This is a genomic window from Pseudomonas sp. PDM03, from assembly GCF_014852385.1.
GTDB classification, from domain to species: domain Bacteria; phylum Pseudomonadota; class Gammaproteobacteria; order Pseudomonadales; family Pseudomonadaceae; genus Aquipseudomonas; species Aquipseudomonas migulae.
The window spans coordinates 115344-172668 of sequence record NZ_JACVBM010000011.1 but is presented as its reverse complement, the minus strand read 5'-3'; the positions used below and the strand labels follow the sequence as shown (position 1 = coordinate 172668).

Here is a 57325-nt window from a genome sequence, read left to right as displayed (position 1 = left end):
GCAAGTCGACTCCTCGGTGGGCGGCAAGACCGGGATCAATCATCCGCTGGGCAAAAACATGGTCGGCGCCTTCTATCAGCCGAACGTGGTGCTGATCGATACCGCCTCCCTCAATACCCTGCCGGCCCGCGAGTTGTCTGCCGGGCTTGCTGAAGTCATCAAATACGGTTTGATCTGCGACGAGCCCTTCCTGACCTGGCTCGAAGAAAACGTCGATCGCCTGCGCGCCCTGGACCAGGTCGCCCTGACCTATGCCATCGAGCGCTCCTGCGCGGCGAAGGCAGCGGTGGTCGGCGCCGATGAAAAGGAAACCGGCGTTCGCGCCACGTTGAACCTGGGCCACACGTTCGGCCACGCCATCGAAACCCACATGGGCTATGGTGTCTGGCTGCATGGTGAAGCGGTCGCTGCCGGTACGGTAATGGCGTTGGAAATGTCCACGCGTCTGGGCTGGATCAGTGAGCAAGAGCGTGATCGCGGCATTCGCCTGTTCCAGCGTGCCGGCCTGCCGGTCATCCCGCCTGAAGAGATGACTGAAGCCGATTTTCTCGAACACATGGCAATTGACAAGAAAGTGATCGACGGTCGTTTGCGCCTGGTGCTGCTGCGCCACATGGGCGAAGCAGTGGTGACCGACGATTATCCGAAAGAGGTTCTACAGGCCACGCTGGGAGCGGATTACCGCGCCCTGGCTCAGCTTAAAGGTTAATAAGATCCCGATGACTAGTTTGCACGCCGACGAGGCTTTCCTCGGCCATTACCAGTTGAGTCATGACCCTTTTGCTCCACGGGTGCCTGGCTTCAAATTCTTCCCGGCCCAGCGCAAACCTGTGCTGGGTCAGCTGCACCACCTGGCCCGTTACAGCCAGTTGCTGCTGGTGGTCACCGGCCCGCAAGGCAGTGGCAAGACCCTGTTGCGTCAGGCCCTGGTGGCCAGCACCAATAAACAGTCCGTTCAAAGCGTGGTGGTTTCCGCCCGTGGCGCCGGTGATGCGGCGGGCGTGCTGCGTCAGGTGGCTCAGGCGCTGAACGTCGCCGAGGCCGAGACAGGCGCGATTCTGGCTCAGGTCGTGCAGCTCGCGCTGACCGGTCAGGAAGTCTATTTGCTGGTGGACGACGCCGAGCAGCTCGACGAGTCCGCGCTCGAAGCCTTGATGGAGCTGGCCGCCGGTGCGCCGGAAGGCCGCCCGCATGTGTTCCTGTTCGGCGAATCCTCGCTGATCGCTCAACTTGAGGCGCTGAGCCTTGAAGAGGAGCGCTTCCACGTCATCGAGCTGCAGCCTTACACCGAAGAAGAGACCCGCGAATATCTGGACCAGCGGCTCGAAGGTGCAGGGCGGGGTATCGAACTTTTCACCGCAGAACAGATCTCTGATATTCACGAAAGCTCCGACGGCTGGCCTGGCAACATCAACCAGGTTGCCCGCGATGCAATGATCGAAGCCATGATTGCCAGCCGCTCAGCGGTCAAGCGTCCAAGTATGGGGTTCAACATGCCGAAGAAACACGTATTGGCGATTTCCGCCGTCGTCGTGGTCGCGGTAGCCGCCGCCTGGTTGATGCCAGGTCGCAGCAAAGCACCGACCACCGGCGCACCTGCCAACGAACAGGCGCAACTGCCGCTCGGACAGGGCACGCCACAACCTAACAGCGGCGGCGCACCTGCCGTGGAATTCGCCGGTAATTCGCAACCGATGCCATTGCCGTTGGTCGGCAACTCGCAGCCGGTCATGCGTGGCCCGCTGGCTGAAGCCGCCGGTGGCATTACCGAGGGCGACGATGGCGTGCCGGTAGAGGGTTCCAGCGCTACACCGCCGACCGTGACCACCATCGCGCCTCCTGCGGGCATCCAGGCCGGTCCTGCGCCGACGCCAGCCGCCAAGCCGACGCCAGCGCCTGCACCGACTCAGGTCGCGACGGCCAAGCCGGTTCCGACGGCGCCTGCAGTGAAGCCGGCACCAGCGACTGCGCCAGCCAAGCCTGCGGCCGTCGCAACCGCCAAGCCTGCCGAGAAACCAGCGGCTGCGGCCAAGGCTGCCGGCGGCACCTGGTACGCCGGTCAGGCTCCGGGTAACTACGTGGTGCAGATCCTCGGCACTAGCTCCGAGGCGACCGCGCAAAACTTCGTGAAAGAGCAGGGCGGCGAGTACCGTTATTTCAAGAAAGTCCTCAACGGCAAGCCGCTTTACGTCATCACTTACGGTAACTTCGCCAGCCGCGATGCAGCCGTTACCGCCATCAAGGCCTTGCCAGCGAAGGTTCAGGCTGGTAAACCTTGGCCTCGCACTGTCGCCAGCGTCCAACAGGAACTGGCAACAACTCGCTGAAGATTCGGCGGCCTTACCCAGGCCGCCTCTCCCGGCACCTCAAAATTTCTACAAGCGCATGCCGCCTCTACAGGCCGCGTGCCTTGTGGTGTCTGCGTCACAGTAGTCTTTGAGTCGTTGCAGTCAAAATTAAAAAAGTTTTGACTAGCACAGCAGATCGCTTTAAACCTTTCACAAATGCGACATAGATTTGCGACATTTCGTCGTCAAATTTGTGAGCCTCTGTGTCGGTGTGTACAATGACCTCCCTTTTGCCCCCGCAAAGCTGGCGTACGTTCGGCGCGGATGGTAAGTGGTTGAATTGAAAAGAAATTTGCCTCGATAAGAGGCAGCCTGGTGAGAAAGTGTCTATGAAAGCAGGTCTGTACCAACCAGATGAATTCAAGGATAACTGCGGTTTCGGCCTGATAGCCCATATGCAGGGCGAGCCCAGTCATACCCTTTTGCAAACGGCCATCGAGGCCCTGACCTGCATGACCCACCGCGGTGGGATCAACGCCGACGGCAAGACCGGTGACGGTTGCGGTCTGCTGATTCAAAAGCCGGACGTGTTCCTGCGAGCCATCGCCCAGGAAACCTTCGGCGTCGAACTGCCCAAGCAATATGCGGTGGGCATGGTCTTCTTCAACCAGGACCCGGTCAAAGCCGAAGCCGCTCGCGAGAACATGAACCGCGAGATCCTGGCCGAAGGCCTGACCCTGGTCGGCTGGCGCAAAGTGCCGATCGACACCAGCGTCCTCGGCCGCCTGGCCCTTGAGCGCCTGCCGCAGATCGAGCAGGTCTACATCGGCGGTGAAGGCCTGAGCGATCAGGACATGGCGATCAAGCTGTTCAGCGCCCGTCGTCGCTCGTCCGTGGCCAACGCCGCCGACGTCGATCACTACATCTGCAGCTTTTCGCACAAGACCATCATCTACAAAGGCCTGATGATGCCGGCGGATTTGACCGCCTTCTATCCGGACCTCAGCGATCAGCGCCTGCAAACCTCGATTTGCGTGTTCCACCAGCGCTTCTCCACCAACACCCTGCCGAAATGGCCGCTGGCCCAGCCATTCCGCTTCCTCGCCCACAACGGCGAGATCAACACCATCACCGGCAACCGCAACTGGGCCCAGGCCCGTCGCACCAAGTTCACCAACGATCTGATGGATCTGGAAGAACTCGGCCCGCTGGTGAATCGCGTCGGTTCCGACTCCTCCAGCATGGACAACATGCTCGAGCTGATGGTCACCGGTGGCATCGACCTGTTCCGTGGCGTGCGGATGATCATTCCGCCTGCGTGGCAGAACGTCGAAACCATGGACCCGGACCTGCGTGCGTTCTACGAATACAACTCGATGCACATGGAACCGTGGGACGGCCCGGCCGGCGTAGTAATGACCGACGGTCGTTACGCGGTGTGCCTGCTCGACCGTAACGGTCTGCGTCCGGCGCGTTGGGTCACCACCAAGAACGGTTTCATCACCCTGGCGTCCGAAATCGGTGTCTGGAACTACCAGCCTGAAGACGTGATCGCCAAGGGCCGCGTTGGCCCGGGCCAGATCTTTGCCGTGGACACCGAAACCGGCCAGATCCTCGACACCGACGCGATCGACAACCGTCTGAAGTCCCGTCATCCGTACAAGCAATGGCTGCGCAAGAATGCCCTGCGCATCCAGGCGACCATGGAAGACAACGACCACGGTTCGGCGTTCTACGATGTCGATCAGCTCAAGCAGTACATGAAGATGTATCAGGTCACGTTCGAAGAGCGCGACCAGGTGCTGCGTCCGCTCGGCGAGCAAGGCTACGAAGCCGTTGGCTCCATGGGCGACGATACGCCGATGGCCGTGCTGTCCCAGCGCGTGCGCACGCCGTACGACTATTTCCGCCAGCAGTTCGCGCAGGTGACCAACCCGCCGATCGACCCGCTGCGTGAAGCCATCGTCATGTCGCTGGAGATCTGCCTCGGTGCCGAGCGCAACATCTTCCAGGAGTCGCCGGAACACGCCTCGCGCGTGATCCTCAGCTCGCCGGTCATTTCCCCGGCCAAGTGGCGCTCGCTGATGAACCTCGATCGTCCGGGCTTCGAGCGCGCGATCATCGACCTCAACTACGACGAAAGCGTCGGCCTCGAAGCGGCTGTGCGCAACGTCGCCGATCAGGCTGAAGAAGCCGTTCGCGCCGGTCGCACCCAGATCGTCCTGAGCGACCGTCACATTGCACCGGGCAAGTTGCCGATCCACGCTTCCCTGGCCACCGGCGCGGTACACCACCGCCTGACCGAAAAAGGCCTGCGTTGCGACTCCAACATCCTGGTGGAAACCGCCACCGCACGCGACCCGCACCACTTTGCGGTGTTGATCGGTTTCGGCGCCTCGGCGGTTTATCCGTTCCTGGCTTATGAAGTGCTGGGCGACCTGATCCGTACCGGTGAAGTGCTGGGCGACCTCTATGAGGTGTTCAAGAACTACCGCAAAGGCATCACTAAAGGCCTGCTGAAGATCCTGTCGAAGATGGGTATCTCGACCATCGCTTCTTACCGCGGCGCTCAACTGTTCGAAGCCATCGGCCTGTCCGAGGAAGTCTGCGACCTGAGCTTCCGTGGCGTGCCGAGCCGCATCAAGGGCGCACGTTTCGTCGACATCGAAGCCGAGCAGAAAGCCCTCGCCGCCGAAGCCTGGAGCCCGCGCAAGCCGATCCAGCAAGGCGGTCTGCTGAAGTTCGTCCACGGTGGCGAATATCACGCCTACAACCCGGACGTGGTCAACACCCTGCAAGCCGCTGTGCAGCAGGGCGACTACAGCAAGTTCAAGGAATACACGTCGCTGGTGGACAACCGTCCGGTGTCGATGATCCGCGACCTGTTCAACGTCAAGACGCTGGCCACGCCGCTGGACATCAGCGAGATCGAACCGCTGGAATCTGTGCTCAAGCGCTTTGACTCCGCCGGCATTTCGCTTGGCGCACTGTCGCCGGAAGCTCACGAAGCCCTGGCCGAAGCCATGAACCGCCTCGGTGCGCGTTCCAACTCCGGCGAAGGCGGCGAAGACCCGGCGCGCTACGGCACCATCAAGAGCTCGAAAATCAAGCAAGTCGCGACTGGCCGTTTCGGTGTGACCCCGGAATACCTGGTCAACGCTGAAGTACTGCAGATCAAGGTCGCTCAGGGCGCCAAGCCCGGCGAAGGCGGTCAACTGCCAGGCGGCAAGGTCAACGGTCTGATCGCCAAGCTGCGTTACGCAGTGCCGGGCGTGACCCTGATTTCGCCGCCGCCGCACCACGACATCTATTCCATCGAAGACTTGTCGCAGCTGATTTTCGACCTGAAACAAGTCAACCCGAAGGCCCTGGTCTCGGTGAAGCTGGTAGCAGAAGCGGGCGTCGGCACCATCGCCGCCGGTGTGGCCAAGGCCTACGCGGACTTGATCACCATCTCCGGCTACGACGGCGGCACCGGCGCATCGCCGCTGACCTCGATCAAATACGCGGGCGCTCCGTGGGAACTCGGCCTGGCCGAAACCCACCAGACCCTGCGTGGCAACGACCTGCGCGGCAAAGTCCGGGTACAGACCGACGGCGGCCTGAAAACCGGCCTCGACGTGATCAAGGCGGCCATCCTCGGCGCTGAAAGCTTCGGTTTCGGCACCGCGCCAATGATCGCGCTGGGTTGCAAATACCTGCGTATCTGCCACCTGAACAACTGCGCCACCGGCGTCGCGACTCAGAACGAGAAGCTGCGCAAGGATCACTACATCGGCACCGTCGACATGGTGGTGAATTTCTTCACCTACGTCGCCGAAGAAACCCGTGAGTGGCTGGCCAAGCTGGGCGTGCGCTCCCTCGAAGAGCTGATCGGTCGCACCGATCTGCTGGAAATCCTCGAAGGCCAGACCGCCAAGCAGAACCACCTGGACCTGACCCCGTTGCTGGGCAGCGATCACATCCCGGCAGACAAACCTCAGTTCTGCCAGGTCGACCGCAACCCGCCGTTCGACAAAGGCCTGCTGGCCGAGAAAATGATCGACATGGCCACCTCGGCCATCAACGACATGAGCGGCGCCGAATTCGCGCTGGATATCTGCAACTGCGACCGTTCGATCGGCGCGCGGATCTCTGGTGAAATCGCACGCAAGCACGGCAACCAAGGCATGGCGAACGCGCCGATCACCTTCCGCTTCAAAGGGACGGCCGGTCAGAGCTTCGGTGTGTGGAACGCCGGCGGTTTGAACATGTACCTGGAAGGCGACGCCAACGACTACGTCGGCAAAGGCATGACCGGCGGCAAACTGGTCATCGTTCCGCCGAAGGGCAGCGCCTACAAGACTCAGGACAGTGCCATCATCGGCAACACCTGCCTGTACGGCGCCACCGGCGGCAAGTTGTTCGCTGCCGGCACTGCGGGCGAGCGTTTCGCCGTGCGTAACTCCGGTGCTCACACCGTGGTGGAAGGCACTGGCGATCACTGCTGCGAGTACATGACCGGTGGTTTCGTCTGCGTCCTGGGCAAAACCGGTTACAACTTCGGCTCAGGCATGACCGGCGGTTTCGCCTACGTGCTCGACCAGGACAACACCTTCGTTGACCGGGTCAACCACGAACTGGTGGAAATCCAGCGGATCAGCGGCGAAGCGATGGAAGCCTACCGTAGCCACCTGCAACGCGTGCTGAACGAGTACGTCGAGGAAACCGACAGCGAGTGGGGTCGTGAACTCGCGGAAAACCTCGATGACTACCTGCGCCGTTTCTGGTTGGTCAAGCCCAAGGCTGCCAGCTTGAAAACGTTGCTTTCCAGCACCCGTGCCAACCCGCAGTGATATGCGCCTGAAGAGTTTGATGAGGTTTTAACAATGGCTGAACGTCTGAATAACGACTTCCAGTTCATCGACGTCGGGCGCAAAGATCCGAAGAAGAAACTGTTGCGTCAACGCAAGAAAGAGTTCGTGGAGATCTACGAACCCTTCAAACCCCAGCATTCGGCCGATCAGGCCCACCGCTGCCTGGGTTGCGGTAACCCGTATTGCGAATGGAAGTGCCCGGTGCACAACTTCATTCCGAACTGGCTGAAACTGGTGGCCGAGGGCAACATCCTCCAGGCCGCCGAGCTGTCGCACCAGACCAACACCCTGCCGGAAGTCTGCGGCCGGGTGTGCCCGCAGGATCGTCTGTGCGAGGGTGCCTGCACCCTCAACGACGGCTTCGGCGCGGTGACCATCGGTTCGGTCGAGAAGTACATCACCGACACCGCGTTCGCCATGGGCTGGCGCCCGGACATGTCCAAGGTCAAGCCGACCGGTAAACGTGTCGCGATCATCGGCGCAGGCCCGGCCGGTCTCGGTTGTGCCGACGTGCTGGTACGCGGCGGCGTGACCCCGGTGGTGTTCGACAAGAACCCGGAAATCGGCGGTCTGCTGACCTTCGGCATCCCGGAGTTCAAGCTGGAAAAGACTGTGCTGAGCAATCGCCGCGAAGTCTTCACCGGCATGGGCATCGAGTTCCGCCTGAACACCGAAGTGGGCAAGGACGTGTCCGTCGAGCAACTGCTCGAAGAATACGATGCCGTGTTCATGGGCATGGGCACCTACACCTACATGAAGGGCGGCTTTGCCGGTGAAGACCTGCCGGGCGTGCATGATGCGCTCGACTTCCTGATCGCCAACGTCAACCGCAACCTGGGCTTTGAAAAGTCGCCGGAAGATTTCGTCGACATGAAAGGCAAGAAGGTTGTGGTACTGGGCGGCGGCGACACGGCGATGGACTGCAACCGTACGTCGATCCGCCAGGGTGCCAAGTCGGTGACCTGTGCGTATCGTCGTGACGAAGCGAACATGCCGGGCTCGCGCAAAGAGGTGAAGAACGCCAAGGAAGAAGGCGTGAAATTCCTCTACAACCGCCAGCCGATCGCCATCGTGGGTGAAGACAAGGTTGAAGGCGTGAAGGTGGTCGAGACCCGTCTCGGCGAGCCGGACGCCCGTGGCCGTCGCAGCCCCGAGCCGATCCCGGGCTCCGAAGAGATCATCCCGGCCGACGCCGTGGTCATCGCTTTCGGTTTCCGTCCAAGCCCGGCGCCGTGGTTCGAGCAGTTCAGCATCCAGACCGACAGTCAGGGCCGCGTAGTTGCGCCTGAACAAGGTCAGTTCAAGCACCAGACCAGCAATCCGAAAATCTTCGCCGGTGGCGATATGGTTCGCGGTTCCGACCTGGTGGTGACGGCGATCTTCGAAGGCCGCAATGCGGCTGAAGGGATCCTGGATTTCCTGGGCGTCTAAAACCCGATCCTGTAGGAGCCGGCTTGCTGGCGATGAACGATGACACGGTGAACCTGATATACCGTGTCGTCTGAATCGCCAGCAAGCCGGCTCCTACAGGGTAAATATCGCCCGATGCCCGCGACAAATTGACCCGATAGACAAAAGGCTGACCTGCATCCGTGCCTTTTGCGTCGAGCTCTGAGAAAATGCCCGCACTTTTTTTCCGGATGCCGACATGACTGCCCTGAAGAACGACCGTTTCCTTCGCGCCCTGCTCAAGCAACCTGTAGACGTCACCCCTGTGTGGATGATGCGTCAGGCCGGTCGCTACTTGCCTGAATACCGCGCCAGCCGTGCCAAGGCCGGCGACTTCATGAGCCTGTGCATGAACCCGGCGTTCGCTTGCGAAGTCACCATGCAACCGCTCGACCGCTATCCGCAACTGGACGCGGCAATCCTGTTCTCCGACATCCTCACTATCCCGGACGCCATGGGCCAGGGCCTGTACTTCGAAACCGGTGAAGGTCCGCGATTCAAAAAAGTCGTCAGCACGATGGCCGACATCGAAGCCCTGCCGATTCCTGATCCGCACAAAGACCTCGGTTACGTGATGGACGCGGTCAGCACCATCCGCCGCGAACTGAATGGTCGTGTACCGCTGATCGGTTTCTCCGGCAGCCCATGGACCCTGGCCACCTATATGGTCGAAGGCGGTTCGTCGAAAGACTTCCGCAAGACCAAAGCCATGCTCTACGACAACCCGCAAGCCATGCACCTGCTGCTGGACAAGCTGGCGCAGTCGGTGACCTCGTACCTCAACGGCCAGATCATGGCCGGCGCGCAAGCGGTGCAGATCTTCGACACGTGGGGCGGCAACCTGTCGGCGGCGGCGTATCAGGAATTCTCCCTCGCCTACATGCGCAAAATCGTCAGCGGCCTGATCCGCGAACACGAAGGCCGCAAGGTTCCGGTCATCCTGTTCACCAAGAACGGCGGCCTGTGGCTGGAAAGCATCGCTGATGCCGGTGCTGATGCGCTGGGCCTGGACTGGACGTGCGATATCGGCAATGCCCGGGCTCGCGTTGGCGACAAAGTTGCCTTGCAAGGCAACATGGACCCGACCGTGCTCTACGCCAAACCGGAAGCCATTCGTACCGAAGTCGGACGGATCCTCGCCAGCTACGGCAAGGGCAGCGGTCACGTGTTCAACCTGGGTCATGGCATTACGCCGGAAGTCGATCCGGAACATGCGGGTGCGTTCCTGCGCGCGGTGCATGAGCTGTCGGCGCAATATCACGAGTAGTCCTTGCCGGTTCCATCAAGCCTGTCCGGCTAACGCCGGGCGGGCTTTTTTTTGTCTGAAATACCGAGTGCCCGCCTAATCCGTTTCATCCTGTAAGAATGTTTTCCCTCTTTGTCAGACAAGTGAAGAGAGAGAGTAATCCCCATGTAAGCGAAGACTTGTCCTACATAGAATTCGTGTCCATCTCAGTATGGTTTCAGACCTTCGTCCGGTGCAGCCCACCGAACGAATTACGAACAGCGGCGCCCTTACAGCGCCTTAATTTTCGATAAGTAGTCTGGAACACACTCATGAAAAAGACCTTCTACAAGGGAGGTGCGCTAACCGCATGCTCCTCTTCAATGATCCTGTTATCGGCAATGCTGGCGTCTCAAACTGTTTCGGCCCATGGCTATATGGAAGTGCCGCCCTCGCGCGCACTGCTGTGCCAGAAGGGGGTGAACACTAACTGTGGTTCCGCGCAATACGAGCCTCAAAGTGTTGGCGAAACATTCAAAGGTTTTCCGGCTGGTACAGGCGGTGCGCCTTTGCAAGGGCCGATCGATGGCAAGATTCCGAGTGGCGGTCATCCATCGTTCTCCGCTATGGATGCTCAGTCCGCTACCCGTTGGCAATTAACGGAAATCAAAGACCGCAACATCGATTTCCAATGGCGTTATACCCAGTCTCACCCGGCCACCAAGCATGAGTACTTCATCACTCGCAACGGCTGGAACGTCAACAAACCCCTTGAGCGCGCTTCGTTCGAAAGCACTCCGTTCTGCGACATTCCTGGACATCATCAGCTGCCGGTGTCCGGCGCCAAACACAACTGCAACATTCCTGACGACAAGTCCGGCCAGCACGTCATCCTCGGGATCTGGACCGTCGGTGATACCGACGCGGCGTTTTATAACGCTGTCGATGTGAACATCCTCGGCGAACCGTCGTTGCCCGGTGGCTGGTCTTCCGTTGGCGGCATCACGCCATCGGCCCAATTGCTGATCGGCGACAAGGTCAAGGCCCGCGCATTCTCTGCCAACGGTGTCAGCCCGGATTACGACGTCGAGATCTCCATCGACACTGCCGAGGAGGGCTCGCCGAACAACTGGGCGTTCAAACTGGCAGAAAAAATCAACAGCACCCACTCGCTTGTCCGCGCCGGTATTCGTGATGAGAACGGCAACATTGAACCGGTCCGGGGTAACAACACCCTCTACGCCCAGAAAGAAAGCGGCGTAACCCGATTCGAAGTTCAGCTGGACATGAAGGAAGACACCGCCGCACGCATGTCGGTGGCCTCCCAGCAAGCCGAATACGTTCTGGACAAGGGCCTGGCCAACGTCCAGTTCAGCATGATCTCGAACCGTGCGATGAACGTCGAAGCGACCTTGTTCGACGAGAACAACAAGCCGGTCGGCTCTGTCGCGAAGCAGGTAGACAGCGGTCCGACCTGGCTGACCATGGATGTTCGCAGCAATCCCGGCAAACACACCCTGACGCTGGTCGGCACCACGCTGGATGGCCGCACCACTCGCCAGGACACCCAGCCCACCCACATGACCGGTGAAGGCGCGGGCATCGAGCATGACTTCGTGTTCCCCGAAGGCATCAGCGAGTACACCGCCGGCACCAAAGTGCTGCAACCGAAGACCAATGAAATCTTCGAGTGCAAACCACTCCCCGAGGCCGGTTACTGCAAGCAATACACCCCGACGGCCAACGGCTTTGAGCCCGGTGTAGGGGCGCACTGGCACATGGCGTGGGACAAAATCTAAGTCTCTCGTAACACTTCAGGCGATCCGGAACAGGGTTGCCTGAAGGCTCATCTTCCTGTTGAAAGTCGAGTTGAATATGACGGTTTTGGGTTACTCCACCCAACGCGTATGGCTGCACTGGATGTCGGCGGCGGTGATCATCTGGACGCTGGCGTCCGGGTTCTACGTGGCCTGTGTGGACCTGCCAGCCCGGGTCGGTGAGCGGGTTGCCTTTATCAATGTGTCGCTGACAACGGTGTTCATCCCGTTTTTTGTCTGGCGTCTGTCTATTTTTGTCGTTCACGCCCGGCAAACGAGCGTGAACATCTTGTCGCCCATGGAAAAACTCGCGCTATTTGCCCACACACTGATCTACCTGACGGTGACTGTCGTGCTGGTGACCGGTGTGTTGTTGATGGACCGTCCAATCGATGTATTCGGGTGGGTCGATATTGCGCAGCCGCTGAGTGATCCAGCGCTTATCGCGCTGTTCGCCACGATTCACGTTTGGTCGTGCCTGGTGCTTTCACTGCTGATCGCGATGCATGTCGGTGCGGTGATTTTCCATGAACTGTGCGGTCACCGCGTACTGCGGCGAATGTCCTTGTGCAGTCTCGTTCGCAGTGACCGCGCCGAGTGAACGGGCGACTCTGCACCCTCGGCCTGCTGCTGGTGACCGTCGCGTACGGAGCCTTTCTGGTGTGGCAGGAGTGGGGATTTCGTCAAAGCCGTGTTGCAGCGATGCCTGTCGTTACAACGATAGCGACGCCACCGTCCCCTGCACCTCTGGATACCACTGCGGTGGCGACGGTGCTCGGCCTGACGGCAGGAGCCACGTTGTTGGCCAGCGCCGAACCGCTGACCCTGCAGGCCAGTTTTGTCTTGGCCACAGGGTTATCCAGAGCGCTGCTGGCAGACGCTCAAGGCTCGCGGATTTATCAGGTGGGCGATCCGTTGCCGGGCGGCAGCGTCCTGCGTCGCGTGGAGGCGGATCGGGCGGTGTTGTGGAACAAGGGGCGAGAAGAAGTGCTGACGCTGCAGACGTCTGCCACGCAGCTCTTGCGTCGATTCGACCCGCAAACCGAGGCTCCGGCCCCCGCGACTCCTGCGTATTTTCTACGCCCGCTCTCCGGGCCGTCAGAGTGATCAACCCATGAACTGTTCCATCAGCGCGAAGGCGTTGCGCACCCTGCTTTTTCTCGCCGCGTTGGCGCTGTCACTCTTTCACGGCGCGGCGCGGGCCGAGGAAGAAAAATGGCAACTGGCGATGAACAATGCCGAGCTGCGCGACATCGTCGAGGAAATCTCCACCATTCTCGGGACCACGGTGGTGCTTGATCCCAGAGTCTCCGGGCGCATCACCGTCATGTCCCGTCAGGCCCTCGACCGCGAAGGTGTTCGCCGATTGTTTTATTCGGTGCTGGATGCCCACAACTTCACGGTCATCGACGAGGGTGACCGGATCCTGATTACGCCGGTCACCGAAGCGAAAACCCGCGCCGGCCAAGGCATTGCAAAAAACGCCACGGCTTCGCAATTCATCACCCAGGTCGTCGAACTGAATACCAGCAGCGCTTCCGACATCGCCGGCCTGATTCGGCCACTGGTGTCGGCCAACGGCTATGTCGGTCCTTCGGTGTCAGCCAATGCGCTGGTGGTCACTGATACTGCGGCCAATGTGAACCGTATCGCGCAGGTGGTCCGGCAACTGGATTCCGGGCAGAACAATCAGCATGCCGTGGTGCAAATGCAGCACGCACAGGCTGCTGATGTGGCGACTGTCATGGAGTCCTCGCTGGGCAAACGCAGCGCTGATACGGCGATCCAGGTACTGGCCGATGCCAGAACCAATCGGCTGATCCTCATTGGTCCACCGTCGGTTCGCCAGCGCCTGATCGACCTCGCACGCCGTCTCGATACCCCCGCGACCGCCACCCTCGACAATGCGCGGGTGATTCGCCTGCGTCACAGCGATGCCAGGCAATTGGCCGAAGTCCTCGAAACGATGGGGCAGGGCCGAAAGCCGGCAACGGCCGTCGGTGGCCCCCGGGATAACTCACCCGGCACGACGTTCATGATCAAGGCCGACGAAAGCCAGAATGCGCTGGTGCTGATCGCCGAACCGGCGCAAATCCGCACCATCGAGGACATCGTGCATCAGTTGGACCAGCCTCGGGCGCAGGTGCTCATCCATGCCGCCATCGTCGAGATTTCCGGGGACATCGCCGAGGCCGTGGGCGTTCAGTGGAGCGTCAGCGGCAGCGATGCAAAAGGCTTCATCAACTTCCCCGGCACCGACATTCCGATCATCGGCGGGCTGAACTTTGACGAGAAAAAATCCGCACCGGAAGGGGCCGTCCTGCGACTGGGTAGTGACCGCTTCGGCGCGTTGGTTTCGGCGCTGGCCAGCAACACTCGCAGCAACCTGCTGTCCACGCCGAGCCTGCTGACCCTGGACAATCAGGAGGCAGAAATCATCGTCGGCCAAAACGTCCCGTTCAAGACCGGCTCCTACGCCACCAACAGCAACGGCGCGGAAAATCCGTTTACCACGGTCGAGCGCAAGGACGTGGGCATCAGCCTGAAGATCAAGCCGTACATCAACGAAGGCTCGACGTTGCGCCTGGAGGTCGCGCAGGAAGTGTCGGACATCGCGCCTTCGGTATCGGGCATCGATTCTTCGGACCTGATCACCAACAAACGTGCGCTCAAGAGCACGATCCTGGCGGACGATGGCGAAATCATCGTCATCGGCGGGCTGATCAGGGACAGCGTCCGCACCCAACAGAGCGGGGTGCCGTTGCTGCGCGACATTCCCTACCTCGGTGCGCTGTTTCGCTGGACCCGCGACACCCAGACCAAAAGTAACCTGATGGTGTTTTTGCGGCCGACCATCGTGCGCAGCAAGGAAGACCTGTCAGACGTCAGCCAGCAGCGTTACAACGCGCTGCGTGAATTGAGCAAGCCCGGCGCGCGAGGGAACAACTCCTTGCTGCTGCCGGCCGAGGCGCGTCAATTGTTCGACCCCGCGCCCGACGCCCCCGTGTTCGATTTACGTAAGCAAGCGGCGGAATCGCCATGAGCGAACCGCGTGAATCCCTCCAGCAATTGCCCTTCGGTTTCGCCCGGCGTTTCGGCGTACTGCTGGAGCACGACGGGCCGGGTTCAAGCCTTGTACTGCGCGCCAATGCGCCGCTCACGGCCTTGTCGGAAGCCCGTCGGGCAAGCGCTCGGGATCTGCCGATGCGGGTGCTTGAGCCTGATGTGTTCGCAGCACGTCTGGCCGTCGCTTATCGCGAAGGTCAGAGCGCGGCCGAGCAAGTTGCCCAAGGGCTGGACGAAGAGCTGGACCTGCTCAGCCTGGTCGATCAAGTCCCGCAAACCGCCGACCTGCTGGAGCAGCAGGGCGATGCGCCGATCATCCGGTTGATCAACGCACTGCTCAGCGAAGCGGTGCGCGAGCACGCGTCGGACGTGCACCTGGAAACTTTCGAGCAGTACCTGTCGGTCCGCATGCGCGTCGACGGGCAATTGCGCGAAATGCTCAGGCCCCGACGTGAACTGGCCACCTTGCTGGTGTCGCGGATCAAGGTCATGGCGCGCCTGGACATTGCTGAAAAACGGGTCCCGCAGGATGGTCGAATGGCCCTGCGGCTGGCCGGGCACGAAGTCGATGTGCGGGTCTCCACGCTGCCTTCGGCCCATGGCGAACGGGTGGTGCTGCGCCTGCTCGACAAGCAGGCCGGGCGCCTGGAATTGCCGCGACTCGGTATGCCTGCCGAGACCCTCGCCGCGTTGCGCCAGTTGCTCGCAAAACCTCACGGCATTCTTCTGGTGACCGGGCCCACCGGTTCCGGCAAGACCACCAGTCTGTACGCCGCGCTGAGCAGCCTGAACGATCAGACACGCAACATCCTCACGGTCGAAGACCCCATCGAATATCACCTGCCGGGTGTGGGGCAGATGCCGGTCAATCCGAAAGTGGACATGACGTTTGCCCGCGGCTTGCGGGCGATTTTGCGCCAGGATCCGGACGTGGTGATGGTCGGCGAAATCCGTGATCGCGAGACGGCGGAAATCGCCGTCCAGGCATCACTGACCGGGCACCTGGTGCTCTCGACGTTGCACACCAACAGTGCCGTCGGTGCAGTGACGCGGCTGGTGGACATGGGTGTCGATGCCTACCTGCTGGCGTCGTCCCTGGTGGGCATTCTGGCCCAGCGTTTACTGCGCACGTTGTGCCCCCATTGCAAGACGGCGTACAGCGCCGATGAGGCCACGTGCGAGCGCCTCGGGCTCGATTCGGCAGCGCCACCGCAACTGTTCAAAGCGGTGGGGTGCGACCAGTGTCAGCACGGTTATCGCGGGCGGATCGGAATCTACGAGCTGATCAGCGTGACGCCCGCCGTCTCGGTTCTGATTCATCAAGGTGCGAGTGAACAGGCGTTGATAGAAGAGACGCGCAAGGTCTCCCGCAGCCTGTTTCAGGACGGTTGCCAACGGGTGCTGGAGGGCTTGACCAGCCTCGACGAATTACTGCGCGTGACCCAGGAGGACTAGCGAGTGCCGACGTTCGATTACCGCGCTGACGATGCCCAGGGCCGACGCTGCAAAGGCCGACTGGAGGCCGACGGCCCGCGTCATGCCCGGCAACTGATGCGCGAGCGCGGCTTGTGGCCGCGTGAGTTGAGCGAGGTCAGGGCAGGTGGCGACACCGGGACGCAGCCTCGCAGCGGACGTCTGAGCGCGGCGGATCTGGCGCTGGTGACCTTGCAGCTGTCCACCCTCGTTCAGGCGGGGCTGCCTCTGGAGGAAGCCCTTGAAGCGGTGACGAAGCAAAGCGCAAAGCGCAAGGTTGCCGGTCTGTTGTCGGCGGTCAGGAGTCGGGTGATGGAAGGTCATGCCCTGTCGACGGCGCTGGCTCAATTTCCCAAGGCGTTCCCAGAATTGTTCCGCGCCACCGTCGCGGCTGGCGAACGTTCCGGTCACTTGGGGCATGTGCTGGAACAACTGGCCGCTTACACCCAGGCCCGCCAGGCGTCGCGGCAGAAAATTCAGATGGCCCTCGTGTACCCGTTGATCCTGATGTTGGCCAGCGTCGCGATTGTTGGTTTTCTGCTCGGCTACGTGGTGCCGGACGTGGTGAAGATCTTCGTCGACAGCGGTCAGCCGCTGCCCTGGCTGACGCAGGCGCTGATCGTCCTCAGCAATGGGCTGCGCAACAATTTTCTGCTGTTGATGGGCGTGCTGGCGACGCTGCTCGGCCTCTGGCGCTGGAGCCTGCGTCAGCCGGCCTGGCGCCTGCGCTGGCATCGTCTCGCGTTGAAACTGCCGGTCATGGGCGAGGTGTTGCGGGCGATGGAAGCCGCGCGGTTCGCCAGCACGCTGGCGATCCTCGGCAAAAGTGCAGTGCCATTGGTGGACGCGCTGGAGATCGCGGCGGCCGTCATCGGCAACCTGACCATCCGCAGCCGCATGGCCGATGTCGCGCGCTCGGTCCGTGAAGGTGGAACGCTGACTCGCGGCCTGGAACTGAGCGGCGACATCCCGCCGATGATGCTGCACATGATCGCCAGCGGCGAACGCGCTGGTGAGCTCGATCGCATGCTGGTGCGGGCCGCCGAGCAGCAGGAAAGCAGCCTGGCGGCGCGTATCGCATTGGTCGTGAGCCTTTTTGAACCGGCCATGTTGGTGCTGATGGGCGGTGTGGTGCTGCTGATCGTCATGGCCATCCTCCTACCGATTCTCAGCCTCAACCAATTGGTGAATTGACCCATGAATGCTGCACAGAGAAACAGTCCTCGCGCTCAACGCGGTTTTACCCTGATCGAAATCATGGTGGTGGTCGTCATCATCGGCGTGCTGGGGGCCATCGTGGTGCCGCAGTTCATGAGCCGTCCCGACCAGGCCAAAGTCACCGCCAGCAAAATTGATCTCCAGGCCATCGCCACGGCCCTCGAAATGTATCGCCTCGACAACTTCAACTACCCCTCGACGCAGCAGGGGCTGGAAGCCTTGAGCAAACAACCTTCCGGCCTGCCGGCGGCGAGGAACTGGAACCCTCAGGGTTATCTGAAAAGCCTGCCGGTCGATCCGTGGAACACGCCCTATCAGTACCTCAATCCCGGTGTGCATTCGGTGGACGGCAGCTAAGACTTGTACTCCCTCGGTTCCGATGGCGTGAAGGGTGGCGAAGGGCATGCGGCCGATATCGGCAACTGGGGCGACTGAATCATGCGCCAGCGTTGTCGGGGATTCACCTTGCTCGAACTGATGATCGTGATCGTTTTGATCGGCGTGCTGTTGGGCATGGTGAGCTTCGCCACCGGGTCGAATCCGGCGCATCAGGCCCGGCAGGAAGCGCACGGGATCGTGGGCGTGATTCAACAGTTGCGTGAACGCGCAGTGCTCGATGGCCAGGAGTTCGGCCTGCGGCTGAGTGTCGAGGGTTATCGGGTGATGAGGCTCGATGTTCAGGGCTGGGAACCGATGGCGGCTTTTTATCGATGGCCCGAAAACGTGCGGCTACAGCTTGAGCAGGACGGTCATCCGGTAACCCTTGGCGCCGACGATGGACCTCCTCAGTTGCTGATGTTCAGCAACGATGAAACCAGCGTCTTTACGCTGTCGTTTGGCAGCGACAAAAAGACGTGGCTCAGCCTGTCCAGCGATGGCCTTGGCCAGGTGGTGATCGATGGCTAGCCGGCCGTTTGCTTCGCGCATGCGTGGCTTCACCTTGCTGGAAATCATGGTGGCCCTGGCAATCTTTTCAACGCTGGCGGCTGCCGTGCTGTCGGCGAGCCAATACGTACTCAGGCAAACCGGCGCGGTCGAGGAACGGCTCTTCGCCGCGTGGCTGGCAGACAACCATCTGAATGAACTGCGCCTGCAAACCGGATGGCCCCTCGGCCAGCAACAACGGATCGTGTCGATGGAGCGCCGCGACTGGTTGTTGCGTCAGCGCATTAGCGTTTCGTCTGATCCGCGCCTGCTCAAGGTCGATGTTGACGTCAGCCTTTCCGGGCGTGAGCAAACCGTACACCGCGCCAGTGGCTGGATACCTCATCGTGATGAATAAGCAGAGCGGTTTCACCTTGCTGGAACTGGTCATCGCCATGGCGATCTTCGCGTTGCTGGGCCTGGCCAGTTGGGGGCTGTTCGATGGCGTGGTGCGCGTGCAACGGGGGACGACGGCGCATGAGCGTGAGTTCCGAAGCCTGCAACGGGCGGTGGCGGTGATCGAACGGGATGTGCTGCACGTCACCGATCAACCTGTCGTGCTCCAGCAATCGGTGCTGCAGTTGCAACGCAGCCATTGGCGCAACCCTTTGGACCAGCCGCGCAGCGAGCGCCAGTTGCTGACCTATCGACTCGATAACGGCACGCTGTGGCGTGAAAGTCAGGGGGAGGGCGCGCTGATCGTGCAGCGGCAAAAACTGCTGGTTGATGTTCGAGACTTGAGTTGGCGATTGTTCGACGCACAGTCCGGTTGGCGCAGCGATTGGCCATCCGGACGGGGCGTGAAGCCGCCGATGGCGGTGGAAGTGCAATTCTCTACGGGCCGTTTCGAGGCGATTCGTCGGGTATTGCTGTTGCCCGGCGCGTTGCCATGAGGAGGCATCAACGCGGCATCGCGTTGATCAGCGTGTTGCTGGTCATGAGTCTGGCGTTGTTGATCACCAGCGGCTTGCTGCGCAGCCATCGCCTGTCGCTGCACAGCAGCGGCCAGGCCCTGCAGCACATTCAAATGCGCCAACTCGCCGTTGCAGGGGAAAGCTGGGCGCTTTTGCGCTTGCGGGACGCGGCGCAGGGCTCGCAAAAAACCGTCGACCTGACCCAGGACTGGGCGCGCATGACACCCGACTTCGACGTCGAAGACGCGCAGATCCGCGTTGATATCGAGGACCTCGCCGGGCGCTTCAATCTCAACTCATTGTTGACTCAGGGGCAGATCGACCAAGTCACCCTCAACCGCTGGGCGCGCTTGCTCGACGTGCTGGATCTTCCACCGCTGCAACTTGTTCAGGTGGGAGCGTTCCGAGAACTGAGCCAACTGCGCCTGCTGCCGGGGGTTGACGCTCATGTGCTGCGTCAACTTGAGCCTTGGGTGGCGATGTTGCCCGGCCACGCAGCGCTGAACGTCAACACGGCGCCGGCATTGGTGCTGAGGGCACTCGATGACGTGGACGCGACCACGGCTGCGGCGCTGGTTCGTCAGGCTTCGACGACGGGATGGGCCAGCGTACAGGCCTTTACGCAAGACCCGCTGCTCTCCGGTGCAGGCCTGAGCAGTCATGGACTTGGCACCGGCAGCCGCTGGTTCCGCATCACGGTGCAGGTCACTCAGGGACAGCGCCGTTTGCGGCTGGCCACGGAGGTCGAACGTGACGCCGACACCCACCAATTCAACGTCCTGCAACGACGCCTTCTTCCTTCGACCGCCCACGAGATGCCGCGATGAATACCTGGCTTTACCTGACCGCCGAGGGCCTGGGCGAACCGTCGGCAGACTGGCCTTGCTGCGTCTGGTCCTCGACTCGGCAACGCCAACCCATGCCCTTGAATCAAGCGGCACAGGTGCTGAACGGACAGGCGGTGGACCTGCTGTTGCCCATGGAATTGTGCAGTTGGGTGCGCAGCGATCCGTGGCCTTCCAAGCGCCAGCCCGGCGTGCAAGCCGTCGCGTTTGCCGTGGAAGATCAATTGAGCGAGGCGTTGGAAAAGCTGCACCTGAGCATCGGCGCTCGCGATCAGGAAGGGCGTTATCCGGTCATGGTGATCGACCGTCAGCGGTTTGCCGCGATGCTCGCGTTACTGGCTGAAGAGGGCATCGAGGTGCGTTCGGTGTTCGTCGATGCCGATGTCTTGCCCCTTGATCAGGAGCTCGGTGTTTGGTGGTTCGGTCGATGGCTGGTTGGCGGAGGGCTGCCGGCCCGCCTGACGTTAACCGACGACGGGTTGACGTTGCTGGGACCGGCCTTGCCTGCGGGGATTCAATGGGTCGACGAGCGTCAGGGTGCGACGGATGTCGATCAATACCTGGCCCACCGTCCCGCGCAGGCCATCAATCTGCTGCAAGGCGAATTCGCCCTGCGCAACAAACGTCTGCCCTGGCGCCTCGGCGGTTTGACGATCCTCACGTTGCTGTTGCTGACCTGGGGCGCCAGCGCTGCGCGAATCCATTTTCTGGAGAGTGAAACACGCAGGCTCTACAGCCAGAACGAGCAACGGTTCAAGACGCTTTACCCCGAGCAGAGCCGCATCGTCGATCTGGCAACTCAGCTCAACGCGCTTCAACAGCAGACCGCCGAGCCGCAGCGCACACGCGTTGCCGAGCTGGTGACGTTGGTCGAGCAGGTGATCGGCGCAAGCAATGTCGAGGTCCGGCGTATTGAGTTTCGTGCCGGCGATGGCTGGAAAATCCAGCTGAGCGCCAACAGCTTTGCCGAGCTGGAACAACTGCGCGAGCGCGGGCGACAACAAGGTGTGCCGCTGCGGCTCGACAGTGCGAGCAAAGAGCGCGACCGCGTGCAGGCGACCCTGACAGTGGAGGACCGAACATGAAAGCGGCCTGGCATCGGCTGTCCATTCGCGAGCAACGGCTGTTGCTGGCCATGGGCGCATTTTTATTGGCTGTCGTGGCGTTCAGCATGATCTGGCAACCGACACGCCAACGCCTGGAAACCATGGAGCGCCAGCACCAACAGCAACTGGCCGTGTCTGCGCAACTGCAACGGGCACAACCGCGAAGCTCCCCGCCCGTCGTCAGCCATCAGTCGTTGTCGCTGCGTGTCAGCGAAAGCGCCACAGAAGCGGGGCTTGAGATCCATCAGATGGACACCGACAACGACGTGTTGCGCCTGACCCTCAGCGGCGACGCGAAGACGTTGCTGCAATGGCTGGACCGCACCGAACGTGACGGCGTCGCCATGCAATCGCTGACTCTGGAAAAGCGTGACGCGGTGCTTGAGGCGCGAGTGGTGCTCAGGTAGTCGAACCATTCCCCGGCAGCAGCGGCAGGCGGGCCAGTTTCAACGCAACCAGCAACGCCACCACCAGCAGCGCACCGATGAACACGCCAATCCCGTTCCACCCGCCGAGGTGCCAGAACACACCGCCCGCCGTACCGGCGATGCTCGACCCGGCGTAGTAACTGAACAAATACAACGACGATGCCTGACCCTTGGCCTTCGTGGCGCGGCGGCCGATCCAGCTGCTGGCCACCGAGTGCGCGCCGAAGAAACCGAAGGTGAAAATCAGCATGCCGATGATCACCACGGGCAGCGGCGTGAGCATGGTCAGGGCGAGACCGGCGAGCATCAGCACGATGGTCGACCAGAGCATTTTGCGGCGTCCGAGTTTGTCGGCCAGCGAACCGATTTTCGCCGAACTGTAGATGCCCGACAGGTACACCACCGACAGCAGCCCGACAAAGGCCTGGTCCATGTGGTACGGCTCAGCCAGCAGGCGATAGCCGATGTAGTTGAAGAGCGTGACGAACGCGCCCATCAGCACAAACGCTTCAAGGAACAACAGCGGCAAACCGGCGTCGCGAAAATGCATGGTGAAACCGTCGAGCAGGCTGCGCGGGTGCAGCGAGCGGGCGCGGAAGTTGCGCGATTCGGGAAGGATTTTCCAGAACACCGCCGCCGCGATCAGTGCCAGGCCGCCGATCACCAGCATCGCCGTGTGCCAGCTGACGAAGTCGATCAACACCCCGGTAATCAAACGCCCGCACATCCCGCCAATCGCGTTGCCACCGATGTACAGACCCATCGCCAGGCCGATGTGTTGCGGGTGGATTTCTTCACTCAGGTAGGTCATCGCGACCGCCGCCAGGCCACTCAACGACAACCCGATCAACGCGCGCATCACCAGCACGCCGTGCCAGCTCGGCATCATGGAGCTGGCAATGGTGCACAGCGCCGCGGCAAACAGCGCCGCCACCATCACCGTTTTGCGCCCGACCCGGTCGGAGATCGGCCCGGTGATCAGCAGGCCGATAGCGAGCATGGCCGTGGCCACCGACAGAATCAGGCTGCTCTGCGCCGCGTTGATCGAATATTCGTGGGACAGCAGCGGCATCATCGGTTGCACGCAATACAGCAGCGCGAAGGTCGCAAAGCCGCCGGAGAACAGCGCCAGGACCGTGCGCATGAACATCGGCGTGCCCTTTTCGATGTAGATCTCCTTCAGTTCAGAGACGGCATCGTCCAGCGCGGCGGGCGGAACTTCATGGGCGAGTGGGGCGACAGCAGTTTTCACTTCAGACCTCGGGGGAACGCAGCCGGTCAGGCAATGAAAAAAGCATATAGCTGCCTAATGATTCAATCCAATATATTGTTCGACCTGTTTGAGAGGTTTTACGACCTAATGGAGTTTTCATGGAATTGCGTCACCTGCGCTACTTCATTGCCGTCGCCGAAGAACTGCACTTCGGCCGCGCCGCCCAGGTGCTGGGCATCTCACAACCGCCGCTGAGCCAGCAGATTCAGGCGCTGGAACAGGAAGTCGGTGCGCGATTGTTCGAGCGAACCAATCGTCGGGTCGAGCTCAGTGAGGCCGGGCGATTGTTTCTGGAAGAAGCCCGGTTGGTGCTGGCGCAGGTCGACAAGGCGGCGGATGTGGCGCGGCGGGCGCAGCTCGGTGAGCTGGGGGAATTGAAGATCGGATTCACTTCATCGGCGCCATTCAACTCGACCATTCCCCAGGCGATTTTTTCATTCCGCCAGCGGTTCCCGGCGGTGCACCTGAACCTGCGGGAAATGAGCAGCACCCAGGTGGCCGAGGCTCTGGTGGACGAGTCGATCGAGGTCGGGATCATGCGGCCGTTGGGTTTGCCGGATTCGCTCAGTGTGGTGGAGTTGATGCGCGAGCCGCTGGTGGCCGTGCTCAGCTCCAAACATCCGCTGGTGCAGGACAGTGAAGAGGGATTATTCCTGTCAGCTCTGGCCCTCGAACCGTTCGTATTTTTCCCACGCAGTTACGGCAGTGGTCTGTACGCACAATTGCTCAGCCTGGCGCGGGACGCCGGTTTCAGCCCGCACTTCGCGCAAGAGGCGGGCGAGGCGATGACCATTATCGGCTTGGTGGCGGCGGGGTTGGGGGTGTCGGTGCTGCCGGCGTCTTATCAACGGATGCGGATTGATGGCGTTGTGTACCGACCTCTGCTCGACCCTGCAGCGGTTTCGGCGGTGTGGCTGGTACAGCGCAAGGATCAGAAATCCCCCATGGCCAAGGCGTTTGTGGACCTGCTGACGCGCAAGGTCGACCCCCTCAAGTCATGAACGACACAAACCTGTAGGAGCCGGCTTGCTGGCGATGGCGGAATATCAGGTGACATCGATGTTGAATGATCCACCGCTATCGCCGGCAAGCCAGCTCCTACAGGTTTTGCATTTTTTCAGCAGCAGTTGTGGGACGTTTCCTAAGACATCTCTAACGAGCTGAATGACCCCCACAACGTCGTCACACCCGTAAACCTGTAGGAGCCGGCTTGCCGGCGATGGCGGAAAATCGGGCGACATCGATGTTGAATGATCCACCGCTATCGCCAGCAAGCCGGCTCCTACAGGTTTTGCATTTTTTCAGTAGCAGTTGTGGGACGTTTCCTGAGACGTCTCTATCGAGCTGAATGACCCCACAACGTCGTCACACCCGCAAACCTGTAGGAGCCGGCTTGCTGGCGATCGCGGATTGTCAGTTGGCATTGTTGTCGACTGATCCACCACGATCGCCGGCAAGCCGGCTCCTACAAGGGATTGCGTTACGACCAGCGCTTGAAAATCAGCGAGGTGTTGACGCCGCCAAACGCGAAGTTGTTGTTCATCACATACTGATTGCTCATCTGCCGAAACTCGCCGCGCAGGTAATCGAGCTTGCCGCAGTGCGGATCGACCTCATCGAGGTTGAAGGTGTGTGCGTACAAATCGCGGTTCATCATTTCGATGCTGAACCAGGATTCCAGTGCACCGCAGGCGCCGAGGGTGTGGCCGAGGAAGCTCTTCTGTGAACTGATCGGCATGTGTTCGCCGAACAGGCTGCTGGTCGCCAGTGTTTCGGCGATGTCGCCCTGTTCGGTTGCGGTGCCGTGACCGTTGACGTAGCCGATGTCCGATGGCTGCAAACCGGCATCTTCCAGGGCCAGCTCCATGGCGCGGCGCATGGTGGCCTGCTCTGGACGGGTGGTGTGCTGGCCGTCGGCGTTGCTGCCGAAGCCGACGAGTTCGGCGTGAATGTGCGCGCCGCGTGCCAATGCGTGTTCGAGCTCTTCCAGCACCAGCATGCCGCCGCCTTCACCGATCACCAGGCCATCGCGACCGCTGTCGTAGGGGCGTGGGGAGGTTTGTGGTGCGTCGTTTTTCAGGCTGGTGGCGTAGAGCGCGTCGAAGACCATGGCTTCGGTGGGGCACAGCTCTTCGGCGCCGCCGGCGAGCATCAATGGCAAGCGGCCGAACTTGATCGATTCGTAGGCGTAACCGATGCCCTGACTGCCGCTGGTGCAAGCACTGGAAGTCGGGATCAATCGGCCGGTGAGGCCGAAAAAGATGCTGATGTTCGCCGCCGTGGTGTGCGGCATCATGCGCACGTAGGAGTTGGCGTTCAGGCCTTCGGCCACCGAGTTGAGCAGCATGTTGCCGAATGCCTTGATTTCGTCGGTGCTGCCGGTGGATGAGCCGCAGGCGACGCCCATGCGCCCGTCCTTGATCGATGGGTCACCGAGCAAACCGGCATCGGCCAACGCCTGTTCCGCCGCGCCGACGGCCAGGCGCGAGACGCGGCCCATGCTGCGCAGTTGTTTGCGGGTCCAGTGGCTCGGCACTTTGAAATCATCAATGGGACCAGCCAGGCGCGTGTTGAGCTCGGTGAAACGGTCCCACTCGTCCATGCGGCGGATGCCGCTGCGGTTGGCTGCGAAGTTGCCGGCGATGGTTTCCCAGTCGCTGCCCAGTGAGGTGATGCCGGCCATGCCGGTGACGACGACGCGCTTCATCAGCACAGGCCTCCGTTGACGGCCAGAACCTGCCGGGTGATGTACGACGCTTCCGCCGACATCAGGAAATTCACCGCGCCGGCCACCTCTTCCGGGGTGCCCATACGCTGTGCGGGAATCATTTTCATCAGTTCTTCCACTGGCACGTTTTCGTCGAGCATGGCGGTGTCGATCAGGCCGGGTGCGACGCAATTGACGGTGATTTTGCGCTTGCCCAGTTCAATCGCCAACGCTTTTGCCGCGCCGATCAAACCGGCCTTGGAGGCACTGTAATTGACCTGCCCGCGATTGCCGATCAAACCGGAAACCGAGGTGATGCAGACAATTCGCCCGGCGGCGCGACGACGGATCATCGGCATCATCACCGGGTGCAGCACGTTGTAGAAACCGTCGAGGTTGGTGCGCATCACCACATCCCAATCATCCTCGCTCAGCGCCGGAAAAGCACCGTCACGCGTCAGGCCGGCGTTGAGCACCACGCCGTAATAGGCGCCATGGCTTTCCACGTCGGCTTCGAGAATGGCTTTGCAACTGGCGCGGTCGGACACGTCGAATTGCAGGATGCGTGCGTTGCGGCCCAAGGCTTCGATTTCGGCCTTCACCCCTTCGGCGTCAACCAGGCCGCTGCGGCAATGCAGCACGATGTCATGCCCGGCCTGAGCCAGACGCAACGCGATAGCGCGGCCGATGCCACGGCTGGAACCGGTGACCAGTACGGATTCAGTCATGCCTGCGTTCCTTGTGAAAAGCCTTGTGAAGAGCTTTGTGGGGTTTCATGAAGATATTGAGCGGCTTGCGGCGGGCGAAACACGTTCAGACGGGCGGTAGCGTGAATGCCGGGGGCGTTGATGTGGCATTCGAACACGCCCATGCCGTTGTCGTCTTCCAGCGAACGCAGCCCATGGATAGTCAGCTCGGTGCCGGCGGGAAAGTGGTCGACATTGCATTCGAATTTGCGGGTGCCGAGCAGGAAGCCCAGCTCCACCGCATCGCCTCGCTGGCGCGCATGGCAGCCGGCGAAGGCGGCGACGCTCTGGGCCATCAGTTCGATGCCGACCCACGCCGGCAGGCTGCCGTCGGGACGGTTGAACAGGCCATCGGGCTTGACGGTGAGGCGGGTGTGGATCTGCTCGTCATCGAACGCGAGGATCTGATCGATGAGGATCATGTCGCCAGCGTGCGGCAGCAGTTCGGCGAGCGGCCAGTCAATCATGGGGCGTCTCCGATAATCAGGCTGACGTTATTGCCACCGAAGGCAAAGGAGTTGCTCATCAGGTAGCGAGGTGCAATGGACGCCAGGCGATCGGCCGGGGTCACCCAAATCAGGGCTGGCAGTTGCGGGTCAGGCTGGCCGTCCCAGACATGTGGCGGCAACGTATGTGTTTGATTGTCAGCGCTCAGGCTCAGCCAGCAGAACGCCGCTTCCAGCGCGCCGGCCGCGCCGAGGGTATGACCGGTCATCGGTTTGGTCGAAGAACACGGCACGCCGGCCGGGAACAAGGCCGACACCGCGAGGCTTTCCATGGCGTCATTGTGTTGGGTGGCGGTGCCGTGCAGGTTCAGGTAACCGATCTGTTCGGGTTGCAGGTTCGCGCGGCCCAGGGCTTTGCGCATCGCTTGCAGGGCGCCACGGCCGGTCGGTTCCGGCGCGGAAATGTGGTGCGCATCTGAGCTGGCGCCACTGCCGAGCAGTGCAATCGATTGTTTATCGCCAGCCACTTTGGTCATCAGGAACAGCACCGCCGCTTCACCGATGTTGATGCCGTTACGGTTGACCGAAAACGGGTTGCAACGTTGTTCGGACACCGCTTCCAGCGCCGAGAAACCGTTGAGGGTCAGCTTGCACAAACTGTCGACGCCGCCGCACAACACTGCGTCGCACAGGCCCAGGTCCAACAGGCGCTGGGCACTCATCAGCGCCCGGGCGCTGGAGGTGCAGGCGGTGGAAATCACATAGGCCGGGCCGCTGAGTTGCAGCCAGTCGGCAAGGAAATTCGCCGGCGCGCCGAGTTCCTGTTGCTGATAGTCGTAATAGTCCGGGAACTGATGCTCGTGGATGTAATGAGCCAGGCCGCGACTGGCTTCATCGATGCCGGACGTGCTGGTGCCGAGGATCACGCCGATGCGGTCGCGGCCGTAGGTCTGGATCGCTTGATCGATGTCGTCGCGGATTTGCAGCGCCGCTTCCAGCAACAACTGATTGTTGCGGGTGCTTTGCTTCACCAGTTCCGCCGGGATCGGCGCCAGATCACCGCGCACTGCGGCCACTGGCAACGAACGCTCTGGAACCCAGCCGGCCTCGCTGCGCATGCCGGAGCAATCGCCGGCAAACAGGTTGCGCGCGACTTCGTGCTTGTCGCGGCCCAGGGCGCAGATCACCCCGAGTGCGTTCAGGTAGGCGGTCATGGTGTCTCACCGGACAGGGGCGTGACTTGGTACGTCGGACCTTTGGGCAGGTTCAATTCAAAGCTCATCGGTTGTGAATATCGGACTTCCCAGTGCTCCGGCAGGGATCGTTGTGCGCCATGTTGCCAGGCAGCGGGATAGTTGCCGTGCAACTCATCCTTGGGTGTCAGCGCAAACAGCAATGCTGCAAACAACTCTCGGGCTTCCGGGTTGGGCGGCAACAGGCCGTCTGCTTGCCATTGACCGTCGATCAGTTTCTGACGTGCCTGTGGAATACCCAGCAGATCCATCATCGACCAGCGAATGCCCGGGCCTTCACGTGCAATCACCAGTACCCAGTCCTGACGCTGGCCGTCCGCCAGACGCTGAATGTGCAGTTGCTGCGGCAACGGCAGGCTCGGGGTTTGCTCGGGCAGCGGTGCCTTGCTGGCGCAGGCGCTGATCAGCAGGACCGCGCCAATGAGCAAAAATCTCAACACCGCCGCATACCCTGTGGGAGTGAGCCTGCTCGCGATGGCGGCCATACAGTCGACAATTATGCTGCCTGACACACCGCTATCGCGAGCAGGCTCGCTCCTACAGTTTTGATTTGCGCTAAACATCACACAGCACCTTCAAGCGGTTTGCGCGCCACCACATTGACCAGGGTTTCTTCCCGTTGGCCGAAGGGTTTTGGCTGGCGCAGACCCCAGCGTTCAAGCAGGCCGAAATCCTTGGCGCGACTCCACCACAAGTAAGGATAAGACACGTTGTGCGGGCCGAATTCGAAACCCTGGCGACGAATCATTTCAAGGTACCCGGCGGCGCTCTTCTGCACATGCATCGGATGGCGGAACAACCAGCGGATCACCCAGGTATCAATGTAAGCCTCGGTGGATTCGGCGAACAGCAGATAACCACCGGGCTTGAGCACACGGTAGAACTCGGCGAGCGCTTTGTCCTGTTCCACCAGATGATGGAAGGTCTGGTGGCAGAACAGCAGGTCGACGCTGGCATCCGGCACGGCCAGCGTGGCGCAGTCGCTGCCGATCAACTCCACGTTCATGCCCTGACGGGTGGCTTCTGCGCCGCTCAGGTCGAGGCTGTGCGGGTCGGCGTCCACGCCGATCAGGCGCTGGGGGGCAAAGGTCTGGCGCAGGTACTGGAACGACTTGCCCTGGCCGCAACCGGCATCCAGCAACACCGGATGGGCGGGCAACGGTTCGCTGAACAGGCTGCGCAGGTCATTGATTGCCACACGCAGCACATGGTGCTGCCAGGTGTGGCTGCGCAGGAACCAGAACCCGAAGCGCGTCTCCTCGACGTAGTTGTCGCTCAAGTAGCTCATGTGGCATCCCTTGCACAGAGTTCCGACAGCATTCGCAGCCGGCGTTTCGGTTCGGCGACAAACGGATTGCGTTCATCCCAGGCATAACCGGCGAGGATCGAACTGATCATGCGGCGGATGTCCGGCGAGCTGTCCGGATGGAAAATCACGTCCTGGAACGTCCCGGCATACCAGCCTTCAACGTAGCAGCGGAAGGTGTCGACGCCGCGCTTGAGCGGTGTGGCGAACTCGGTTTGCCAGTCGACGCGTTCACCTTGCAGTTGGCGATGCAAAACCCCGGCGGCCATGCTCGCCGAACGCATGGCGATGGTCACGCCGGAGGAGAACACCGGGTCGAGAAACTCTGCCGCGTTGCCCAGCAGCGCAAAACCCGGGCCGTGCAAGGTTTTGACGTTGGCCGAATAGCCGCCGATGGTGCGCGCCGGTGTATCCCACACGGCGTTGTTCAACACGCTGGAGAGGCTTGGCGTCTCGGCAATGAAACCGCGCAGGCAATCGTCCAGATTTTCGGCACGACCGGCGAAATGCTCCGCCGCTGCGACCACGCCCACCGAGCAACGGCCATTGCTGAACGGGATGGTCCAGAACCAGACATCGCGTTTGGTTGGATGCGTGGTGACGAGGATTTTCGTGCGGTCGAAACCCGGGTGGTCGATGTGGTCTTCGACGTGGGTGAATACCGCCTGGCGCACCGGGAAATTCGAGGGAGCTTCAAGGTCGAGCAGGCGCGGCAGGACGCGGCCGTAGCCGCTGGCATCGAGCATGAAATCAGCCTCGACGCGGTACTCGCTGCCGTCCTCGCGCTGCACGCCCAGCAGCGGTTTTGCCCGCTCGATATCGACGCTGACGATCGCTTCGCCATAGCGGATTTCCGCGCCTTGCAGCGCGGCTTGATCGGCCAGCAGTTTGTCAAAATCGGCGCGCTGGACTTGAAACGTGGTCGGCTTGCCGTTGCTGAAGGTGTCGCCGAAATCGAAGGCGCTGTACTGCTCGCCCCAGGCGAATGCCGCACCGGTTTTCAGCTGGAAACCAGCCGCATTGACCGCTTCGAGCATGCCGGCTTCTTCGACGAAATCCAGGCAGTGCGACAGCAGACTTTCGCCGATGGAGAACCGTGGGAAATGCTGGCGTTCGATCACTAACACATCGTGGCCTTTGCGCTTGAGCAGCGCGGCGGCGATGGCGCCCGATGGACCGGCGCCGATGATCACTACCTGACGACGTTCCATTTCAACGATTGGCATGGGGGCTCCTTGCCGGGACGGCAGCTTTCAAAGGGATTCGGTGCATGCCGGCCAATGCCGGCAGCAATGTCGCGATAAGACCCATCAGCATCAGCGCAAAGTACAGCGGCGGGCTGATGAGGTGTTGTTGCAGCAGCAGGTTGAGAAAGACGATCTCGCTCAAGCCGCGAATATTGAGCAGCACACTTTCGCGCCAGCGGCTGGCGCCCGCAAACGAAGCGCCGGCCCAGCCAAGTCCCAGCCAGTTGCCCAGCAGTTTGCTGGCAATCGGGAACAGCAGCAGCGCAGCCAGTTGCGCCCAGCTCAGGCTGTCCATGGCGCTGTGGACGTTGATCTGCACGATGCCGAACGTCAGGATCAACGGGATCGCGATCCAGGTCTGCAGGCGATTCATCCACGCCGCCGGCATTGGCAGCACCAGCGGCACCTTCAGCGCAGCCATGCACAACAAGTAACCGATGCCGAAAATCAGCGCATTGAGCTTGTAGTGCTCGGCCACCACCAGCAACGCGAAGAAACACCCGCTGTAGAGCCGTGGCTGGCGCAAGCCGAGTACCCGCAGCAGCAAGGGCACACATGCGCAGATCAAGGGCAGCAGCAAACTGCTCAGGTGCAGGCTGCCTTGGGCGATGGCGAACACGGTCCAGCACGTGAGGTCGATGAGGATCGCGGTTTGTACCAGGCGCCGGGTCGCGGCGACCGGGTAATCGATATGCCGAAGGTACAGGTACAACACGGGAATCGCGGTAATGGCGAACAGCAGCCCGACCGCCAAAGAGCTGATCCACGGCTGTGGCGGCAACAGCCAGATCGCTGTCGCGAGCCCGCCGGCGAACGGAATGCAGAAACTCGGCAGGGCGATTTTCAGGCTCTGGCGGTCCAGGCGCAGGTCGATCACGTCACTGAGGATGTAGCCCAGCAACAGCGCGAAACTCAGGCTGTAGAGGTTTTTCAGCCAGATCGGTGCGACCAGCGTCGCGCCGCTCAAGTGCCATTGAGGTTCGATCCAGAAGTACATCAGCAGCGGCAAACCGACAGTGGCCAGCAATAACTGGCTGACAATCGGGATCAAACCGAAGTGGCGCCCGACACGCGTGGCCACGGCGAACAGTGCCAGGGCCATTGCCCAGAACAGCACGACCATCACGCTGCAGACTCCGCGACGGTAGTCGCGTGCACGTGCCGTCCGGCCCACGGGGCGAGGATGAAGCTGAACGCCAGGCCAAGGCTCACCGACAACCCGAAGTTGCTCACCGCCGGGGTGCTGGACACGGCCAGCAATCCGAACGACAGCCACGTGGTCAACGCCGCCAGCAAGGTGCCCAGCAGGCTGACGGCGGCGCCGCCGACCTGTTCGCGCATGAGGATCGCGTAATCGACGCTGATCGCCGTCACCAGCAGCAGGCCGAACAGGCTGAACAACGTCAGCGGCTGTCCGAGCCAGCCGAGACTGGCAAGGCTGCACAGCGCCGCCAGCAACGGCAGGGCGACGATGCGCAAGGCGCCGCCAAGGCCGAACGGCAGGATCAGCACCAATACGATCAGCACGCAGGAGGCGAGTTTCAGTTCCGCAGCACTGATCTGGGTTTTGGCGAATACGTTGTTCAATTCGCCCAGACGATCCACCAGTTCCACCCCCGGCAGATCCAGCGCTTGCACCCGCAGCAGTGCAGGGTTGTTCAGGCCTTGCAGGCTGACCATCGCCGCCACGCCGTCCTCGGTCGGGCCCAGCCATAACGTGCGATAGGGTTCGGCCAGCGGACCGGTCAGTGCGCTGTCGATGTCTTCGACCGGCAGTGCCTGCAACTTCGCCAATTCGGTTTTCAGAGCTTCGACCGGCACGCCGACGTCGAGCAGCGGTTGCCAGAACGCCGGCAACTTGTTCAGCGCTTCGCGCACTTGCCGTTGCTCGCTGGGCTGGCTGACCAGTTGATTCAGCGACAGATAGCCTTGAAGTTTGTTCAGATTGACCAACTGATCCAGCCGCTCGCTCAACGCGGTTTGGCGTTCGAGCAATGCTTGTTGATTGGCCGCTCGCACCAGGAAAAACTGGCTGGTGGGTTGGTAGCCGGTGATGCGCGCAATGGTCTGGGCTTCGTCGGTCAATTGCTGCGGTGCGCCGACCCACTGGCGAATATCGTTTTTGGTATCGAGCTGCAACAGACCGCCTACGCAGAAGGCAATCAGCAGCGCGAGCAGCACGGGCGTACGGGCGAACTTCAACAGCTTTTCGCGCAGTGCCAGCAAATACTCGGCGACGCGCAATGGCCATTGCGCCGGGCGTAAATCCGAACCCTTGAGCAGCGCAGGCAACAGGCACACCGCAGACAGGTAGGCGCCGAGCAGGCCGGCGGCGGAGAACACGGCGATCTGGGTCAGGGCCGGGAACGGGGTCCAGGCCAGCGCGAGGTAACCGATGCAGCTGGTGATCAGGCTCAGCGTCAGCCCCGGCAAGGTCAGGCGCAACGCCGGCCAGCTGTGCCAGGGTTTCAGGCTCCAGCTCTTGGACAAATAGTGCAGCGGGTAATCGACCGCGACGCCGATCAGGCTGGAGCCGAGCACCAGCGTCATCACATGCATATGGCCGAACAGCGCCACGCACGCCACCGCGCCGAACAGCATGCCCACCAGCACCGGGACGAAGGCCAGCAATACGCGCAAACGGCGGAAGGCCAGCAGCAACAGCAACAGAATACCGACGGTGGCACCACCGCCGACCCAGGTTATCTCGCGTGTGGCTTGCCGCTGTCCGTTGGCCGCGTAGAGCAAACCACTGGCGGCCAGCAGTTGCACGTCAGCCTGGGCCGCTTCTTCACGGCTGTGTTTGAGCAGATCGGCCACTTGCAGCGGCAGGTTCATGTCGAAAGCGTTGCCGGTGGTGCGCGCCCGCAGCAACACCCAGCTCTTGCCGTCGGCATCGGCAACCAGTGCGCCGCTGCCGATGTCCAGTTGCACCGAACCGTGTTGCGGCTGGCTGTTCTGGATGCGCCCGGTCAGGCCCAGCCAGTCATCCTGGCTCGGCACCAGGCTGAAACCGGTGAATGGGTCGAACAGTGCTTGCACTCGTTGCTGGATGAACGCGTCGGGGTGCTCGATCAATTGCTGGCGATCCGCTGCCGAGAGCATCGCCAACCGGCCTTGCAGCAGTTGCGTGCGCAGCGCCGGCAAGTCGGCTTGCAGGGTCCACTGGACCTTTTCGAACAAACCGCTGGCCTGCCATTGCTCGCCCAGTTTCTGCGCCATGGCGACGGCTTGCTGGCGATCAGTGTGACCGACCAGCACCAGCATTTCGCGGTTCAGCGGTTCTTGCATGCGTTGTTCGGCGCGCAGTTCCAGCGCGTCCGGCGCCGTGCCCGGCACCAGCTCCATCAGGTTGGCCGACAGCGGCGCGCCGTCCCGCCATTGCCAACCGGCGAGCGCGAGCACCGCCAGCAGCAGGATCAGAAACAGCCGTGGAAGCGTACGTTCACTCGGCAAAGTCATGTTGCTCCGCGTCGCTCAACGGTTGGGTGCTGGTGCTGTCCTGCATGCGCAGCAAGGTGCTGTCGCCTTGGGTTTCCAGCAGTTCGATGGTGTTCACCAATTCGCCGCCGGTGATGTTGATCTGATTGAACACTTGCTTGAGCAGCAGCGAGCGCGGGGTCAGCGTCAGTTTCCAGTTCTGCGCCTCACCGCTCAGCGACAGTTCGAAGTCCCGTTGCAGCCCGCTACTGTCGCCTTGCAGCACGGCGAGGAACAAGCGGTTCTGCTCGGCGCCGGCACTCTTGCCGGGCAGCATTTGCCAGCCGCTGGCGTCACGCCGCGCAATGCCTTTGCCGGTGATGCGGTAATCCTGTTGCAGCGGCGTTTTCAGCAACCACAGCAGGCCGTGGTTTTTTGCGAGAACGAAGGTGCCTTTGCTGGTCAGCGGCTGGGGCAGGGCGCGCAGGTGTTTTTCCTGGATGAAGTGGCCGTGGATCACATCGGGTTTGGCCAGTTGATCGCTGAGCTGTTGCAGATCGAAGGCGTGAGCCAGGCCTGGAATGCCCAGCAACACGCACAACACTGTAGGAGCGAGCTTGCTCGCGAAAAACCTGAGAGCGCCGCGCAGTGTCAGGTGTCCAGCGTCATCGTTAACGAGCATCGCCGGCAAGCCGGCTCCTACAGGGGAACGGGGGTGGCAGAAAATCATGACAGGGCCCTTGCGACGGCATCGGTGAAGATTTTTGGCGAGGCCAATTGCATCTCACGGCTGCTCATGTCGACTGCAACCTGCACGGAGACAGCGCGGGTCAAGCGTTCGCCGGTTTCCAGGTCGCTGATCAGGTAGTTGATCTTCAGCCGGTTCTCCCACTCCACCAGATTGGCGCGCACGTTCAGCTTTTGGCCAAACACGGCACCACGCACATAGCGCAATTGCAGGTCGATCACCGGCCAGGCGTAACCCGACTCGGACATGGCCGTGTAGTTGTGGCCGATTTTATCCAGCAGCGCACAACGGGCGATTTCCAGGTATTTGATGTAATGGCCGTGCCAGACCACGTTCATGCTGTCGACGTCAAAAAACGGCACGAGGATTTCCGTATCGGTGTGAAGCACTCCCTTGCTACGCATGCAGCCTCCAGTGTTGCTCGGCAATCCGTTTCAGGCACAGGCGCAATTCGCCTTCCAGTGCGCGGTCTTCGATGACCGGCGGGAAGTCCTTGGCCAGCTCTTCATGCATGGCAGCAAGGGCCGGTGGCAACGGGCGCGCGTCCTCGGCCTTGCTGCGCAGCCACACGCCCTGATTGGCGGCGAGCAGCGTGGCGGCGGCGACCTGTTCGGTCAGCTCCAGCACACGAATGGCATCGCGGGCAGCGATGGTGCCCATGCTCACTTTGTCCTGGTTGTGGCATTCGGTGGAGCGCGAAAAGACGCTGGCCGGCATGGTGTTTTTCAGCGCTTCGGCGGTCCAGGCGCTGGTGCCGATCTGTACGGCTTTGAAGCCGTGGTTGAGCATCGCTCGATCTGCCGTGGCGCCGGAAAGGTTGCTCGGCAAGCCATGGTTGTAACGCTCGTCCACCAGCAACGCGAGTTGACGGTCGAGCAGGTCGGCCACGTTGGCCACCAGGTTTTTCAGGCTGTCCATGGCGAACGCGATGTGGCCGCCGTAGAAATGCCCGCCGTGCAGCACGCGCTCGGCTTCGGCGTCGATGATCGGGTTGTCGTTGGCGCTGTTGAGTTCGATCTCGATGAACGAACGCAGCCAGTTCAGGCTGTCGGCCAAGACGCCGAGCACGTGCGGCGCGCAGCGCAGGGAATAGCGGTCTTGCAGGCGATGCAGCGGCGCGGTCGGCGCGTCGATCGCCAGATCCTTGCGCAGCCACGCGGCGACCTGCATTTGCCCCGGATGCGGTTTGGTGGCGAACAGGCGCTCGTCGAAGTGCTCCGGATTGCCTTGCAACGCGACCACGTTCAGCGCGGTGATGCGCGTGGCCAGTTGCAGCAGGTAATCGGCGCGGGCATAGGCGAGGCAAGCGAGGCCGGTCATGACGGCGGTGCCGTTCATCAGCGCCAGCGCTTCTTTCGGGCGCAGCACCAGCGGCTCCCAACCGAGTTCGCGGTGCACATCGGCGGCCTGGCGGCGTTCGCCACGGAACATCACTTCGCGTTCGCCGGACAAGGTCGCCGCGACGTAGGACAGCGGCGTCAGATCACCGCTGGCGCCCACCGAGCCTTCTTCCGGGATCAGCGGCAAAATGTCGTATTCAAGGAATGCTTGCAGGCGTTCCAGCAACTCAATGCGAACCCCTGACACGCCGTGGCACAGCGACTGCAAACGCGCAGCCAGCACCGCGCGGGTGGCTTGGGCGTCGAGCAGTTTGCCCAGGCCGCAACCGTGGAATGTGTACAGATGACGCGGCAACGCTTCGACGTGATGCAGCGGCACCGCGACCACGCAGGAATCGCCGTAACCGGTGGTCACGCCATAAATCACGCCTTCCTTGTCCAGCAGGGAATCGAGGAATCGTGCGCCCTTGGCGATGCGCTCGCGGTACGCAGGGTCAGCCTGCAACTGCGTCGGCACCTGACGGTTGGCCAGGGCCAGCACGTCTTCGATGCGCAAAGGGAGTTCGCCGAAGGTTACCGGCTCAAGCGTTGGCGTCGTCATCGGTCTTCCAGAAAGGGTAAAAGTTGAACCATTGTTGAGGTGCTTCGAGGCAATAGTGACCCAGGCGCTCGGCGTAGCGGGTCGCCCACTGATGAATGACCTGCTCGCGGTCGCTGCGCTTCCAGGTGATCGCATCGGCGAACGGTTCGAGGGTCAGTCGATAATCGCCGTCGGGTTTTTTCAGGCACAGCATCAGGTTGACCGGGCATTTCAACAGGCCGGCCAACAACCACGGGCCCTGCGGAAATTTTGCCGGATGGCCAAGGAAATCCACGGTCACGCTGCGACCGCCGTGCAACGGCACGCGATCACCGGCAATCGCCAGCCATTCGCCGCGTTCCAGGCGCTCGTGCAGTTGCAGCATGATCACCGGGTCCAGTTCGCTGACCTGAATCAGCCGCAGATTGGTGGCCCCGGCTTCGCCCAGCAGACGATTGAACTGCTCGGCGTGCTTGGTGTGCACCAGCACGTTCATCGTGACCTTTTCGCCGATCTCCGCCAGCGCGCGGCAGACTTCGAGATTGCCCAGGTGTGCGCCCACCAGCAGTTGCCCGCGGCTGCCACGCAACTGATTGCGCAGCAACGCCGGGTCGACGATTTCGATCTGCTCGATGCTCAGCTTGCCGTTCCACACGTCGAGTTTGTCGAGCATCGAATCAGCGAAAGCCATGAACTGACCGAATACCCGCCAATGGGTCGGGCGCAATTCAGTGCGAGCGCTCCAGTCGGCGAGGCGTTGCTGGTATTGCCAGGCACTGCGGCGGGCGCTGCGACCGAACAGGAAAAAGTACAGAACGATGCCGTACAACAGCGGGCTCAACAGTCGGCGACCGAGGACTTTGGCACCGAACGCAGTGAGCTTCATCAGCCAGAAACTGCCGCGCTCCTCGCGGTCGGCCCAATGCTTTTTGTCGACGTTGCTGCTCATGCTCGCCACCGTCGCCAGAGGATCACCGGCGCCCGTAGCAACATGCCGAAGAACAACCGGGTGTGCATGCTCGAAATCAGCACATTGTCGTGGAACATGCGGAAATGCGAGACACCGTCCAGCGGGTAATGGACCTTGGTGGGCAACCACTGCATCGGCTGATTGCGCCAGGCCAGGCGCACCAGAATGTCCGAGTCGAAGTCCATGCGCTTGCCGACTTTGGCCGATTCGATCACGGCCAGGGTCGGTGGCAATGGATAGACGCGGAAACCGCACATGGAGTCGCGAATCTGCAACGACAAGGTGTTGATCCACACCATCACGTGCGTCAGGTAGCGGGCGTACAACCGACCTTTCGGCACACTGGCGTCGTATTGCGGATAGCCGCAGATCACTTCGCGCGGATGGGTGCGTGAGTGTTCGATGAACGTCGCGACGTCTTGCAGATCATGCTGGCCGTCGGCGTCCACCTGCAAGGCGTGGCTGAAGCCCAGGCGTGAGGCTTCGCGCAGACCGGTCATGACCGCGCCGCCCTTGCCCTGGTTGGCGGCGAGGCGGATCAGGTAGACCATCTCGCGCTCAGCCAGGCGATCGAGCACTTTTGCGCAGGCCGGGCTGCTGGCATCGTCCACCAGAATGCACGGCAGGCCGCAGGTAATCAGGGCGTCGACCACCGTGGTGATGGCGGTTTCGTGGTTGTAGACGGGCACGACGGCGCAGGGGTTATGCATGTTGGCGTACACCTGAAAAACCGTGTTGATTCCATCGCGAGCGGGCTCGCTCCCACATAGGTTTTGTGTACGACGCCGCCCCCCTGTGGGAGCGAGCCTGCTCGCGATTGAGTGCGCAGCACTCACCAAATTTATGCATCACTCGAAGCCTCCAGCAAAATCCGCCCGCTGGAACACGTGGCGGTCTCGTTGCGATAGGCGAAATACAACTTGCTGCGTACCGGATCGAAACGCAGGTGTAACTGGATTTCATCGCCGGGGCGCACCAGTTGCTGGAACTTCAGCACTTCCATGCCGGCGAATTTTTTCGGCAGGTTCATCAACTGTTGGCCAAGGCTCAACGCCCAATCCACTTGCACCACGCCGGGCAATACCGGCGCCTGAGGGAAATGGCCGCTGAAGTAGGCGAGGTCCGGTGGCACCGCCAGTTGCAGGCTCCATTCGCCATCGGCTTCGACCTGCTCCAGCACTTGCGGTGCCTTCGGACGCGGCGCCAGCAACTGCGCTTCGACGTCGGCCTGAGGCAGTTTGCCCTGAGCGTTCAGCGGCAACTGCCGCAGTAAACGCCAGCGTCGTGGCAAGGCAAGGGCTTCGCAATGCTGGCTCAGGTGTTGGCGCAATGCCTGAGTGAGGGTGCGTCGACCTTGATTGCGCAAGGCATGCAAGCCTTGCTCGCTCAGCACCAGCAATGCACCCAGTGACGCGCGATTTTCCTGAACCACGCCCAGGCGCGCTTCGGCGACCCAGTCGTGGGCCATCAGCGCGTGTTCCAGCATCGGCAGGGAGATACGTTTTTCTTCCAGTTTGACGATCCGGTCCAGACGGCCCAGCAATTCGAAGCGGCCATCGGCAGCGATTCGAGCGGCATCCGCGGTGTGTTCAATATGGCCCGGTGGCAGGTACGGCGAGGCAATGAGCAGCGCGCCATCGCTGTCCTGATTCAATTCGATGCCGGCAAACGGCTGCCACAAATCAAGTCCCTGGCGCCAGGCAATGCCGCCGGTTTCCGAACTGCCGAAGATTTCCGTCGGCCACTGTTGCAGGCGTTGCTGCAGGCTTTGCGCCGCCTCGGCCGGCAAGGCGCCGCCCGAGGAAAACACCCGACGAACCGCGCTCAAGGCCGGCCAGTCGAGGTTGTCGCCCATGCGCTTGAGCAGCGCCGGGCTGGCGACCCAGGCAAAAGCCGGGTGTTCGCGGCTGGCGCGCTGCAAATCTTCCGGAAAGGCCAATTGCTTGCGCACGAACGAGCGCCCGGCACACAGCGGCCACAACACCCGAAACAGCAAACCGTAGATGTGTTGGGTGGCGACGCTGCCGATGATGCAGGCTTCAGCCAGATCGGCGCCCCAGAGGTGTTCCAGCGCTTCGACTTCATTGGCCAGTTGGCGCAGTTTTTTGTCGATGCGTTTGGGTTCGCCGCTGGAGCCGGAGGTGCACAGGCTAAGCGTGCAGCGATCAAGGTCCAGCGCTGCGCCACTCAGCGGCGCATGGCGATAGTCGCTCAACTGCGCGTCATCGGCCTGATCCGTCAGCCACAGATCGACTTCGCTCGACCAGCGCTGGCGCGTCTGGGGTTGCAGGTCGGCAGGCAGCAACACGCTGACCCCGGCACGCCAGGCGCCAAGCAGGGCAATCGCCAGGTCGGCGGCGTCTTCCAGATGCACGGCTATGCGCCGCACACCCTGCGCTTGCAGGCCGGCGGCCAGGCTCAGAGCCTGTTCGCACAATTGTGCGTGATTCAGCACCGGCCCGGCCGTCACGGCGCGTTCCGGTTGAGCCTTGAGCAACAGGTGCTCAAGTTTTATCCAATTCATGGGTGGCCTCGTACCCGTTGTCGTATGAGCCATTCAATGGCAAACATCAGGCCGATCAATCCATAGGAGATCAGGCCGGTGTACAACATCCACCAACTCAGCGGCGCCCAGAGGGTCAGGGCGGCGGCGCACAAACCGTTGCAAAGAAAAAACCAGCACCAGGCAATGGTAACCTGGCGGGTGTAGCGAATGGCCTTGGCCGGCAAGCGTGGCTCACGCAGGCGGGCCAGACGCTCGATCATCGGCGGGCCGAATTTCAGGCTCAACCCGAACAGCACCAGCATGAAGCTGCTGATCAGCACGGGGTACCAGCGCAGCATGGCGGGGCTGTCGAACAGTGCGAGCAACAGGCAAAACACGATGGCGACGATGGCCATCCACAGGCTTCCCGGTCGACGCACGCCCGTCACCGCTCGCGCCAGCCACAGACTGCCCAGCAGCAGGCCGAACTGCCACGGGGCGAAATGCTCCATGCCGAAATACACCGCGAAAGGGTACAGCAGCCCCGCGAGCAGCAGGCCGAGGCCGATCAGTCGACTCATGCGGCCGGCTGAACCAGACGGTAGACCGCCTCGACGACGTCGCTGACGGTACGCACCGATTTGAATTCTTCGGCGGCGATTTTCTTGCCGGTCTGGCGTTTGATGTGATCGATCAGGTCGACCGCGTCAATGCTGTCGATTTCCAGGTCCTGGTACAGGTTGGAGTCGAGGCTGACACGTTCTGGATCCAGCTCGAAGAGTTCGACCAAGGCATCGCGCAGGGTGTTGAAAATGTCGTCACGAGTTTGCATGGTCCGGTCTCAAGCTGCCTGTTTTGCAGTGACGAACGCCGCAAGGCTCGCCACGTTGCTGAAGTGATTGCGGGTGTCCTTGGCGTCGGCATCGATTTTGATGCCGTACTTTTTCTGGATCGCCAGGCCGAGTTCCAGGGCGTCGACGGAGTCCAGGCCCAGGCCTTCACCGAACAGCGTCTGGTTGTCGCCGATGTCTTGCTCACTGATGTCTTCGAGGCCCAGGGCTTCGATGATCAGTTCTTTGATTTCACGGTGCAGATCGCTCATCTTCGGCGAGCTCCTTAATAAAGTAGTGATGCAGGTAATCATTGAGCTTGCGCGAGGCTTGAGGCGCCGGGCCTTGTGCAGCGAAGGCCTGTGGGTCTATATCGGCCCCGACACGGAAACTGAAGTGCACGCGACGTTTAGGGATCCGATACCAGGGTTCAGCCTTGGTCAAGGTGGTCGGGCTAACCTTGATGACCACCGGTGTGAGAATTTTCGCACCGCGCAGTGCGATCGACGCCGCACCCCGATGGAAGGAGGGTGCTTCGCCGGGCTGGGTGCGGGTGCCTTCGGGGAAAATGATCAGGGTCTGGCCGCTTTTCAGCGCGTCGGCCGCGGCGTCGAGCATGTCCATGCTGCCGTCGTTGCTGATGTATTCGGTGCAGCGTAACGGGCCACGGGTGAAGGGGTTTTCCCACAGGCTGCTTTTGACCACACAGTTGGAATGGCGCACCAGGCCGATCAGGAACACCACGTCGATCAGCGACGGGTGATTGGCGATGATCATCTGCCCTGGCCTTCCGAGTTTTTCCGCGCCCTCGATATCGTAGGTCAGCACGCCGGTGCGGGCCATGAACCGGACGAAAAACCAGAAGCAGCGGCTGACGGTTTGCCGCGCACGCAAGCGGTGCGTCTGCGCATCGCCGGGCAGACAGCCCAGCACCGGGAATACCACCAGGCGCAGGCAAAGCCCGCCCAATCCGAAGAGGGTGAAGCTTGCGGCGGTGGCCAGCAAACGCCAGTAATAGGCGTCGCGGTTTTTTTCGGTTACCGATTGCGTTGCCAGTTCCATACACGATTTTTCCAGGCATGTTGGCAGGTGGTCTGCTGGCCCAGCAGGGTACGCAAGAGATTCAGGGCATGGGGCCAGTGGGCTTTGGACAACTCATCCGAAGTGCTGTTCAAGGACAGTTGCCAGTCATTGCCCGGCGTGAGCAACAAAGCCACCGCGTAGGGAAAGGGTACGTCGTCGATCCAGGTCGAATAGGCTTCGGGTGGCTGCTCTTCGGTGACCACCAGCAGGACGGCGGGCGCTCCTTCGCCAAGCAGCGCCGCAGCCTCTAGCATACCGTGTTCAAGGCCATCGCCGGCCGCAGCCAGCGCGGTCATTTCGCTGGTTTCGCCGCGCATGATCGACCACAGGCCGATGACTGCGTTGTGCACAGACAGGCTGAACTGGGTCGGCGACAGGGGCTGGTCGGCGGCCAGATCGCTGAGGATATCGAAGGTGCGCGGGGTTTCGCCGTGGCGGGAAATAAAGACCAACGGTAGGTCAGGGCGACCATCGGCCAATGGCCAGCCGACACTGAACGCCATCCGCGCCAGACGGCTGAGCCGCCGCCGTTGCATGGCCGGCAGAAACGAGACGTCGGGGGCGGCATCGCAGCTTGGCAGCACGACCGGTTGTCGGCTCCAGGCCTGCCAATCGTCCACGCTTTCGAGCCCAGGGGCCCACGCGCGCCATTGGGCGATGTTGAAGTTGATCACAGACATTCATCCCGCCCCTGCGGGCTTTCTTGACGAGGCAAGTCGCAAAATCAGCGATTCACCTGACGTGACGCTAAGCGTCGAGTGGCGCGCATTATCCCGTTGCGGCGGGCGCGTAGCAAATGCTGGTTACATTTTGCTCAACGAAATGTACCGATTGGTTCGTGAAAAGCTGTCGTTTGGCCATTATCCACATCGGTGGACGGATGTCTGTCGGCGCCGAGAGCATTTTTCCGGACGAGAAGTCGGCTTTTTCAGTGAGTGTTTGCACCTGACTGCGTAGTCCCTGTGCCGGCGAGGTAGCTAAGCGACGCCGTGGACTACTACACTCGGTCATCTTTGATACACGGAGGTTTTGACATGCGGCGCGTGGTATTCAATCAGAAAGGCGGCGTAGGCAAATCCAGCATTGCCTGCAATCTGGCGGCGGTCAGTGCCAGCGAGGGCTATCGCACCCTGTTGGTGGATCTTGATGCTCAGGCCAATTCGACCCAGTACCTCACCGGGCTCACCGGTAATGACATTCCGATGGGGATTGCCGACTTCTTCAAGCAAACCCTGTCTTCAGGCCCGTTCTCGAAGAAAAACCAGGTCGATATCTACGAAACCCCGTTCGACAACCTCCACGTCATCACCGCCACCGCCGAACTGGCGGACTTGCAGCCCAAACTTGAGGCGAAACACAAGATCAACAAGCTGCGCAAACTGCTCGATGAGCTGGCCGAAGATTACGACCGGATCTACCTCGATACGCCGCCAGCACTAAACTTTTATGCGGTGTCTGCCTTGATTGCCGCCGATCGTGTACTGATCCCCTTCGACTGCGACAGTTTCTCGCGTCAGGCACTGTACGGTCTGCTGGCGGAAATCGAAGAATTGAAGGACGACCACAACGAAGGGCTGGAGGTCGAGGGTATCGTCGTCAACCAGTTCCAAGCCCGCGCCAGCCTGCCGCAGCAGATCCTCGACGAGCTGATTGCCGAAGGGCTGCCCGTGCTGCCGGTGTACCTGGGCACTTCGGTGCGCATGCGCGAATCGCATCAGGCCAACACGCCGCTGATCCACCTCGACCCCCGGCACAAGCTGACCCAGCAATTCGTCGAGCTGCATAGCCTGCTCGAAAACGCCTGATCTTCCCGGCACCACCGAACCCCTGTGGGAGCGAGACCGGCTTGCCGGCGATAGCGGTGTGTCAGACAACATCAATGTTGAATGACAGATAGCAATCGCGAGCAGGCTCGCTCCCACAATTGATCGCGGTGTTCTTAAATCCCCTGACTACGCAACCAGCTCATCAACTGCGGCAACGGAAACGCCCCGCTCTGGCGTGCCACTTCCCGGCCGTTCTTGAACAGAACCAGGCTCGGAATCGAGCGAATCCCCAACTGCGCCGACAACTGCTGATTCGCCTCGCTGTCCAGCTTGGCCAGCCTGCATTTGCCCGCCAACTGACTGGCTGCCTGCTCAAACACCGGCGCAAACGACTTGCACGGCCCGCACCAGTCTGCCCACACATCCACCAGCAACGGCAGATCGCCCTTGATCTGACTGGCGTAGTCACCTTGTTTCAATTCGAAAGGCTTGCTCAGCAAGACCTCGGCTTTGCAGCGCCCGCATTTCGGCTGATCGCCGAGGCGCTCGGCGGGGATGCGGTTGAGGCCGTTGCAGTGGGGGCAGGGGATCAGGAGTGGGTCGGACATAATCGGGCTCTGAATAAATGGGTAATCAGTGAAGCTGATCTGGAGTCGAATGAAGCTTTTATCAAGCTGGAAAAGGTTTCAGTTGGGTGCTGCGATGTCGCAAATGCTCACATATTTCGGGCCTTCAGTTTGTTTCCGGTGGCTACGCTGGAGGCAACTACGTTCACCCCCTAATGAGGAATTCGCTTTTGTCTTTTTCCGCGTGCTACTTTTGTTGCACTCATCGAGAACTCGATATCTTTAAATTATCGGATAGGAGCGATCCCATGTCCGTGACATCGAAAATCCGGCGTCAAGGTGGTGCAGCCGTAATTACTCTGTCACCTACACTACTGAAGCTTTTGCACTTGGAGGTAGGGGCGCAGTTGGAGTTGAGCGTGGTCGACGGGGAGTTGATCGCTCGTCCGGTCAGACAGCCACTTCGCAAACGCTACAGCCTCGCCGAATTGCTTGAGGGTTCTGAGGAAGTAGCCGAGCTGAACGCGCAGACAGCATTTGCACGAGAGGGCGATCCAGTCGGCCGGGAGCTGGGCTGATGGTTAGGCGGCAAGCCCCGCAGCGGGGTGATGTCTACTGGATTGATCCAAATCCGGTTGCGGGCCGGGAGATGATGAACCGGCATCGCTTCGTGGTGATTACGCCCAGGGAAATAAACTCGCTCGGAGTGAGCATGACCGTGCCGATAACCAGTGGTGGGAGCTTTAGCCGAAACTCCGGATTGGCGGTCATAGTTTCTGGTCACGAAACGAACGGCGTTGCAGTGTGCAACCAAGTACGCAGTTTCGACATTGAACAACGAGTCCGTGATGGCTCGGCCAAATTTATCGAGCGACTGGATGACGTCACGATGGCCGACATCGTCGCTCGTGTTGTCAGTGTCATCGATCCTTTGGATTGAACTCCCTCAAGACGAACAACTGATCTCCAAATGCTTCCCCCACTCCGGTGGCCGTTCGGCGTAACCCTCCATCCCCGGCTGCTCATCGAACGGCCGGCTCAGCACCGCATGCAGCCGGCGAACCTCTGAATAGTCGCCGCTCTCCGCCGCATCGATGGCTTTCTGTGCCAGGTAGTTGCGCAGGATGTAGAGCGGATTGACCGCATGCATCCGTTGGCGGCGTTGTGGCTGGTCCACTTCACCTTCGCGGGCAACACGGGCGACATAGCGTTCTGCCCAGGCATCAAAGCCCTTGATGTCGACGAAGTCGTCGCGCAAGCGGGCGACGGCCTGCTCGGGTGACTCCTCGCCGAGGCGGCGGAAGAACAGGCTGTAATCGACGCCGCTGTTCTGCATCAGTTGCAGCAGCTGTTCCAGCAGTTTCTGGTCATCGTCTTCGGCGGTGGTGAAGCCGAGGCGACGGCGCATCAGGTCAAGGTAGTGAGCCTGGAACAGCGGCAAATACAGGCCGAGGGTTTCGCGCAGGGCTTCGACGCTGATGAACGGCGTCAGCGCCTGGGCCAGGGCGCTGAGGTTCCACTGGCCGATCGGCACCTGGTTGCTGAAGGAATAACGGCCCTGATCATCGGAGTGGTTGCAGATGAAGTTGGCGTCGAAGTCATCGAGGAAGGCGAACGGGCCGAAGTCGAAGGTGATGCCGAGGATCGACATGTTGTCGGTGTTCATCACGCCGTGGCAGAAGCCATAAGCCTGCCATTTGGCGATCAGCTCGGCATTGCGCTCGACGATTTCGCGGAACATCGCCAGGTACGGTTCTGACTGTTCGAGGCATTCCGGGAAGTGCATGGCCAGCACGTGCTCGCCGAGCTCTTTCTGCTTTTCGGGGCGTTTGGTGTAGTAGAAATACTCGAAATGCCCGAAGCGCACATGGCTCGGTGACAGGCGCAGGATCATGGCTGCGCGTTCCTGTTTTTCGCGCCACACCGGCGTGTCGGAGCCGATCACGCACAACGCGCGGGTGGTCGGGATGTTCAGGGCATGCAGCGCTTCGGACGCAAGAAACTCGCGGATCGACGAACGCAGCACCGCACGGCCATCGCCCATGCGCGAAAAAGGCGTCTGGCCGGCGCCCTTGAGGTGCAGGTCCCAATGCTCGCCGGCCTCGTTGTAGACCTCGCCCAGCAGCAGTCCGCGACCGTCGCCCAGCTGTGGGTTGTAGGAACCGAACTGATGCCCGGAATAAACCATCGCTCGCGGCACCGCGTCAGCCCAGAGCTTGTGGCCGCTGAACAGCTCGGCGAATTCGGGGGTTTCGGCCACGGCCGGATCAAGGTCGAGCAGCGCCATGGCGGCAGGGCTCGCGACGACCAGGCGCGGGTTTTCGATGGGCTCGGGCAGTACGTGGGCAGAAAACGTATCGCCCAGGCGATCGAAGCGATTATCGAAGGTCAGTTCGTCGAGGGCTTTCACCGGCCATCTCCAGCAGAATGTCCGAGCATTCTGCTAGGGATAGGGCGGTTAGTCGAGTTTGGCGGGCGGCGGCTCTTGCAGCGGTTTGCCATCGGCCATCGGCACGATGGTTTTGGTTTCCGGCTCGATGGGCACCATTTTGTATTCCTGGCCGTGCAGGTTCTTCAGGTAAACCTCCATCTGCCGGAACGAAATGTTGATGTGCTGCTTCTTGAACTCGCGGTTGATGAAGCGGTTGACCTCATCGAGTACCGGGTTGCGGTCGCCGAGGTCGCGCACATGCATGCGCAGCTCGTGGTCGAGGGTGCTTTCGCCGAAGTTCAGGAAGTACACGTGCGGCTCCGGATCCTTCAGCACGCGCGGGTTGTCCCGGGCGGCTTTGAGCAGCAGTTCTTTCACCAGGTCCAGGTCTGAACCGTAATCGACGCCGAGCTTCAAGGTCACCCGGGTAATGGTGTCGGTCAGCGACCAGTTGATCAGTTGCCCGGTGATGAACGTCTTGTTCGGGACGATGATGTCCTTGCGGTCGAAGTCGGTGATGGTCGTGGCGCGGATGCGGATCTTGCTGACCGTGCCCGACAGGTTGCCGATGGTGATCGTGTCGCCGATCCGCACCGGGCGTTCGAACAGGATCATGATCCCGGAGATGAAGTTCGCAAAAATCTCCTGCATCCCGAAACCAAGTCCCACCGAAAGCGCCGCCACCAGCCACTGCAACTTGTCCCAGCTCACGCCGAGCGTGGACAGGGTCGAGACGAAACCGATGCCGGCGATCACGTAAGACAGCAACGTGGTCGTGGCGTAGGCGCTGCCCTGCGCCAGGTTCAGCTTCGACAATACGAACACTTCCAGCAGCCCTGGCAAGTTGCGCGCGAGGGCGAAGGTGATGCCGATGATAATCAGCGCACCCAGCATGTCGCCGATGCTGATTGGCACCATGCTCATGTTGGCGCCGGTGCCGCTGGTGTATTCGTAGAGGGTGATGTTGTCGAGGTACGAGAACACCGAAATCAGATCGGACCAGACCCAGTACAGCGCAGCGATGAAGCCGCCGAGCAGCGCCAGGCGAATCAGGCGCAACGACTGCTCGTTGACCTTCTCGATGTCCAGGGTCGGCTCTTCGATCACCGCTTCGCCATCGCCGGCCTCTTTCGCTGCCTGACGTTTGGCCAGGGCGCGCTGGTAGGCGAGACGGCGTGCCGCAACGCTCAGGCCGCGGACGAACGTGGCTTCGATCACCAGCCAGAACATCAGCAGGTAAAGCGTGTTGATCAAGCGGTCGCTGAGCTTCAGCGCGGTGTAGTAGTAGCCGAAGCACACCGCCACAAACAACGCGACAGGCAGGACGGTAAACATGACCCCGACCGCTTTGCGGAACAACGAGGCGTTTTCGTGCGTCGGGCTGCTGATCAGCAATCGGCTGAGCAGCCAGGTCATCAAGGCGTAGCAGATCAGTACGACCGGCATGCCCAGCACGTCATCGGCCAGCCCCGCCGGTTGCAGCTCGGCAACGGCCACCACTGCGACCAACGCCATGACCACCAGCCCGAGACGACGGATCCAGCCCTGGAGGAATTCGACCTGAGGCTTTTCCCAGCGGAAATGCAGTTCGGCGACGCCGCCCGGCGCGAGGATCCGGTAGGCGGTGTAGAACACCAGCCAGGCCTGAGCCATTTGCAGCAGCGCCGCGCCCATGTTGGCGTTCTGCCCTCGAGCGTCGATTTGCAGGGCCAGGCCACACAGGGCCAGGCCCAGCGCAACCGGCAATGCCAGCAGAATATTGATCAGAATCGCCTGCGGCGTGTGCAACTGGCTGTCACGCTTGAAGTGGCCGATGTCCTGGTGAACCTTGTTCAGTCGGGCATACAGGCTTTTGCGCCGCCACAGCAGGGCGCCGATCACCAGTACCAACGGTAGAAACAGCAGCGGTCGCTGAGTCAGGCCGTCAATCAATTCACTCACGCTCGACGCCAGCGGCAGGGTCGCCACCTGGCGTTGCAGACGTTCCGGCACGCCGCGCATCCATTCAAGATCGAGCGGCTTGTTGCTGGGAATCCAGAACATCTGTTCGTCGAGGGTCGCCCGCAGGCTTTGCGCGGTGCTGAGCAGTTGCTTCTGATTGAGTTGCAGCGTGATCGATTCGTTGAGCACCGCGCTCAGTTCGCGGTTCAGCCGCTCCAGCAGGTCGGCGCGGGTCGTGGCCAGTTCCAGCAGGCTCTTGCGCAGTTGCGGGGTGACTTGCTCGGGCGGCTGAGTCGACAGCAGGTTGTCGACATAGGTCGCCGGGTTGCTGAGCAATTCCCGTTGCTGGCTGACTTCGAACTGATACAGGCGAATGTCGGCGATCTGGTCGGCCAGGTCGCGGTCGACCTTGAGGCGCGGCAGGCCTTGCTTCTGTTTGTAGAGGATTTTCGACAGCAGCAGGCTGCCCTTGAGCACGCTGATTTGCTCGTCGAGGGCCGAATCGCTCTGGGTTACGTTGTCGAGTTGCTGCTTGGTTTGCAGGTTCTGCTGGGTGACTTCGTTGAGACGGTCGGTGCTCTTGAGCAGGTAGTCCGAAAGCTTCAGGTTTGCCGCACTTTCGGTGGCCAGCAGGGCGCTGCCGCCGGACTTCTGCGCTTCGATGGACTGCTGCGTCACCGTCTCCTGGGACTGGGCCAGGCGTTTCTGGTTGATCAGGTTTTGCAGCTCCTGGATTTCGCGATCCAGGCGGTCGGATTTTTCCGAGAGCAAGTCATGCTGGCTGTTGCCCAGGTCCTGCAATTGGCTGTTGCCGGCCAGTTCCTGGCGACGTAGCGGGATCAGCGCATTGAGTGCCGCAAGTTCGGCATTGAGCAGGTCGCGCTGTTCGCCGCTCAAGGTCTTGCCGTTGTCTTTGCCTAGCTTGAGGATGTTATTGATCTGCTGGATGCGCGTCTGGCTGGTGGAAATTTCAGCCTGGGCGCGCTCAGGGCGGGTCTGGGCGGTAATGACCAGGCTGTTCGCATCAGCCAGGGCTTTTTGCAGATCACTTTGCTGGGTCGCGCGCTCGGTCAGCATCTGCTCGAGCTGCTGCACGGATTCTTTGCCGTAGCGTTGCGCCACAGGGATGGCGCTGCTGGCTTTCAGGCGCGTCAGTTCGCGCTGGTTCTCGATGTTCTGCTTGGGCGCGGTAGCGAGTTGCTGCTTGAGATCGGCCAGCTTGCGCTCGTAATCACGCTTGTTGTTGAGCTGGGTCAGCGTGCTTTGCAGCAGCGTTTGCAGGGCTTTCTGATCGGCTTCCGGCAGTTTGCGGTCGGCGATCTTGTCCAGGCTCGCCTGCACGGCTTCGCTGGACGGTGGTTCCGCCGCTTGCAGTGTGCCGACAGACAGACTCAAGCCCAGCAGGGCCATGATGAAAAAGGTGCGCAGGGTTGGCATAGAGACCGATCGAAAACGAGACGAAGAATGAAGTTTAGAGGAAGAGTCCCGGACCCGGGCGACTTCCTTCGGGGAATCTGACGCCCACTTTGCCGATCTTGTTCCCCTCCATGACCGCGACGGTCCAGATGGTGTTGTTCCATTCCACCTGGTCACCCACGACTGGCGCACCGCCCACTTTGTGAGCAATGAAACTGGCCAGAGTCATATCCGGATCGATGCCTTCGACTTTCAACCCGTACAGGGCAGCAACCGCCGCCAGCTGGGCATCTCCTTCGAGTACGAAGTCGCCGAAGAAACGCAAATCGAGGCCTCGTTGAGGCGCCTGGCTAAACAGTTTTCCAAGGGCCGGCAGGTTGTGTTCGTGGCCGATTACGCAGAGCAAATCATCGACTTCGAGCACCGTACTACCCGACGGATGGAGCAGTTGCTGGCCACGAAACAGTGCGGCGATGCGTGTGCCTTCGGGCATTTTCAGTTCGCGAAGGGGCGAACCGATGCACCATTTTTCGGCGCCGAGGCGATAAACGAACAGCTCCCACTCGCTGGTGACATGCACTTCCAGGGCTGAGCGCGAGATAGGCGCAGGTTCCGGTGGCACCGTCACCTTTAACAGTTTGGCGATCCACGGCAGGCTCGTCCCTTGTACCAGCAGCGACACCAGCACAATAAAGAAGGCGAGGTTGAAGTAGAGCTGGGCGTTGGGCAGGCCGGCCATCAGTGGGAACACCGCCAGAATGATCGGGACCGCGCCGCGCAGGCCGACCCAGGAAATGAAGGCTTTCTCTCGACCGTGGAAGGCCTTGAAGGGCAGCAGGCCGACCAGCACCGACAGTGGCCGTGCAAACAGGATCATCCACAGCGCCAGGCCCAGCGCGGGCAGGGCAATCGGCAGCAAGTCGTGCGGCGTGACCAGCAGGCCCAGCACCAGGAACATGCCGATCTGCGCCAGCCACGCCATGCCGTCGAGCATGTGCAGAATGCCGTGGCGGCTGCGTACCGGACGGTTGCCGATCACCAGGCCGCACAGGTAAACCGCGAGGAAACCGCTGCCGTGCAGGGCGTTGGTCAGGGCGAACACCACCAGGCCGCCGGCGATCACCAGAATCGGATAGAGGCCGGTGGCCAGATTGATCCGGTTGACCAGTTGCAGCATCAGCCAGCCGCCGCCGAGCCCGATTACGCCGCCGATGCCGAACTCGCGCAGCAGGTGGGTCAGCAGGCTCCAGTGCAGGCCGGTCTGGCCGCTGGCGAGCATGTCGATCAGGGTGACGGTGAGGAACACCGCCATCGGGTCGTTGCTGCCGGATTCGATTTCGAGACTGGCGGTGACCCGTTCGTTCAGGCCTTTGCCGCCGAGCAGCGAGAACACCGCCGCAGCATCCGTGGAGCCGACGATGGCGCCGATCAGCAGGCCCTGGATCAGGTTCAGATCGAACAACCACGCCGCGGCCATGCCGGTCAGCCCGGTGGTGATCAACACCCCGACCGTGGCCAGCGACAGCGCCGGCCATAACGCCACGCGAAAACTCGACACCCTGGTACGCAAACCGCCGTCGAGCAGGATCACTGCCAGTGCGAGGTTGCCGACCAGATAAGCCGTTGGGTAGTTATCGAAAATAATCCCGCCGCCATCGACGCCGGCGGCCATGCCCACGGCCAGGATGATCACCAGAATCGGGATGCCGAGGCGGGACGAAAGTGAGCTCACCAGAATGCTCGCACCTACCAGCAACGCGCCGATCAAGAACAGGCTGTTGATGGTCGTCGCATTCAAAGGCAATACTCCAGAAAGCTGAAAGGCGGGCACACACTGACCATGCAGTCTGCGTGCCAGCGATTCTAACCTGTTGAAATGTGATGCTGTCAAAAAGCTTTTGCAGATCAAAAGCCCTACGCGAAATCCGCCATTACGCAATCCCCTGTAGGAGCCGGCTTGCTGGCGATGGCGATTTCACAGACGCCATCGCCAGCAAGCCGGCTCCTACAGGGGGGGGGCGGGTCAGAGGCTGAACCGTCCAACCATCGTGTTCAGGTCCACTGCCAGTCGCGACAGCTCGTTGCTCGCCGCGCTGGTCTGATTGGCGCCGGTGGCCGATTGCACCGACAGATCACGAATGTTCACCAGGTTACGGTCCACTTCACGGGCCACTTGGGCCTGTTCTTCGGCCGCGCTGGCGATCACCAGGTTGCGTTCGTTGATTTCGACGATGGCGCTGTTGATTGTGTCCAGCGACATCCCTGCGCCGCGAGCGATGTTCAAGGTCGACTCGGCGCGCTCGGTGCTGTTGCGCATCGAGTCCACCGCGTGCTCTGTGCCGGTCTGAATGCTGCCGATCATGCGTTCGATTTCGCTGGTCGATTGCTGAGTGCGGTGCGCCAGTGCACGCACTTCGTCCGCCACCACCGCAAAACCGCGCCCGGCTTCACCGGCACGGGCCGCTTCGATGGCGGCGTTCAAGGCCAGCAGGTTGGTCTGGTCCGCCAGGCCACGGATCACGTCCAGTACCTTGCCGATGTCGCGGGATTCATTGGCCAGATCGCCGATCAGTGTCGCCGTGCTCTGCACATCGGCGCTCATGCGTTCGATGGCGCTGACGGTTTCCTGCACCAGATCACGACCGTCGCCGGCCGACGTGGTGGCGTTTTTCGACGCTTCCGAGGTGCTCACCGCGTTGCGCGCGACTTCTTCCACGGCGCTGGTCATTTCATTGACGGCGGTGGCGGCCTGTTCGATTTCATTGTTCTGTTGGGTCAGGCCACGGGCGCTTTCGTCGGTGACACTGTTGAGCTCTTCAGCGGCGGAGGCCAGTTGCGTGGCCGAGCCGGAAATCCGCTGCAGGGTGTCACGCAGCTTGTCCTGCATCTTCGACATGGCCAGCAGCAAACGGCCGGCTTCGTCTTCGCCATCAACGGTGATCGGGCGAGTCAGGTTACCTTCGGCAATTTGTTCGGCAGCGCTCAAGGCATTGGCGATTGGCTTGGTGATGCTGTTGGTCAGCAGCCAGGCAAACAGGACGGTCAGGCCTGTGGCGATGACCAGCAAGGTGATCACCAGATTGAAGGCCGAATCATATTGATCGGCAGCGCGCTGATTGGTGTCGAGGGACTGCTGGGTGTTGATCTCCAGCAAGCGATTGAGCACCGCGTTGACAGCTTCGGAGTTGGTCAGCAGATCGGTGTTGAGCAAGGTGCGCAGTTCATCGACCTGGTTGTTGCGCGACAGGGTTTTCATCCGGTCTTCGATCTGGCGGTACTGCCCCAGCAACTGTACGTATTGATCGTAGGCTGCACGTTCCTGCGGGCTGCTGATCAGCTTTTCGTAGGTCGCCTGAGCCGCACGAATCTGTTGGTTGCGCGACTCCAGCAGCTCCATGGTTTTCTGCTGAACGTCGGGCTCGCGGTTCACCAGCAAACGGTAGGACAGCACCCGCAGACGCAAGGTGAGTTGAGTGAACTCGTCGAGGCTTTTGATACTCGGCACGCTGCTCAAGGTGATCTCCTCGGCAGCACCGCGAATCTTGCTCATCTGGTTCAAGGCAAAGACCCCCAGAACCAGCATCAGGCCGCCAATCAGGGCGAAACCGAGGAACGCCCGCGGAGCGATATTCATATTACGAAGGGACATGGTGTTTACCGAAAAGAGCGCACCTGTGCGGCGCTGAGACTGACGTATGGATGACTTATCGGTCATACGACTAAAGTCTTGAGGGGCTGCGCGTATTTGTCGCAGTCAGACCGTTACAGAAACTATGGCGACGAAGTGCAGGAACCAGATCCGCCAATCACAGTCTTTAAAGTTCGCGAGGAAGGTCGCCCGCCAGGAAAATCAAGGCCTTGCGCCCCATTAACCCTGGCATCCGTGGTGACTTTTCTTTATCGTACGCGCCCCTTGAAAATGCTTGGAAAATCAAAATGTTGGAAGCATCCCTAAGCCAATTGGAACAACTGGTCAGTGACCTTGTTCAACAGAACCAGACCCTGAGTGCAGAACTGGCCCAGGCCAAGGATGAAAACGAAAGCCTGCAACTGAGCCTGATGGAACAGGAAGAGAAACAAGGCGCCACCGCCGCCCGCATCCAGGCCCTGGTTGAACGCGTCAGCGCCGGCCCGGTCAGCGCATGAGTGTCGGCGCCGCAGGGGTAAAAGTCGTCTCGATCCTGGGGGAGGACTATTCGATCAAGGCGCCGGCCGGGGAAGAGCAAACCCTGCTGGACGCCGCAATGATGTTGAAAGCCGCTTTGGCCGACACCAAAAGAAAGTACCCGACGCTGATCGGTGACCGCCTGCTGGTGCTGGCCGCGATGAATCTGTGTTCTCAGCAGATCGAAATGAAAAAGCAGCACAAGCTCGAACTCGACCGTTACCAAGAGCAAGTCAGCGCCACGGTTGAAGTGATCTCCAAGACGATCAATCAAGCCTGATCGGCTTTGCGCACAACCAAAGAATAAATTGTCGTTTGCGTTGTATACAATCGGCACGGCTGTTGCAGTGTTTCAGCCTCTTATTCTTTGGGGGTGCTCCATGCAGTTCTGGCGTCGCAGTATTCAATGGCAGTTGATCCTCAGTATGGGCACCGCCCTGCTGGTCAGTATTCTGATCGTGGTTGGCGTTTATACCCTCGTGGTCAACCGTCTCGCCCAGAGCTACCTGGTCGAACAAGCGCTGCCGTCGAGCATCGAAGCGATGCGCAACGACATCGAGCGCATCCTCGTGCAACCCCTCACCGCCGCCAAGGACATCGCCAGCAACAGCATGGTGCGCGACTGGCTGGCCGGGGGTGAAAACAGTGACCAGACCGCCGCGTTCGTGCAGTATCTGGAGGGCATCCGCGCCGAACACAAAGCCTTTACCGCGTTAATTGTCGGTACGGCTTCAAACCACTATTTCACTGAAAAAGGCCTGGACCGCAGCCTTAGCCGTTCCAATCCCAAAGACGCCTGGTTCTATTCGTTCCTCGACAGCAACCAGCCGCGCACCCTCAATATCGACAACGACACAGCCACCGGAGAATTGGCGCTGTTCATCGACCTCAAGGTCGAGCAGGCCGGCAAAGTCGTGGGCGTTGCCGGGCTTGGCCTGAGCATGAAAGAGCTGTCGGAGCTGATTCACAACTTCACCTTCGGTGAGCGCGGCAAGGTCTATCTCGTGCGTTCCGACGGTTTGATCCAGGTTCACCCCGAAGCGCAATTCAGTGGCAAGCGCACCTTGGTCGAGCAAATCGGTGCGTCGGCCGCGCAGGCAGTCATGGGTCAAAAAGCTGCCAGCAGCAGCTTCGTGCGTGATGGCGAAGACTTCCTCGCGTTGAGCCTGCCGCTGAGGGACTTGGGCTGGACCCTGGTGGCCGAAGTGCCGCAGTCGCAGATCTACGCCGAAGCTCGCCGCGCCATGTGGATGAGCAGCGGCATTGGCCTGGCGGTGGCGCTGGTGTGCCTGTTGCTGGTGGTGTTGCTGGCCCGTGGGTTGGTGCGGCCGATTCGTCAGGTAACAGCGGCGCTGGTAGCCATCGGTAGCGGTGGTGGAGATTTGACCCACCGGTTAGATTCCAGCCGCGCCGATGAACTGGGTGACCTGGCGCGCGGCTTCAATCGATTCCTCGACAGTCAGCGCGAGATGATCGGCGAAGTGCTGACCACCAGTGAGCGTTTGCGCACCGCCGTCAGCCAGGTGGCGAAGGTTGTGGACAACACCGCCGAACGCTCCGGGCGTCAGCAGGAAATGACCGACATGGTCGCCACCGCCGTCCACGAAATGGGCCTGACCGTGCAGGAAATCGCGCAGAACGCCGGTAACGCGGCAGTTGCCTCGCAGGATGCTCGCGATGAGGCGATGCAGGCGCGGGAAGTGGTCGGTGGGTCGATCCGACATATTGAAAGCATGTCCGATGAAATCGGTGTGGCCGCCAGTGCGGTGGGCGAACTCGCGGATCAGGTGGCGTCGATCGATCAGGTGTTGGCGGTGATTCGCGGGATTTCCGAACAGACCAACTTGCTGGCGCTTAACGCGGCCATCGAAGCGGCGCGGGCCGGGGACATGGGGCGCGGGTTTGCCGTCGTGGCAGATGAAGTGCGGACGCTGGCGCGGCGAACTCAAACGTCCACCGATGAAATTCAGCAAATAATCGGCAGCCTCAAGCAAGGTGCGGAGAACGCGGTGTCGTCGATGCACACCGGCCAAGCGGCGACCGGCACAGGTGTCGAATCGAGCCAGCGCACCGGGACGTCGCTGACCGCGATTACCGGGCAGATCGAGCGCATCAGCGACATGAACCACCAAGTCGCGACCGCGACGGAAGAACAGTCGGCGGTGACCGAAGAGATCAACCGCAACGTGCAGGGGATTTCCGACCTGGCCCGGGCGACAGCGGGGGAGGTCAGGGCTTGCCGGGAGGATTGTCAGACGTTGCAGCGGTTGGCTGATGATTTGGCGCGGCAGATGGGCAGTTTCAAGTTGAGTTGACTCGCAGGACGCTATCGCCGGCAAGCCGGCTCCTACAAAGTTGTGATCGAGCACGAATCTGCGCTCAACACTGACCCTTGTAGGAGCTGGCTTGCCAGCGATTGGATTTCAGCAGCACTACATGGCTGAGATCAGAACCACTCATCCTGCATGTTCAAACACACATCATCCCGCGCCTCAAGAATCGCCAGTTCATGGTGGCAACCCGGCACTTCCCAGGTCAGGAAATACCGCGCCGCCTGCAGCTTGCCCTTATAGAAGCTCACATCCGCCGCGTTCCCCTTGGCCAACCCTTCCTCGGCGCGAATCGCCTGTTCCAGCCAGCGCCAGCCAATCACTGTGTGCCCAAACACCTTCAAGTACAGCGCCGAATTCGCCAGGCTGCTGTTGACCTTGCCTTGAGCCAGGTCGGTCAGCAAACCGAGGGTTACGGTTTGCAGGCGGGCCACCAGTTTCTCCAGCGGTTCACGCAGCGCATTCAGCGATTCGTAGGCTTGCGCCCGCTCGGCAGTGTCGGCGATCAGGCGGATCAATTGTTTCAGTCCCGCACCACCGTTCTGCGCCAGTTTGCGGCCCAGCAAGTCCAGTGACTGAATGCCGTGGGTGCCTTCGTGAATCGGGTTCAGACGGTTGTCGCGGTAATACTGCTCAACCGGGTATTCGCGGGTATAACCGTGGCCGC

General features: G+C 61.2%; 51 protein-coding genes and 2 pseudogenes (2 of these 53 only partly in view). 25 read left to right on the top strand and 28 right to left on the bottom strand.

The annotated features are described in order from the left end of the window. The 18 genes and pseudogenes from aroB to gspM form a co-directional block, all read left to right on the top strand. Positions 1 to 709: the 3' portion of a 3-dehydroquinate synthase gene (gene aroB, locus IB254_RS17020; protein WP_008041853.1), read on the top strand. Its footprint begins 392 nt before the window's first position; the window shows 709 of its 1101 coding nt (coding positions 393-1101); its start codon lies beyond the left edge, outside the window; its stop codon occupies positions 707 to 709. A 10-nt stretch (positions 710 to 719) separates the two neighbouring features. Further along, positions 720 to 2327, top strand: a complete 1608-nt coding sequence (locus IB254_RS17015; RefSeq protein WP_192418192.1) for an AAA family ATPase — start codon at positions 720 to 722, stop codon at positions 2325 to 2327. A 350-nt stretch (positions 2328 to 2677) separates the two neighbouring features. Next, positions 2678 to 7123: a glutamate synthase large subunit gene (gene gltB, locus IB254_RS17010; protein WP_192418189.1), complete on the top strand. Its 4446-nt coding sequence runs from the start codon at positions 2678 to 2680 to the stop codon at positions 7121 to 7123. A 33-nt stretch (positions 7124 to 7156) separates the two neighbouring features. Further along, positions 7157 to 8575, top strand: a complete 1419-nt coding sequence (locus IB254_RS17005; protein WP_192418187.1) for an FAD-dependent oxidoreductase — start codon at positions 7157 to 7159, stop codon at positions 8573 to 8575. A 217-nt stretch (positions 8576 to 8792) separates the two neighbouring features. Beyond that, entirely contained in the window at positions 8793 to 9860 is a 1068-nt protein-coding gene (hemE, locus tag IB254_RS17000; RefSeq protein ID WP_008025187.1) for a uroporphyrinogen decarboxylase, read from the top strand. A gap of 290 nt (positions 9861 to 10150) precedes the next feature. After that, the gene (gbpA, locus tag IB254_RS16995) at positions 10151 to 11617 is read left to right on the top strand and encodes an N-acetylglucosamine-binding protein GbpA (protein ID WP_192418185.1); all 1467 of its coding nucleotides are present in this window, start codon (positions 10151 to 10153) and stop codon (positions 11615 to 11617) included. Between the two features lie 76 nt (positions 11618 to 11693). Further along, entirely contained in the window at positions 11694 to 12236 is a 543-nt protein-coding gene (locus tag IB254_RS16990; RefSeq protein ID WP_192418184.1) for a cytochrome b, read from the top strand. Beyond that, on the top strand, positions 12233 to 12742 hold the full coding sequence (locus IB254_RS16985; RefSeq protein WP_192418182.1) for a type II secretion system protein N: 510 nt from the start codon (positions 12233 to 12235) through the stop codon (positions 12740 to 12742). Before IB254_RS16990 ends, IB254_RS16985 begins: the two co-directional genes overlap by 4 nt. A 7-nt stretch (positions 12743 to 12749) precedes the next feature. After that, on the top strand, positions 12750 to 14678 hold the full coding sequence (gene gspD / locus IB254_RS16980; RefSeq protein WP_192418180.1) for a type II secretion system secretin GspD: 1929 nt from the start codon (positions 12750 to 12752) through the stop codon (positions 14676 to 14678). Further along, positions 14675 to 16156 carry a type II secretion system ATPase GspE gene (gene gspE / locus IB254_RS16975; protein ID WP_192418178.1) on the top strand — a complete coding sequence of 494 codons (1482 nt, stop codon included), beginning with the start codon at positions 14675 to 14677 and terminating at the stop codon, positions 16154 to 16156. Before gspD ends, gspE begins: the two co-directional genes overlap by 4 nt. 3 nt (positions 16157 to 16159) lie before the next feature. Then, positions 16160 to 17368: a type II secretion system inner membrane protein GspF gene (gene gspF, locus IB254_RS16970; protein ID WP_192418176.1), complete on the top strand. Its 1209-nt coding sequence runs from the start codon at positions 16160 to 16162 to the stop codon at positions 17366 to 17368. Positions 17369 to 17371: 3 nt separating this feature from the next. Continuing rightward, positions 17372 to 17827, top strand: a pseudogene (gene gspG / locus IB254_RS16965) (type II secretion system major pseudopilin GspG). Positions 17828 to 17830: 3 nt separating this feature from the next. Further along, entirely contained in the window at positions 17831 to 18298 is a 468-nt protein-coding gene (gene gspH, locus IB254_RS16960) for a type II secretion system minor pseudopilin GspH (RefSeq protein ID WP_192418173.1), read from the top strand. Continuing rightward, on the top strand, positions 18291 to 18674 hold the full coding sequence (gene gspI, locus IB254_RS16955) for a type II secretion system minor pseudopilin GspI (RefSeq protein ID WP_192418171.1): 384 nt from the start codon (positions 18291 to 18293) through the stop codon (positions 18672 to 18674). Before gspH ends, gspI begins: the two co-directional genes overlap by 8 nt. Continuing rightward, positions 18667 to 19209, top strand: coding sequence for a type II secretion system protein GspJ (locus IB254_RS16950; RefSeq protein WP_192418169.1), 543 nt, complete (start codon positions 18667 to 18669; stop codon positions 19207 to 19209). The genes gspI and IB254_RS16950 overlap by 8 nt, the downstream gene beginning before the upstream one ends. Continuing rightward, positions 19206 to 20057 (top strand): type II secretion system protein GspK, encoded by an 852-nt coding sequence (locus IB254_RS16945; RefSeq protein ID WP_192418167.1) that lies wholly within the window; start codon positions 19206 to 19208, stop codon positions 20055 to 20057. Before IB254_RS16950 ends, IB254_RS16945 begins: the two co-directional genes overlap by 4 nt. Further along, on the top strand, positions 20054 to 21160 hold the full coding sequence (gene gspL / locus IB254_RS16940) for a type II secretion system protein GspL (protein ID WP_192418165.1): 1107 nt from the start codon (positions 20054 to 20056) through the stop codon (positions 21158 to 21160). The genes IB254_RS16945 and gspL overlap by 4 nt, the downstream gene beginning before the upstream one ends. After that, positions 21157 to 21588: a type II secretion system protein GspM gene (gspM, locus tag IB254_RS16935; protein ID WP_192418163.1), complete on the top strand. Its 432-nt coding sequence runs from the start codon at positions 21157 to 21159 to the stop codon at positions 21586 to 21588. Before gspL ends, gspM begins: the two co-directional genes overlap by 4 nt. Here the strand turns inward: gspM and IB254_RS16930 are convergent. After that, entirely contained in the window at positions 21581 to 22813 is a 1233-nt protein-coding gene (locus tag IB254_RS16930) for an MFS transporter (RefSeq protein ID WP_412548225.1), read from the bottom strand. The two genes, gspM and IB254_RS16930, sit on opposite strands and share 8 nt — an antisense overlap. A gap of 167 nt (positions 22814 to 22980) precedes the next feature. On the opposite strand from IB254_RS16930, the gene IB254_RS16925 reads away from it, so the two are divergent. After that, positions 22981 to 23883, top strand: coding sequence for a LysR family transcriptional regulator (locus IB254_RS16925; protein ID WP_192418159.1), 903 nt, complete (start codon positions 22981 to 22983; stop codon positions 23881 to 23883). A 479-nt stretch (positions 23884 to 24362) separates the two neighbouring features. Here IB254_RS16925 and IB254_RS16920 read toward each other — a convergent pair whose 3' ends face one another. The 20 genes from IB254_RS16920 to IB254_RS16825 all read right to left on the bottom strand — a co-directional run bounded on the left by IB254_RS16920 (position 24363) and on the right by IB254_RS16825 (position 42723). After that, entirely contained in the window at positions 24363 to 25589 is a 1227-nt protein-coding gene (locus IB254_RS16920; protein WP_192418157.1) for a beta-ketoacyl-ACP synthase, read from the bottom strand. After that, positions 25589 to 26317, bottom strand: coding sequence for a 3-oxoacyl-ACP reductase FabG (gene fabG / locus IB254_RS16915; protein WP_008039909.1), 729 nt, complete (start codon positions 26315 to 26317; stop codon positions 25589 to 25591). Before fabG ends, IB254_RS16920 begins: the two co-directional genes overlap by 1 nt. Then, positions 26314 to 26802: a hotdog family protein gene (locus IB254_RS16910; RefSeq protein WP_008039908.1), complete on the bottom strand. Its 489-nt coding sequence runs from the start codon at positions 26800 to 26802 to the stop codon at positions 26314 to 26316. Before IB254_RS16910 ends, fabG begins: the two co-directional genes overlap by 4 nt. Beyond that, a complete protein-coding gene (locus IB254_RS16905; RefSeq protein WP_192418155.1) occupies positions 26799 to 27995 on the bottom strand; it encodes a beta-ketoacyl-[acyl-carrier-protein] synthase family protein in 1197 nt (398 codons plus the stop codon). The genes IB254_RS16910 and IB254_RS16905 overlap by 4 nt, the downstream gene beginning before the upstream one ends. Then, positions 27992 to 28597, bottom strand: coding sequence for a hypothetical protein (locus IB254_RS16900; RefSeq protein WP_192418153.1), 606 nt, complete (start codon positions 28595 to 28597; stop codon positions 27992 to 27994). The genes IB254_RS16905 and IB254_RS16900 overlap by 4 nt, the downstream gene beginning before the upstream one ends. Further along, positions 28597 to 29322, bottom strand: a complete 726-nt coding sequence (locus IB254_RS16895; RefSeq protein WP_008039905.1) for a class I SAM-dependent methyltransferase — start codon at positions 29320 to 29322, stop codon at positions 28597 to 28599. Before IB254_RS16895 ends, IB254_RS16900 begins: the two co-directional genes overlap by 1 nt. After that, entirely contained in the window at positions 29319 to 30566 is a 1248-nt protein-coding gene (locus IB254_RS16890; RefSeq protein WP_192418151.1) for an NAD(P)/FAD-dependent oxidoreductase, read from the bottom strand. Before IB254_RS16890 ends, IB254_RS16895 begins: the two co-directional genes overlap by 4 nt. After that, positions 30553 to 31710: a sodium:proton antiporter gene (locus IB254_RS16885; protein WP_192418217.1), complete on the bottom strand. Its 1158-nt coding sequence runs from the start codon at positions 31708 to 31710 to the stop codon at positions 30553 to 30555. Before IB254_RS16885 ends, IB254_RS16890 begins: the two co-directional genes overlap by 14 nt. Further along, complete coding sequence (locus IB254_RS16880; RefSeq protein ID WP_192418149.1) at positions 31710 to 34049, bottom strand: MMPL family transporter; 2340 nt, start codon at positions 34047 to 34049, stop codon at positions 31710 to 31712. Before IB254_RS16880 ends, IB254_RS16885 begins: the two co-directional genes overlap by 1 nt. Next, positions 34033 to 34737 carry an outer membrane lipoprotein carrier protein LolA gene (locus tag IB254_RS16875; protein ID WP_192418147.1) on the bottom strand — a complete coding sequence of 235 codons (705 nt, stop codon included), beginning with the start codon at positions 34735 to 34737 and terminating at the stop codon, positions 34033 to 34035. The genes IB254_RS16880 and IB254_RS16875 overlap by 17 nt, the downstream gene beginning before the upstream one ends. Then, positions 34734 to 35159, bottom strand: coding sequence for an acyl-CoA thioesterase (locus IB254_RS16870; RefSeq protein WP_008025135.1), 426 nt, complete (start codon positions 35157 to 35159; stop codon positions 34734 to 34736). The genes IB254_RS16875 and IB254_RS16870 overlap by 4 nt, the downstream gene beginning before the upstream one ends. Next, positions 35152 to 36696, bottom strand: a complete 1545-nt coding sequence (locus tag IB254_RS16865) for an HAL/PAL/TAL family ammonia-lyase (RefSeq protein WP_192418146.1) — start codon at positions 36694 to 36696, stop codon at positions 35152 to 35154. The genes IB254_RS16870 and IB254_RS16865 overlap by 8 nt, the downstream gene beginning before the upstream one ends. After that, positions 36677 to 37624 carry a glycosyl transferase gene (locus IB254_RS16860; RefSeq protein WP_192226881.1) on the bottom strand — a complete coding sequence of 316 codons (948 nt, stop codon included), beginning with the start codon at positions 37622 to 37624 and terminating at the stop codon, positions 36677 to 36679. Before IB254_RS16860 ends, IB254_RS16865 begins: the two co-directional genes overlap by 20 nt. Next, a complete protein-coding gene (locus tag IB254_RS16855) occupies positions 37621 to 38355 on the bottom strand; it encodes a glycosyltransferase family 2 protein (RefSeq protein ID WP_192418145.1) in 735 nt (244 codons plus the stop codon). The genes IB254_RS16860 and IB254_RS16855 overlap by 4 nt, the downstream gene beginning before the upstream one ends. Before the next feature lie 131 nt (positions 38356 to 38486). After that, complete coding sequence (locus IB254_RS16850; RefSeq protein ID WP_192418144.1) at positions 38487 to 40169, bottom strand: acyl-CoA synthetase family protein; 1683 nt, start codon at positions 40167 to 40169, stop codon at positions 38487 to 38489. Next, positions 40166 to 40711 carry a hypothetical protein gene (locus IB254_RS16845; protein WP_192418143.1) on the bottom strand — a complete coding sequence of 182 codons (546 nt, stop codon included), beginning with the start codon at positions 40709 to 40711 and terminating at the stop codon, positions 40166 to 40168. The genes IB254_RS16850 and IB254_RS16845 overlap by 4 nt, the downstream gene beginning before the upstream one ends. After that, positions 40708 to 40962 (bottom strand): acyl carrier protein, encoded by a 255-nt coding sequence (locus IB254_RS16840; RefSeq protein ID WP_008025124.1) that lies wholly within the window; start codon positions 40960 to 40962, stop codon positions 40708 to 40710. The genes IB254_RS16845 and IB254_RS16840 overlap by 4 nt, the downstream gene beginning before the upstream one ends. Before the next feature lie 9 nt (positions 40963 to 40971). Next, complete coding sequence (locus IB254_RS16835) at positions 40972 to 41232, bottom strand: phosphopantetheine-binding protein (protein WP_192418142.1); 261 nt, start codon at positions 41230 to 41232, stop codon at positions 40972 to 40974. Then, positions 41213 to 42022 (bottom strand): lysophospholipid acyltransferase family protein, encoded by an 810-nt coding sequence (locus IB254_RS16830; RefSeq protein ID WP_192418141.1) that lies wholly within the window; start codon positions 42020 to 42022, stop codon positions 41213 to 41215. Before IB254_RS16830 ends, IB254_RS16835 begins: the two co-directional genes overlap by 20 nt. After that, entirely contained in the window at positions 41998 to 42723 is a 726-nt protein-coding gene (locus IB254_RS16825) for a beta-ketoacyl synthase chain length factor (protein WP_192418139.1), read from the bottom strand. Before IB254_RS16825 ends, IB254_RS16830 begins: the two co-directional genes overlap by 25 nt. Positions 42724 to 43077: 354 nt before the next feature. Here IB254_RS16825 and IB254_RS16820 point away from each other — a divergent pair, with 354 nt between their 5' ends. Next, entirely contained in the window at positions 43078 to 43848 is a 771-nt protein-coding gene (locus IB254_RS16820) for a ParA family protein (RefSeq protein WP_008025116.1), read from the top strand. Positions 43849 to 43982: 134 nt separating this feature from the next. Here the strand turns inward: IB254_RS16820 and trxC are convergent, their stop codons facing one another. After that, positions 43983 to 44417 carry a thioredoxin TrxC gene (gene trxC, locus IB254_RS16815; RefSeq protein ID WP_192418138.1) on the bottom strand — a complete coding sequence of 145 codons (435 nt, stop codon included), beginning with the start codon at positions 44415 to 44417 and terminating at the stop codon, positions 43983 to 43985. 266 nt (positions 44418 to 44683) lie between these two features. On the opposite strand from trxC, the gene IB254_RS16810 reads away from it, so the two are divergent. Together IB254_RS16810 and IB254_RS16805 are read left to right on the top strand one after the other, a co-directional pair. After that, the gene (locus IB254_RS16810) at positions 44684 to 44953 is read left to right on the top strand and encodes a PbsX family transcriptional regulator (protein ID WP_192418137.1); all 270 of its coding nucleotides are present in this window, start codon (positions 44684 to 44686) and stop codon (positions 44951 to 44953) included. Continuing rightward, complete coding sequence (locus IB254_RS16805; protein WP_192418136.1) at positions 44953 to 45315, top strand: type II toxin-antitoxin system PemK/MazF family toxin; 363 nt, start codon at positions 44953 to 44955, stop codon at positions 45313 to 45315. Before IB254_RS16810 ends, IB254_RS16805 begins: the two co-directional genes overlap by 1 nt. A 6-nt stretch (positions 45316 to 45321) precedes the next feature. On the opposite strand, the gene selO is transcribed toward IB254_RS16805, so the two are convergent. The 5 genes and pseudogenes from selO to IB254_RS29905 all read right to left on the bottom strand — a co-directional run. After that, positions 45322 to 46785: a protein adenylyltransferase SelO gene (gene selO, locus IB254_RS16800; RefSeq protein ID WP_192418135.1), complete on the bottom strand. Its 1464-nt coding sequence runs from the start codon at positions 46783 to 46785 to the stop codon at positions 45322 to 45324. A gap of 48 nt (positions 46786 to 46833) precedes the next feature. Beyond that, positions 46834 to 50184: a mechanosensitive channel MscK gene (gene mscK / locus IB254_RS16795; RefSeq protein ID WP_192418134.1), complete on the bottom strand. Its 3351-nt coding sequence runs from the start codon at positions 50182 to 50184 to the stop codon at positions 46834 to 46836. 34 nt (positions 50185 to 50218) lie between these two features. After that, on the bottom strand, positions 50219 to 51961 hold the full coding sequence (locus IB254_RS16790; protein ID WP_008025108.1) for a potassium/proton antiporter: 1743 nt from the start codon (positions 51959 to 51961) through the stop codon (positions 50219 to 50221). Positions 51962 to 52186: 225 nt separating this feature from the next. Then, the gene (locus IB254_RS29910; protein WP_407013414.1) at positions 52187 to 53050 is read right to left on the bottom strand and encodes a methyl-accepting chemotaxis protein; all 864 of its coding nucleotides are present in this window, start codon (positions 53048 to 53050) and stop codon (positions 52187 to 52189) included. Continuing rightward, positions 53042 to 53797 (bottom strand): annotated as a pseudogene (locus IB254_RS29905) (MCP four helix bundle domain-containing protein); the annotation flags it as partial. The pseudogene IB254_RS29905 and the gene IB254_RS29910, both read right to left, overlap by 9 nt. A gap of 302 nt (positions 53798 to 54099) precedes the next feature. Here IB254_RS29905 and IB254_RS16780 point away from each other — a divergent pair. The 3 genes from IB254_RS16780 (at position 54100) to IB254_RS16770 (ending at position 56643) form a co-directional block, all read left to right on the top strand. Beyond that, a complete protein-coding gene (locus IB254_RS16780) occupies positions 54100 to 54309 on the top strand; it encodes a hypothetical protein (RefSeq protein ID WP_008025106.1) in 210 nt (69 codons plus the stop codon). Continuing rightward, positions 54306 to 54608, top strand: coding sequence for a cell division protein ZapA (locus tag IB254_RS16775; protein WP_192418133.1), 303 nt, complete (start codon positions 54306 to 54308; stop codon positions 54606 to 54608). Before IB254_RS16780 ends, IB254_RS16775 begins: the two co-directional genes overlap by 4 nt. A gap of 100 nt (positions 54609 to 54708) precedes the next feature. Beyond that, positions 54709 to 56643, top strand: a complete 1935-nt coding sequence (locus IB254_RS16770; RefSeq protein WP_192418132.1) for a methyl-accepting chemotaxis protein — start codon at positions 54709 to 54711, stop codon at positions 56641 to 56643. Positions 56644 to 56774: 131 nt separating this feature from the next. On the opposite strand, the gene IB254_RS16765 is transcribed toward IB254_RS16770, so the two are convergent. Beyond that, positions 56775 to 57325, bottom strand: the 3' end of a protein-coding gene (locus tag IB254_RS16765; protein ID WP_192226890.1) for an acyl-CoA dehydrogenase. The gene runs 1252 nt beyond the window's last position; 551 of the gene's 1803 nt are visible here — the last part of the coding sequence; its start codon lies beyond the right edge, outside the window — the gene reads right to left on this strand; the stop codon is at positions 56775 to 56777.

What these genes read in the sequence shown, in the direction of transcription:
- IB254_RS17015 (WP_192418192.1), top strand. Translation starts at nt 720, where the DNA reads ATGACTAGTTTGCACGCCGACGAGGCTTTCCTCGGCCATTACCAGTTG.
- gltB (WP_192418189.1), top strand. Translation starts at nt 2,678, where the DNA reads ATGAAAGCAGGTCTGTACCAACCAGATGAATTCAAGGATAACTGCGGT.
- IB254_RS17005 (WP_192418187.1), top strand. Translation starts at nt 7,157, where the DNA reads ATGGCTGAACGTCTGAATAACGACTTCCAGTTCATCGACGTCGGGCGC.
- hemE (WP_008025187.1), top strand. Translation starts at nt 8,793, where the DNA reads ATGACTGCCCTGAAGAACGACCGTTTCCTTCGCGCCCTGCTCAAGCAA.
- gbpA (WP_192418185.1), top strand. Translation starts at nt 10,151, where the DNA reads ATGAAAAAGACCTTCTACAAGGGAGGTGCGCTAACCGCATGCTCCTCT.
- IB254_RS16990 (WP_192418184.1), top strand. Translation starts at nt 11,694, where the DNA reads ATGACGGTTTTGGGTTACTCCACCCAACGCGTATGGCTGCACTGGATG.
- gspD (WP_192418180.1), top strand. Translation starts at nt 12,750, where the DNA reads ATGAACTGTTCCATCAGCGCGAAGGCGTTGCGCACCCTGCTTTTTCTC.
- gspE (WP_192418178.1), top strand. Translation starts at nt 14,675, where the DNA reads ATGAGCGAACCGCGTGAATCCCTCCAGCAATTGCCCTTCGGTTTCGCC.
- gspH (WP_192418173.1), top strand. Translation starts at nt 17,831, where the DNA reads ATGCGCCAGCGTTGTCGGGGATTCACCTTGCTCGAACTGATGATCGTG.
- gspI (WP_192418171.1), top strand. Translation starts at nt 18,291, where the DNA reads ATGGCTAGCCGGCCGTTTGCTTCGCGCATGCGTGGCTTCACCTTGCTG.
- IB254_RS16950 (WP_192418169.1), top strand. Translation starts at nt 18,667, where the DNA reads ATGAATAAGCAGAGCGGTTTCACCTTGCTGGAACTGGTCATCGCCATG.
- IB254_RS16945 (WP_192418167.1), top strand. Translation starts at nt 19,206, where the DNA reads ATGAGGAGGCATCAACGCGGCATCGCGTTGATCAGCGTGTTGCTGGTC.
- gspL (WP_192418165.1), top strand. Translation starts at nt 20,054, where the DNA reads ATGAATACCTGGCTTTACCTGACCGCCGAGGGCCTGGGCGAACCGTCG.
- gspM (WP_192418163.1), top strand. Translation starts at nt 21,157, where the DNA reads ATGAAAGCGGCCTGGCATCGGCTGTCCATTCGCGAGCAACGGCTGTTG.
- IB254_RS16925 (WP_192418159.1), top strand. Translation starts at nt 22,981, where the DNA reads ATGGAATTGCGTCACCTGCGCTACTTCATTGCCGTCGCCGAAGAACTG.
- IB254_RS16920 (WP_192418157.1), bottom strand. Translation starts at nt 25,589, where the DNA reads ATGAAGCGCGTCGTCGTCACCGGCATGGCCGGCATCACCTCACTGGGC.
- fabG (WP_008039909.1), bottom strand. Translation starts at nt 26,317, where the DNA reads ATGACTGAATCCGTACTGGTCACCGGTTCCAGCCGTGGCATCGGCCGC.
- IB254_RS16910 (WP_008039908.1), bottom strand. Translation starts at nt 26,802, where the DNA reads ATGATTGACTGGCCGCTCGCCGAACTGCTGCCGCACGCTGGCGACATG.
- IB254_RS16905 (WP_192418155.1), bottom strand. Translation starts at nt 27,995, where the DNA reads ATGACCGCCTACCTGAACGCACTCGGGGTGATCTGCGCCCTGGGCCGC.
- IB254_RS16900 (WP_192418153.1), bottom strand. Translation starts at nt 28,597, where the DNA reads ATGTTTAGCGCAAATCAAAACTGTAGGAGCGAGCCTGCTCGCGATAGC.
- IB254_RS16895 (WP_008039905.1), bottom strand. Translation starts at nt 29,322, where the DNA reads ATGAGCTACTTGAGCGACAACTACGTCGAGGAGACGCGCTTCGGGTTC.
- IB254_RS16890 (WP_192418151.1), bottom strand. Translation starts at nt 30,566, where the DNA reads ATGCCAATCGTTGAAATGGAACGTCGTCAGGTAGTGATCATCGGCGCC.
- IB254_RS16885 (WP_192418217.1), bottom strand. Translation starts at nt 31,710, where the DNA reads ATGGTCGTGCTGTTCTGGGCAATGGCCCTGGCACTGTTCGCCGTGGCC.
- IB254_RS16880 (WP_192418149.1), bottom strand. Translation starts at nt 34,049, where the DNA reads ATGACTTTGCCGAGTGAACGTACGCTTCCACGGCTGTTTCTGATCCTG.
- IB254_RS16875 (WP_192418147.1), bottom strand. Translation starts at nt 34,737, where the DNA reads ATGATTTTCTGCCACCCCCGTTCCCCTGTAGGAGCCGGCTTGCCGGCG.
- IB254_RS16870 (WP_008025135.1), bottom strand. Translation starts at nt 35,159, where the DNA reads ATGCGTAGCAAGGGAGTGCTTCACACCGATACGGAAATCCTCGTGCCG.
- IB254_RS16865 (WP_192418146.1), bottom strand. Translation starts at nt 36,696, where the DNA reads ATGACGACGCCAACGCTTGAGCCGGTAACCTTCGGCGAACTCCCTTTG.
- IB254_RS16860 (WP_192226881.1), bottom strand. Translation starts at nt 37,624, where the DNA reads ATGAGCAGCAACGTCGACAAAAAGCATTGGGCCGACCGCGAGGAGCGC.
- IB254_RS16855 (WP_192418145.1), bottom strand. Translation starts at nt 38,355, where the DNA reads ATGCATAACCCCTGCGCCGTCGTGCCCGTCTACAACCACGAAACCGCC.
- IB254_RS16850 (WP_192418144.1), bottom strand. Translation starts at nt 40,169, where the DNA reads ATGAATTGGATAAAACTTGAGCACCTGTTGCTCAAGGCTCAACCGGAA.
- IB254_RS16845 (WP_192418143.1), bottom strand. Translation starts at nt 40,711, where the DNA reads ATGAGTCGACTGATCGGCCTCGGCCTGCTGCTCGCGGGGCTGCTGTAC.
- IB254_RS16840 (WP_008025124.1), bottom strand. Translation starts at nt 40,962, where the DNA reads ATGCAAACTCGTGACGACATTTTCAACACCCTGCGCGATGCCTTGGTC.
- IB254_RS16835 (WP_192418142.1), bottom strand. Translation starts at nt 41,232, where the DNA reads ATGAGCGATCTGCACCGTGAAATCAAAGAACTGATCATCGAAGCCCTG.
- IB254_RS16830 (WP_192418141.1), bottom strand. Translation starts at nt 42,022, where the DNA reads ATGGAACTGGCAACGCAATCGGTAACCGAAAAAAACCGCGACGCCTAT.
- IB254_RS16825 (WP_192418139.1), bottom strand. Translation starts at nt 42,723, where the DNA reads ATGTCTGTGATCAACTTCAACATCGCCCAATGGCGCGCGTGGGCCCCT.
- IB254_RS16820 (WP_008025116.1), top strand. Translation starts at nt 43,078, where the DNA reads ATGCGGCGCGTGGTATTCAATCAGAAAGGCGGCGTAGGCAAATCCAGC.
- trxC (WP_192418138.1), bottom strand. Translation starts at nt 44,417, where the DNA reads ATGTCCGACCCACTCCTGATCCCCTGCCCCCACTGCAACGGCCTCAAC.
- IB254_RS16810 (WP_192418137.1), top strand. Translation starts at nt 44,684, where the DNA reads ATGTCCGTGACATCGAAAATCCGGCGTCAAGGTGGTGCAGCCGTAATT.
- IB254_RS16805 (WP_192418136.1), top strand. Translation starts at nt 44,953, where the DNA reads ATGGTTAGGCGGCAAGCCCCGCAGCGGGGTGATGTCTACTGGATTGAT.
- mscK (WP_192418134.1), bottom strand. Translation starts at nt 50,184, where the DNA reads ATGCCAACCCTGCGCACCTTTTTCATCATGGCCCTGCTGGGCTTGAGT.
- IB254_RS29910 (WP_407013414.1), bottom strand. Translation starts at nt 53,050, where the DNA reads ATGCAGGACAAGCTGCGTGACACCCTGCAGCGGATTTCCGGCTCGGCC.
- IB254_RS16780 (WP_008025106.1), top strand. Translation starts at nt 54,100, where the DNA reads ATGTTGGAAGCATCCCTAAGCCAATTGGAACAACTGGTCAGTGACCTT.
- IB254_RS16775 (WP_192418133.1), top strand. Translation starts at nt 54,306, where the DNA reads ATGAGTGTCGGCGCCGCAGGGGTAAAAGTCGTCTCGATCCTGGGGGAG.
- IB254_RS16770 (WP_192418132.1), top strand. Translation starts at nt 54,709, where the DNA reads ATGCAGTTCTGGCGTCGCAGTATTCAATGGCAGTTGATCCTCAGTATG.